General features: G+C 47.2%; 32 protein-coding genes. 25 read left to right on the top strand and 7 right to left on the bottom strand.

Annotation, left to right across the window (positions count from 1 at the left end; translation table 11 throughout):
* Positions 1-2,580: triple tyrosine motif-containing protein (locus COW15_RS08890; protein WP_293631871.1), on the bottom strand; the 2,580-nt coding region annotated here is incomplete at its 3' end.
* Between the two features lie 282 nt (positions 2,581-2,862).
* Positions 2,863-5,652 carry an insulinase family protein gene (locus COW15_RS08885; RefSeq protein WP_293631870.1) on the bottom strand — a complete coding sequence of 930 codons (2,790 nt, stop codon included), beginning with the start codon at positions 5,650-5,652 and terminating at the stop codon, positions 2,863-2,865.
* Positions 5,653-5,821: 169 nt separating this feature from the next.
* On the opposite strand from COW15_RS08885, the gene sixA reads away from it, so the two are divergent.
* Positions 5,822-6,292, top strand: a complete 471-nt coding sequence (sixA, locus tag COW15_RS08880; protein ID WP_293631868.1) for a phosphohistidine phosphatase SixA — start codon at positions 5,822-5,824, stop codon at positions 6,290-6,292.
* Positions 6,293-6,388: 96 nt separating this feature from the next.
* On the opposite strand, the gene smrB is transcribed toward sixA, so the two are convergent.
* Positions 6,389-6,919 (bottom strand): endonuclease SmrB, encoded by a 531-nt coding sequence (smrB, locus tag COW15_RS08875; protein WP_293631867.1) that lies wholly within the window; start codon positions 6,917-6,919, stop codon positions 6,389-6,391.
* Positions 6,920-7,001: 82 nt separating this feature from the next.
* On the opposite strand from smrB, the gene prmB reads away from it, so the two are divergent.
* From prmB to COW15_RS08845, 6 genes are all read left to right on the top strand, one after another.
* The gene (gene prmB, locus COW15_RS08870) at positions 7,002-7,946 is read left to right on the top strand and encodes a 50S ribosomal protein L3 N(5)-glutamine methyltransferase (protein ID WP_293631865.1); all 945 of its coding nucleotides are present in this window, start codon (positions 7,002-7,004) and stop codon (positions 7,944-7,946) included.
* A gap of 124 nt (positions 7,947-8,070) precedes the next feature.
* Positions 8,071-9,165 carry a chorismate synthase gene (gene aroC / locus COW15_RS08865; RefSeq protein WP_293631863.1) on the top strand — a complete coding sequence of 365 codons (1,095 nt, stop codon included), beginning with the start codon at positions 8,071-8,073 and terminating at the stop codon, positions 9,163-9,165.
* Positions 9,166-9,245: 80 nt separating this feature from the next.
* A complete protein-coding gene (locus tag COW15_RS08860; RefSeq protein WP_293631862.1) occupies positions 9,246-10,421 on the top strand; it encodes an MFS transporter in 1,176 nt (391 codons plus the stop codon).
* A 112-nt stretch (positions 10,422-10,533) separates the two neighbouring features.
* Positions 10,534-11,712, top strand: a complete 1,179-nt coding sequence (locus COW15_RS08855) for an ATP-NAD kinase family protein (RefSeq protein ID WP_293631860.1) — start codon at positions 10,534-10,536, stop codon at positions 11,710-11,712.
* A gap of 5 nt (positions 11,713-11,717) precedes the next feature.
* Positions 11,718-12,002, top strand: a complete 285-nt coding sequence (locus COW15_RS08850) for a YfcL family protein (protein ID WP_293631858.1) — start codon at positions 11,718-11,720, stop codon at positions 12,000-12,002.
* 5 nt (positions 12,003-12,007) lie between these two features.
* A complete protein-coding gene (locus COW15_RS08845; RefSeq protein WP_293631857.1) occupies positions 12,008-12,607 on the top strand; it encodes an RNA methyltransferase in 600 nt (199 codons plus the stop codon).
* On the opposite strand, the gene mnmC is transcribed toward COW15_RS08845, so the two are convergent.
* Entirely contained in the window at positions 12,588-14,633 is a 2,046-nt protein-coding gene (mnmC, locus tag COW15_RS08840; RefSeq protein ID WP_293631855.1) for an FAD-dependent 5-carboxymethylaminomethyl-2-thiouridine(34) oxidoreductase MnmC, read from the bottom strand. The genes COW15_RS08845 and mnmC overlap by 20 nt on opposite strands.
* A gap of 137 nt (positions 14,634-14,770) precedes the next feature.
* Between mnmC and fabB the strand changes: the two genes are divergently transcribed.
* The 9 genes from fabB to purF all read left to right on the top strand — a co-directional run bounded on the left by fabB (position 14,771) and on the right by purF (position 26,673).
* A complete protein-coding gene (gene fabB / locus COW15_RS08835; protein WP_198780397.1) occupies positions 14,771-15,982 on the top strand; it encodes a beta-ketoacyl-ACP synthase I in 1,212 nt (403 codons plus the stop codon).
* A gap of 161 nt (positions 15,983-16,143) precedes the next feature.
* Positions 16,144-17,274 carry a 4-phosphoerythronate dehydrogenase gene (locus COW15_RS08830; protein WP_293631850.1) on the top strand — a complete coding sequence of 377 codons (1,131 nt, stop codon included), beginning with the start codon at positions 16,144-16,146 and terminating at the stop codon, positions 17,272-17,274.
* 2 nt (positions 17,275-17,276) lie between these two features.
* Positions 17,277-18,293: an aspartate-semialdehyde dehydrogenase gene (locus COW15_RS08825; protein WP_293631848.1), complete on the top strand. Its 1,017-nt coding sequence runs from the start codon at positions 17,277-17,279 to the stop codon at positions 18,291-18,293.
* Between the two features lie 178 nt (positions 18,294-18,471).
* The gene (locus tag COW15_RS08820; RefSeq protein WP_293631846.1) at positions 18,472-21,510 is read left to right on the top strand and encodes a FimV/HubP family polar landmark protein; all 3,039 of its coding nucleotides are present in this window, start codon (positions 18,472-18,474) and stop codon (positions 21,508-21,510) included.
* A 100-nt stretch (positions 21,511-21,610) separates the two neighbouring features.
* Positions 21,611-22,396 (top strand): tRNA pseudouridine(38-40) synthase TruA, encoded by a 786-nt coding sequence (truA, locus tag COW15_RS08815; protein WP_293631844.1) that lies wholly within the window; start codon positions 21,611-21,613, stop codon positions 22,394-22,396.
* Positions 22,397-22,465: 69 nt separating this feature from the next.
* Positions 22,466-23,737: a bifunctional tetrahydrofolate synthase/dihydrofolate synthase gene (gene folC / locus COW15_RS08810; RefSeq protein WP_293631842.1), complete on the top strand. Its 1,272-nt coding sequence runs from the start codon at positions 22,466-22,468 to the stop codon at positions 23,735-23,737.
* On the top strand, positions 23,730-24,500 hold the full coding sequence (gene dedD / locus COW15_RS08805) for a cell division protein DedD (protein ID WP_293631840.1): 771 nt from the start codon (positions 23,730-23,732) through the stop codon (positions 24,498-24,500). Before folC ends, dedD begins: the two co-directional genes overlap by 8 nt.
* A gap of 113 nt (positions 24,501-24,613) precedes the next feature.
* Positions 24,614-25,102, top strand: coding sequence for a CvpA family protein (locus tag COW15_RS08800; protein WP_293631838.1), 489 nt, complete (start codon positions 24,614-24,616; stop codon positions 25,100-25,102).
* Positions 25,103-25,158: 56 nt separating this feature from the next.
* Entirely contained in the window at positions 25,159-26,673 is a 1,515-nt protein-coding gene (purF, locus tag COW15_RS08795) for an amidophosphoribosyltransferase (protein WP_293631836.1), read from the top strand.
* 74 nt (positions 26,674-26,747) lie between these two features.
* Here the strand turns inward: purF and COW15_RS08790 are convergent, their stop codons facing one another.
* Both COW15_RS08790 and COW15_RS08785 read right to left on the bottom strand, forming a co-directional pair.
* The gene (locus tag COW15_RS08790) at positions 26,748-28,241 is read right to left on the bottom strand and encodes an alanine/glycine:cation symporter family protein (RefSeq protein ID WP_293631834.1); all 1,494 of its coding nucleotides are present in this window, start codon (positions 28,239-28,241) and stop codon (positions 26,748-26,750) included.
* 280 nt (positions 28,242-28,521) lie between these two features.
* Complete coding sequence (locus COW15_RS08785; RefSeq protein ID WP_293631832.1) at positions 28,522-28,809, bottom strand: hypothetical protein; 288 nt, start codon at positions 28,807-28,809, stop codon at positions 28,522-28,524.
* Between the two features lie 203 nt (positions 28,810-29,012).
* Between COW15_RS08785 and COW15_RS08780 the strand changes: the two genes are divergently transcribed.
* Positions 29,013-31,118: a DNA topoisomerase III gene (locus COW15_RS08780; protein WP_293631830.1), complete on the top strand. Its 2,106-nt coding sequence runs from the start codon at positions 29,013-29,015 to the stop codon at positions 31,116-31,118.
* Positions 31,119-31,372: 254 nt separating this feature from the next.
* On the opposite strand, the gene COW15_RS08775 is transcribed toward COW15_RS08780, so the two are convergent.
* Complete coding sequence (locus COW15_RS08775) at positions 31,373-32,662, bottom strand: alpha/beta fold hydrolase (protein ID WP_293631828.1); 1,290 nt, start codon at positions 32,660-32,662, stop codon at positions 31,373-31,375.
* 180 nt (positions 32,663-32,842) lie between these two features.
* On the opposite strand from COW15_RS08775, the gene COW15_RS08770 reads away from it, so the two are divergent.
* The 8 genes from COW15_RS08770 to COW15_RS08735 all read left to right on the top strand — a co-directional run bounded on the left by COW15_RS08770 (position 32,843) and on the right by COW15_RS08735 (position 42,573).
* Positions 32,843-33,487, top strand: coding sequence for an MBL fold metallo-hydrolase (locus tag COW15_RS08770; RefSeq protein ID WP_293631826.1), 645 nt, complete (start codon positions 32,843-32,845; stop codon positions 33,485-33,487).
* Positions 33,488-33,732: 245 nt separating this feature from the next.
* Positions 33,733-35,472, top strand: a complete 1,740-nt coding sequence (locus COW15_RS08765; protein ID WP_293631824.1) for a methyl-accepting chemotaxis protein — start codon at positions 33,733-33,735, stop codon at positions 35,470-35,472.
* 256 nt (positions 35,473-35,728) lie between these two features.
* The gene (locus COW15_RS08760; protein ID WP_293631822.1) at positions 35,729-36,745 is read left to right on the top strand and encodes an XdhC/CoxI family protein; all 1,017 of its coding nucleotides are present in this window, start codon (positions 35,729-35,731) and stop codon (positions 36,743-36,745) included.
* Positions 36,745-37,557, top strand: coding sequence for a nucleotidyltransferase family protein (locus tag COW15_RS08755; RefSeq protein WP_293631821.1), 813 nt, complete (start codon positions 36,745-36,747; stop codon positions 37,555-37,557). Before COW15_RS08760 ends, COW15_RS08755 begins: the two co-directional genes overlap by 1 nt.
* 3 nt (positions 37,558-37,560) lie before the next feature.
* A complete protein-coding gene (locus COW15_RS08750; RefSeq protein WP_293631819.1) occupies positions 37,561-38,064 on the top strand; it encodes a (2Fe-2S)-binding protein in 504 nt (167 codons plus the stop codon).
* A gap of 1 nt (position 38,065) precedes the next feature.
* Positions 38,066-40,312 (top strand): molybdopterin cofactor-binding domain-containing protein, encoded by a 2,247-nt coding sequence (locus COW15_RS08745; protein ID WP_293631817.1) that lies wholly within the window; start codon positions 38,066-38,068, stop codon positions 40,310-40,312.
* 210 nt (positions 40,313-40,522) lie between these two features.
* The gene (locus COW15_RS08740) at positions 40,523-41,014 is read left to right on the top strand and encodes a DUF1097 domain-containing protein (protein WP_293631815.1); all 492 of its coding nucleotides are present in this window, start codon (positions 40,523-40,525) and stop codon (positions 41,012-41,014) included.
* Positions 41,015-41,118: 104 nt separating this feature from the next.
* Complete coding sequence (locus COW15_RS08735) at positions 41,119-42,573, top strand: methyl-accepting chemotaxis protein (RefSeq protein ID WP_293631813.1); 1,455 nt, start codon at positions 41,119-41,121, stop codon at positions 42,571-42,573.
* The last annotated feature ends 305 nt before the right edge of the window (positions 42,574-42,878 follow it).

Here is a 42,878-nt window from a genome sequence, read left to right as displayed (position 1 = left end):
ATCCCGCCCTGTCATTCGCAGCGCATTGTCTTTATCATCACGCTCCACAATTTTTGCGCGGTCTAAAATCCAAATCCAATGATCATCTTTACCCTTTACCCTATATGCAGCCTCAAAATGATCTGTTTCGCCGTAAAAGTGTTTATTGAGGGCTTCTCTAACGCGCTCTTGATCCATAGGATGGATATTACTCTCTTCATCCGATTTACCCGAACGGTGACCATCACGGGGAAACTCAAGTGCCCCCCAGATATTGGAACGGAAAATATTGCCTGTTTCTATATCCCAGTCCCACATTTCATCGCCACTTCCCCATAGGGAAAGTTTTAATCTTTCTTCACTCAGTGCTATTTGTCTCTGAATAGCTCTTTTTCTTAATATGGATTTAGTAATACCTAAAATGATTATCATCATAATGATGAAATAGACAGTCTTTGCTTTTATTGATAACCACCATGGTGGTGTTATTACTACTTGAATATTTTTTATTGGTCCATTTTTATGTGTTAGGTTATCTACAGCATAAACTTTAAAAGTATATTCTCCAGCAGAAAGGTTGGTGTAAGTAGCGGAATTTACATTGTTCGATGCAATCCATTCGTTAGATAACCCATCCATTTTATAATAATATGTAATCGAATTAGGTTCAGAGAATGGGGAGTTAAAAGCTATTGAGAATGGATAGTCAGAGTATTTTAATTTAATTTCTTTTGATGTGTTTAATGAGCCTTTAAAATATTCACCGCTTCCTTCTTTTGCTAAATTAAATACACGCAACTCTGATAATTCTGTCTTAGGTGGGGATGCGGATTTTAAATAGCTTAAAATTTCATCCTTTGATATAAGACTTAAACCATCAATTCCTCCAAACAATAGATAGTTACTATCGAGTTTATTCCCACTAGGGGTGTTATATTCGAATTGGCTACCATTTATTGTGGATAAAATATAATATTCTCCATTGTTGAGTAAGATTATTTGCCCCTGAGATGATGCAAAGATCATGTTTCCTATAGTTACTATTGAATATATTCCTTTATTGTTTGAAAAAATCTCATTGAATGACTTATTGTTTTTATTGTATTTAACTATGGCTGTCGACGTCCCAAAAAGCACGCTATCATTGTAATCTTTAATGCTATACGTTAATTCATTATATATCTTTGAAAGGCTGTTTTTACTATAGTGGTATACTCCATTTTGTCCAGCTATATATATATTTTCGTTTGATAGATATAATATTTCAAAGATAGGATCTTTTTTTTCTGTTATTATTTGATGACTTATGCCGTTTTCATTGATAAATAGTATCTTTCCATCTGCGGTACCAGCTATGAGTTTATTTGTATTGTTTATCGAGTTTAAAGTTGTGATTTGTTCGTTGTCGATAAATTTTGTTAACATACCATTTGGTTTTAGCAGTCGTATTCCATCGTTATTTCCTATGTAAATTCCTGCTGATGTCATGACTGAGTTTTTATAGCCGCCAATACCAGAGTCATAACTTTTTAACAGTTTTAGATCTTTGTCATAATAATTTAGTGAGGTTTCATCTGAAGATACTAAAATATTCCCATTAGGTGTGTTGCTTATATGCCATACATTATCTTTTATTAAGTCTGTTTTAAAGATTAGATTGTTTGAGTTTCGAATGACTTCAAATCCATGGTTATTCAATCCTACAAGGATTAAGCTGTTAGAGACAGTAAAATAAGTTAGTTCACTTTTTTCTTTATCTTCTAATGTCTTCCCTAATAAATATTCGCCATCACTAACAGAATATATCTTATTTTTGCTTATCCCCAAAACTTTGTTTTGTGATGAGCTTAATATTTCATAAGATGTTGAGGATGATTTTTTTAACTCACCATTTTCATGCTTATAGAAACCATCTTTTTTGCTTACATAAAGAGAATTATTTGATTTCTCTATGTCAAGCACATTTGTAGAAATTATTTGTTTTTTATTCTGTGTAATTTTTTGTAATTTTCCATCGTACGTTTTTATGAAAATTTCAGAATTGATGTTTAGACTTTTTTTTACTTCAAAATAATTACTTTCTAAGTATACATGATTTGATTTTTTATTTATTAAACTGATACTGGTTAAACCTGTATTAGTACCGACTAGCACTTCACCAGTAAAATCGTTGTTAGATAAACTCCAAATTTCATTGTTTAGAATTGTATCTTCTATATTAACATTTTTCAGTGTACCACTTTCTTTATTGTATATAACAAGCCCTTTATCTGTCCCGACTAACAGGCCACCATCACTAGTAATTAGCAGACTTCGGATAAAAGAGCTTGGTAGGCCAGACGTTTTATCATCAGCATAAAAATGTTTAAATTCTCTTCCATCAAATCGATTCAGACCATTAAGTGTCCCTATCCAAATATAGCCATCGTGATCTTGAACTATAGATGTCACAGTGCTCTGCGAGAGTCCTTGTGGAACACCAAAAGATTGTGATTGTAGGATAACTGGAGATTTATCTGAAAAGGGGAACGCGCTTACATTTTCGAATGCACTAATGCATAAAACGACGAGTAAGACGATTTTCAAGAGTGCTTTAGGCATAGTATTTGTTCTTTTTATCCAATGATGCCATGAAACAATTGTGTTACATCACTTTTCCAGAAAGTGACGGGTTTGTCAAAACTGAGATTGTAAAAAATCCTTTTAATAGCATGTAGATGGTGCAAAGTTGTGCGCTTGCAATACAAGAATAGAGCATCTGGCCGTGTTTTGCATCGCGTTTACGGCTCAGAGTGAAAGATACTGCTGCATAATCACTCTGTAATAGGGATTTTGGTTGTTCAGCGTAATTTGTGTTTTAGCACATTTATTTATATTTAGCGCTTAAAAATTAAACTTATCGGTATTTTGTTTGAATGATTTGAGATCTGTGATCATTTTATCCGAGACTAGTGCTGCCTGCGCCTGATGTTGTTCACCTGTGCTAAATAACACCAAGCGATCACTGTGTTTGGTGCGCATTTTACGCATCATAAATTTGATTAAGTCTGGGCGAGTAAGTTTAGTGATTTCTGCTACGACTAATTCTCTTTGGTTAAATTGATAATCCCGGTTGCCCACACTTACCCAGTATCGTTGGCTGCGAGTTTTCAGGTTGGCATCATGCTCCATGACTTGGTTTATCAGGCCAAGTTTTGTAGTCTCCCATTCTTCATTGGTGATTTGCATCACGGCATAATTAAAGTCGGCGATAAACTCGTCTATCGCTTCCAATAAATGCAGTGCCCCAGTTGTCGGTGATTGGATATAAAAAATGAGCCCTGGGTGGCGGTTGAGTGGCAGATAGCCTGTGCCCACCATGTAACCTAATTGCTTTTCTGTACGCAGTTCATGGAAGAAGGTGGACGACATAGTGTGATTCAGTAAGCTAAACAGTGCCATTTTTTTTGGCGTTGCAGTGGCCGACTGGTAATACACGATAATTGCGCTGTCTTGGTGATCTATTGCCAGTTCTCTTAGCAAGGTTCCCTGACCCGTCAGATTAACCAACTCCCTTGTGGATTCGGCGCTCGGTGTCGAGACTAAGGATAAAATATGCTCTAAGCGTTTACCAAGAGCTTGGGCTTCAGAGACTAACCAATCCCCATAAACTAACCCTTCAAGATAGATCTTCTCGTAAAAGGCGCGCACATGGTTATGTAAATCTTCTAGGGTGATGTTTTCTAGCACTTGTGCCATGCGCGCAGGTTCATAGCTGCGCTTTTGTAGTGTGACAGTAAGGCTGGTAAATAATTGTGAAATGGGTTTAGCCTGCGCTAGGTTCTGCCAACTACGCAGTAGTTGGGATTTTATCAGCGTAAAGCGCTCTTCGGTAAAGTTACGCTCCCTTGCCTTTTGGATCAGCAAGGCTAATAGGGTTTCTTGATTACCCGTAAAGCCGGATAAATGCAGGGTTATTCCGCCTTGATGTGGATAAATATTGTAGCTTAAACCCGCAACCTCGGCTTGATAAGTCGGCTCAGTCAGATAATCGAGCAGCATTTCTACATACAGGCGGGTCAGGGCGGCATGTCTTGGGGTTTTACTCGCCTGTTCAGAATCCAGTGATAAATACATATGGCCCTTGGGCACATTAAACTCATCGTCTTTCTTATGCCAAATTCGGTATCCCGCTGATTCTGCGACTATCACAGGAACGTCCACCTCGCTTCTATCGGGGCGAGCAATCGAGTCGGCGACGATAAAAGGGTTTGGTGTGGGTAATTGTAATTCGGAGCGAATATGCTTAACTTGCCATCGTTCGAGGGATTCTGGTGAAATCGGACGGATTTTGTAAGGAGTGTGATACCAGTTGGCATTGTGATCCGTTGTGACCGATTGGGCGATAAGCTGCAGACGCATATTTTGGGGCGTCATCAATTCGAGAAGCTCGACAGTTTCAGGGATATCTAACCCATCCATGCGATAATCGCCGAAGACTAAGTCTTCGACGTCATAGTGATGCATATTGATGCTCAAATGGCTGGCTAAATCGAGGGATTTAACTTGTTCTTGGTAACGAAATGCCATTTTGAGCAGGTTCGCGCGCTCTAAATAACGCCACTCATCTAAACCTTGGGTTTTGATGAGTTCAATATACTCAAAACAGCAGCAAATAATTTCATCAAGATTAGCGAGTCCCTTATCGGTTAATTGTAAACCGATACTGTAATCCTTGAAGTTATACCCGTTTACCCCACCACCTGCGGACAAATTATTAACTAGTCCTTGCTCTTTAAGATAGGACAATAGGCTGCCATGGCTCTCATTACCTAAAATATGGCTGATATAAGTCAAAGGCTTACGTTTGTAGTAGTGATCAATCCCAGGGAAATTAAAGCTGATGCTTAAGCGCTTTTGTTCTTTAAGTGGAATTATATCGACTTGTTTTAGCAGCTCTTTCTCTGAGAATAGCGGCACTTGAGGATAGTTTTTCACTAAGTTTAAGTTGCGGATCCCACTAAAATAATGACAGGCAAGATCTTGTAATTTGTCGAGGGAAAGCGGCGCGACTAGGCAGAGTGTCATTAAGTTGGCGCTGTAGTGGCTTTGATAGAAATCGAGTAGTTCGCTACGTACCTGTGCCTGCTCTCCACCTAAAGTCACTAAGTTACCGACGGAAAATTTCGAGAAAGGGTGCAGTGGGTTAACTGTTTCTTTGAGTACTTGATAGGTGCGACGTATGTCATCCTTCAGTTTTAAGCTAAATTCCGATTCAATGGCTTGACGTTCTCTATCGACTAGCTCTAAGTCAAACTTAGGCGCGATAAAAAATTGACTAAACCTATCTAAGGAATCGGCAAACACGTCCGAATTGATCGTAAAAAAAAAGTTAGTGTGCTCAGTGCCCGTCCAAGCGTTATTGCTGCCGCCATGTTGATTAATAAAAGCGTGATACTCACCAGAATCGGGGAATTTCTCGGTACCAAGGAAGAGCATATGCTCTAAAAAGTGTGCCATCCCAGGTCTATCCGCGGGATCATCGAAATGACCCACACCGACCGCCATAGATGCAGCCGCTTGACTCGCATCTTGATCTTCAACCAATAACACTCTTAGTGCGTTATCTAATACAAGATAACGGTACTGGCGGTGATCGTTTGGGCTTTTATAAATGGACTGAGAGGCTTGCAATGAGACACTCCGATAACGATAGCTTGTTATATATTGATAGTCTTAATGGTTTTTAGCAAATAACTCTTTTGTTTATCGACTAAAGATTAAGTCTTACATGGTTTGTTGAAATGAATTTTAGGGCTACAATTGGGATAAAACAAAAACAAGTGTGAGTAGCGAGAGAAGTATGCAGCTATTTTTGATGCGACACGGTGACGCTGGATTTAATGCTCAGTCCGATAGAGACAGAACACTGACCGATGTAGGAAGGCACCATACTGTGTTGATGAGCAACTGGCTGACTCGCAGTGTGACTGATTTCGATCTCGTTTTGGTTAGCCCTTACTTACGTGCACAGCAAACTTGGCAGGAGCTGAGTCAGCATTTTCCCGAACCGCATAAGTGGTTAGTGTTGGATGATCTTGTTCCCTCGGGGGAGCCCGACAATGTTGCCGCTTTAATTGTTGCTTATGCTGAATTGTATAAAGCAGATAAAGTGTTAGTCATTTCTCACATGCCATTATTGGGATATTTAGTGAGTGAATTGGTCGCTGGGGTAGAGCCGCCGTTATTTGCCACCTCGGGCATTACGCTTATCGATAAGCATGCCGAGCAAGCCTCAATTGTGTGGCAACATGCTCCCCATAGCATCAGTTAATAGTATTTAGGTTTTCATGACAAAAAACGGCCCATATGAAGTGGGCCGTTTCTTTTGGCTAAATCGGAAATATTAATGTTCAAAACCGATAGCGGGTTAGCGTCTATGGGGCTGCTCACCAATATCAATCAAGACTAAAAGCGCGGCATCGCCCCCCCATTCTTTAGGGGCCTGATGGAAAGCTTTCACCATAGGATGTTGCACTAACCACATGGGGACTTGTTGTTTCAAAATTCCGCTGCCGTAACCGTGCATAATGCAGCAACACAGGCTTTGCTGTTTAACGCAGGCTTGGATCAACGCCGCTAGCTCAAGTTTGGCTTCCGACTGGCGATAGCCATGTAAATCCAACAGCAAATCTGGCTGGTAATCGCCGCGTCTTAGGCGTTTTAACTCTAGGCTATCTACGCCATCATCTAACCAACGCATCGGCCCTTGCACTGGCAGTAGTGGTTGATAAGTATCTGAGAAATAACTGTTAGCATGCAGTTGCTGCTCTTTCAGTGCTATTTCCTGTTTGGTTTTTAAGGGCGTGCGAAAGTGCCGCTTATCCTGAGTGATGGGTTTGATCCCATCGATAAGCTTCGAGAACATCGCTAGGCCTTCTTGTTCATCGTCTTTATTCATGGGCGGGTATTCTATTGAATCCTATGGTTTCTGAATAGAGTTCAGTTACAATGTTTGCCGAACAAACTAGTGGGAGCACGTTTTGGATAAGATCTTTGTAGATGAAGCTGTGACAGAATTACGCACTATTGGCGATATGTTACGTTGGGCTGTAAGCCGTTTTAACGACGCTAATCTGTACTATGGTCATGGTACTGACAATGCATGGGATGAAGCTATTGCCTTAGTTTTCCATGCCTTACACTTACCCGAAGAAATCGGCCAGCAGGTGATCCTAAGCAATTTAACCAGTAGCGAAAAACATAAAATCGTTGAACTGATTATTCGCCGTGTCAGGGAGCGCTTACCCGTGCCTTACCTGACCAACAAAGCGCGTTTCGCTGGGCTTGAGTTTTACGTCGATGAGCGCGTGTTAGTGCCACGTTCGCCGATTGCCGAAATGATTGCCAATCGGTTTAGCCCTTGGTTATATAACAAACCCGTGACGCGTATTTTAGATTTATGCACAGGCAGCGGTTGTATCGCCATTGCCTGCGCCTATGAATTTGAAGATGCCGAAGTAGACGCGCTGGATATCAGCGAAGATGCCTTAGATGTGGCGCAAATCAATATTGAAACTTTAGGGGTAATGGACCGCGTATTCCCGATGCAATCGGATCTATTCTCGGCAATACCTGAAGGCCCACAGTATGATTTGATTGTTTCTAATCCGCCCTATGTCGATGAAGAAGACATTGGCGACATGCCGGATGAATATCACCATGAACCCGCTATTGGCTTAGCTTCAGGTCATGATGGGTTAGATTTAACCAAGCGCATACTGGCCAATGCCGCGCAATACCTCACGCCAACGGGTTTACTCGTGGTCGAAGTCGGTAATTCTATGGTGCATTTGATTGAGCAATTCCCAGAAGTGCCATTCACTTGGATTAACTTTGAAAATGGCGGCGATGGGGTGTTTGTATTGACCCGTGACCAACTGCTTGAACATCAGTCGCTCTTCGCTATTTATCGCGACGCACAATAGCCTAAGATAGCAAATTAGGTTGAGTCTTTTCCCGCTGCCAGTTAGGCTTGCAGCGGGAAAATAAATTGTCCAGTATTCGCTGGACACGGAGCGATGAACTAATAACCTAAGGTGTGTAAAGCGGATGTCTGGAAACAGTATTGGTCAAAATTTTGTAGTGACGACGTTTGGTGAGAGTCACGGTGTTGCGCTCGGTTGCATTATTGATGGTTGCCCGCCAGGGCTTGAGCTAACTGAAGCCGATATGCAGCACGATCTAGACCGCCGTCGCCCAGGGACATCCCGCTATACCACGGCCCGCCGTGAGAGCGACGAAGTGCGGATTTTATCCGGCGTTTTCGAAGGTAAAACCACGGGTACTTCAATTGGACTCTTGATCGAAAATACCGATCAACGCAGTCAAGATTACTCTAATATCAAAGATTTATTCCGTCCAGGACACGCCGATTATACCTACCAGCAAAAGTACGGTATGCGCGATTATCGTGGTGGTGGCCGCTCGTCTGCCCGTGAAACCGCGATGCGCGTTGCGGCGGGTGCGGTGGCGAAAAAGTATTTAAAGCAGGTCCATGGGATTGAGATTTATGGGTATATGTCCCAGCTCGGGCCTATTTGCGCCGAAAGCATCGATCTTAGCCAGATAGAACAAAACGCGTTCTTTTTCCCCGATGCCAGCAAGCTTGAAGCGCTCGATGAATATATGCGCGAGCTAAAAAAATCCGGTGACTCAATCGGTGCAAAAATCTCCGTTATCGCGACAGGCGTGCCAGTGGGTTTAGGTGAGCCAGTATTTGATCGATTGGATGCCGATATCGCCCACGCGCTGATGGGTATTAATGCCGTCAAAGGTGTAGAAATTGGCGATGGTTTTGGCGTAGTGACGCAAAAGGGCTCCGAAGGCCGTGACTTAATGTCGCCCTTGGGGTTTGAATCCAACCATGCGGGTGGTGTGCTCGGTGGGATTTCATCGGGTCAGCCGATTATTGCCCATATTGCGTTAAAACCCACATCAAGCATCAGTGTGCCGGGTCAAAGTATGACGGCGCAGGGTGAAATGGCCGAAGTCGTCACTAAAGGGCGCCACGATCCCTGTGTGGGGATCCGTGCGGTGCCGATTGCCGAAGCTATGCTTGCCATTGTGCTGATGGACCACTTGCTAAGACACAGAGCGCAAAATCAGGGTGTTTGTAGCCAAACCCCCATTCTTGGTATGAGGTAGGGGTATGAGATAGGTAGCATGATATAGGCGGCATACAATCATGAATTCGATGCGTGGCATAAGAGAAATGGAATGCGTTAATGTCAACTCCCTCTAGCACTAGCCAGCAATTGCGCTGGCTTTGCGCCTGTTATTTTTTCTTCTTTTCGATTCTCGGCACTATGATCCCCTATCTTGGGGTCTTCTTCGAGAATCGCGGTTTTAATCCCCAAGAGATTGGTTTTTTACTCGCCATTCTGATGGCGACGCGCATTGTCGCACCGAATGTGTGGGCTAAGGTGGCTGATCGCACCGGCATGCGCGCCGAATTGGTTAAGATGGGGGCATTCGCGGCAGCACTGGCCTATTTAAGCTTCTTTTACCATGGTGGTTTTGTGTATATGGCCCTGAGTTTGGCCTTATACACTTTCTTCTGGAATGCGATCCTCGCCCAGCTTGAGGTGATCACCTTAGAAACCTTAGGCGAAAATGCCAGTCGTTATGGGCAAATTCGCAGCTTTGGCAGCATAGGTTATATCTGCCTGGTTGTCGGCGCCGGTTTTGCGATTGGGCAGTGGGGCACCGAAGTTTTACCCTATATCGGTTTGGCGTTATTTACCGGAATGTTACTTAGCGCTTTACCGCTGCCCGCCAATCGGGCGGTGCGCCCCGCAGGGCAGGAACGGTTGCCGCTGAAATGGACTAAGCCGATAGTGTGGTTCATGATTTCCGCCATGTTGCTACAGATGAGTGCCGGACCTTTCTACGGCTTCTTCGTCTTATATTTAAAGCAAGCGGGTTACTCCGAATCCTCTGCGGGGATATTTGTCGCCCTTGGCGCTATGGCCGAAATCGTGATGTTTATGTTCGCGCCGCGTTTACTCGGTCGCTATGGCGTTAATACCCTATTGATTGTCAGTATAGGTATGACTTGTTTGCGTTGGTTATTGGTGGCCTTCGGGGTGGATAGTGTATTGTGGTTGGGTTTTAGCCAGCTATTACATGCCTTTACCTTTGGCTTAACCCACGCGGCATCGATTCAATTTGTGCACAGGCATTTCGATGCCAATCACAGAAGTCAAGGTCAAGCACTGTATGCCAGCTTAAGTTTTGGCGTTGGCGGTGCACTCGGCACTTGGGTTTGCGGCTATATTTGGGGTGATGGCAGCGGGGCGGTTTGGTCTTGGGTATTTGCCGCAGGATGTGCCTTTGCCGCTATGCTGGCGGTATGCTTTATTCCTAGGGATAAACCGAGCGTTGCCGCCCATACGGCTTAGCAGTATCAATCGAGTACTATCAATTTAGCCATATCAATCAAGATTAAAGCTCAAGTTAAGATATTAAAATATAAAGATAAAAACACCAAGATTGCGTTAAGTGAGGTAAAGGGTGATTCGGTTTCGTTTAGGGTTAGTGATCAATCCGTTGGCGGGCTTAGGTGGCAGTGTCGGCCTTAAGGGCAGTGATGGTGTTGCGCAAGAGGCGCTCGCATTAGGCGCCGAACCCAAAGCCGCTTTGCGTATGATGCAGGCCCTCGAGGTTATCCGTGATTATCGTGATGACATCGAGGTCGTTACCGCTTCGGGCATCATGGGTGAAGACGCCGCGAAGGCGCTCGGTTTTACCACGCGAGTGGTGTATCAAACCCCGGATAAAACCCAGGCTCTGGATACGCAGGCCGTTGTGCGAGCCTTGTTGGATGAGCCACTGGATTTACTCCTCTTTGCCGGCGGTGATGGTACGGCCAGGGATATTTACTCAGTCTTTGAACAAGCCACTATCGACGACAAACTCCCCGTTCTCGGCGTACCCGCGGGGGTGAAAATTCATTCCGGCGTTTACGGTATTACGCCCCATGCCTCTGGCATGGTGGTCAAGATGTTACTCGATGGCGAACTTGTCAGTTTAATGTCCGCCGATGTGATGGATATCGACGAAGTGGCTTTTCGCCAAGGCACAGTGCGCGCTAAACGCTTCGGTGAGCTTTTAGTGCCCGCCGAGCCGCGCTATGTGCAAGCGGTCAAGATGGGCGGCAAGGAAGTCGATGAACTCGTGCTGGCCGATATCGCCGCCGATGTGATCAGTCAAATGGACGATGAACTGTATATCATGGGCTCTGGCAGTACGGTTGCCTTTGTGATGGAAGAGCTAGGTCTGGACAATACGCTGCTCGGTGTTGATCTTATTCAAGATAAAAATCTTGTTGGCAGTGACTTAACCGCGAATGAATTACTCGAACTGACCCAAGATAAGCCGACTAAATTGGTGATTACCTTAATAGGTGGTCAAGGCCATATCCTTGGGCGCGGCAATCAACAGCTGTCGCCTGAGCTGATTCGGCGCATCGGAAAAGACAATATTATTATCCTCGCCACAAAAACTAAGCTAAAAGCACTTGATGGACGACCACTAATTGTGGATAGTGGCGACCCTAAATTAGATAGCGAGCTTGGCGGCTATTACAAAGTGACGACGGGCTACCATGATTACGTCATGTATCAGGTGGCCAATCCAGATTTATTGGTCGCAGCAGATGTGTCGGCCAATCCAGTATTAATGGAGAGTTAGACCCCATGTTAGAGCATTACGAAGACGCATTAGAACAGTGGATCGCCAGCGTTGTCAGCCATGGTGATGACGATGCTTTGTTTGCCTGTGGCTATTTACAGGGCCATGTCGCCGTTGTGTTATCACAGCTTGAAGCGCAGGGTGCAACCGACCTCGATGCCCTTATGTTGAAAATGACCGACTGTTTAGCGCTCGCGCGCCAAGAATTAAACGATGTGGATTTCGCCTTGGTTGAACAGGCATGGGCACAGTTACACGCCAAAATAGTCAGCCAGTTGGCGACTGCTTAAATCCAATGTCAACTTCAGCATTTTTCCCGCAGATAGTGGATGATTCGTTGCAGAATAGCAGCGCGGTTTACATTGGCTTAGTGAATCCCAAGACCCCTATCAATGTGGGCGGCATTATGCGCGCGTCCGGTTGTTATGGTGTCGATGGCGTATTTTATACCGGCAGGCGTTATGAATTAGCGGCTCGCTCGGGGCCACTGCAATATAATGCCGATACTAAAAAGGCTGGCGAGCGTATTCCGCTCACCGGCGTTGCCTCATTGTTGGCGTCCATTCCTGCGGATACTCAGCTTATCTGTGTGGATTTGGTGGTGGGCGCGACGCCGCTGCCGGATTTTGTCCATCCAGTGAAAGCCTTTTATGTGTTTGGACCCGAAGATGGCACCATTGGCCAAGAGATTATCGATAAAGCCGATGCGGTTGTGTATGTGCCTACGGTCGGTTGCATGAATCTGGCCGCCTCGGTCAATGTGCTGTTATACGATAGATTGGCCAAATCCCACCGCGGGGCGTCAAATTCACAAGCCCGTGAGAGTGGCGATGCACTCATACGCCAAAGCCGCGATAACAATAATCGCACTCGGGTTAAAGCGCCTTCCCTTTAAGTAACTTACGTAGCCACATGCGATTTGGATTGAGTTTGCACAGGGTTTGCCAATCCAGTGGTAAAGGTTCGCCACACAACTGCGCCGCGAGGCATTCGGCGGCAAGCGGCCCTGAGCTTAATCCCCGCGACCCTAATCCGCCAAGAATAAACAGTCCCTCAAGCACGGGTGCTGGTGTGGTTTGCCAATAGCGGCGACTTTCCTTTGTGAGCTGATGCTGCTGATAATCCTTAATAATTTGTGACACATCGGGGGCGCAGCCCAGCATAGGGAAATGATCCCGCGTGACCATACGCACCCCGACCCGGGCATCGTTGTCATTCATGTTGATATCCTCAAGCCAGGCTTGTTTGGGATAGCTTTGGTGCATTTTCTCGAGATTTTCCCCTTGCTCTAACGGACAGAAGTCTAAATTTTGGGGATCTTTTACGTAACTCGCGCCAAGACAGTGGAGTCCTTGGTGACTCGGCGTTAAGTAACCGTTGGCGCACAGCACAGTCGCGAGTCGACTCAGTTGAAACTGGGCGGGTACATGGCTCACTTGGCCACGAAAGGGGCTAATTTGTAATTTGTTGCTGGCATCAAATTGTGTCAGCTCTGCGCCATTGGCGAGGACAAGCTGGCTAAAAGGGCCAAATCGATGCTTAGCGGCGATTAAATACCAACCCTCACTTTGATGCTCAATTTCAAGGATCTCTGTATTCAAATGGAGTCTGACCTCGGCAAGCCGCTGTGCTTTTTGTAGCGCTGCTTTGGCATATTCGAAGGGACAAACCCAGCCACCCAATGGATAGAAAAAACCAGATTTATCAATCCCAATATTGGCGATGCGATTGGCTTCATTGGCATCTACGCTATAGGCTATCTCCCTAGGCCATGCTTGACTGTGGATTATTTTATCGAGCCTTTGTTGGCTGCGCTCATCATGCCCCGTCTGCAGCACACCGCAAAAATCATGGGAAATCGGTGTTTGATTTTCGCAGGGAGAGTTTGTTAGCGATAGCACACGACGGCGACTAAATAAAAAAGCCTGTTGGAAGAAGCGGCTTAACTCATCATTTTCTGGAGTGAGTAGTGGATAAATCGCCCCTTGACGGTTGCCCGAAGCGCCTTGCCCTAGCTCGACATCTTTACAAAATAGCTCACAGGTTTGCCCACGCTCGGCGAATGAGAGGGCTAAATGAGCCGATGCTAGCCCACCACCAACAATGGCGATGGGAGACGCTGGATTTGTAATAGATTTAGATAAAGGATTAAAGGCATAGGCTTTATCCATCTTCTGGCGCAGCACGTGACGTTCGTGCAGTAGCACTTCATCGCGGGAGGCTGGTGGGATAAATGGCTCCGCGACACAAGCCGATGGCGTTTGCGTTAAATTTTGCAATCCAAAACCGCAGGTTGTGATGGCCTGTTGAGTTTGCTCATTTAACTCAACACCTAAAATACTGGCATTGTCTGCGCTTAAGCGCGCCATCTGCCAAAGGTGGGTATTAACCAACTCTTGTTGTAGATGGGGCAAAACCAGCCAGTGCTCAATTGGATGTGATAGGCAATGGGGCAGGTGGCTGAGTTGGTCTGTGATATCACCAAAATGCAGATCTAAGGTTATTTGAGCGTCATCAAAGATTAATCTCTGGCAGCCTACAATGCGTGCTGGCTGGGCGTGGATGATCGCTTCGGCTATAGGGATTAAATGTGGCTGTGTAATTAAGCTTTGCGATTGATCCCAAAGTGATTTAAGTTCGTACGCATTGATGGGATGAGGCTCAAACACTTTGATAAGCAGGCGGCTGTGACATTTTTCTCGCCACCCATGGATGACAGAAAGCAGTTCGAGTCCGTTGCCAAGGCCAATTTGTCCTAACACAAGCAATTTTTGCTGGGATTGGCTGACACACCAATCCTGCAGTTGATGGTTCAACTTGCTTAGATAGTGCTCATTGGCGGGGGCTGCTGCGGGATAAAGGTTGATTAATTGCGGGTAATCGCGCTTAATTTGGCTAGGTTTATCGGGCTGCACGGTCAAAGAAATATACTCTCGGTCTCATAATGGGCATTATTTTACTCGCCTTTATGGAAAGCTGACCACTTAATTGAGCCAAAACAGATACTATTGGCGCAGCAAAAGTAGGTACTGACATGTACACAATGGATAGCAATAAAATGAAAAGAGTCGTGATCACCGGAATGGGTGTTGTTTCAAGTATCGGTAATAACAAGCAAGAAGTGACCGAGTCACTTAAAGCGGGCCGCAGTGGTATTACGCATTCCGCTCAATTTGAAGAAATGCAACTTCGCAGTCATGTGTGGGGCAATATCAAGTTAAACCCAGCTGAGCATATCGATCGTAAGGCTCTGCGTTTTATGGGCGATGCTGCTGCCTATGCTTACATTGCGATGCAGGAAGCCATCAACGATGCTCACTTGACTGAAGAGCAGTATTCCGATCCGCGCGTAGGTTTGATTGTCGGTACAGGCGGTGCATCATCGTCTAACCAAGTGCAATCTGCCGACACGCTGCGTGAAAAAGGCGTTAAACGTGTTGGTCCTTATATTGTGCCGCGCATTATGTCGAGCACGGCCAGCGCTTGTTTAGCCACGCCATTTAAAATTAAAGGCATGAACTATTCTATCAGTTCAGCCTGTGCGACCAGCGCCCACTGTATTGGTCACGCCGTTGAACTTATCCAAATGGGTAAGCAAGATATGGTGTTTGCCGGTGGTGCTGAGGAAGTGGATTGGACGCTGACCATGGGCTTCGATGCTATGGGCGCACTGTCAACTAAGTACAATGCTACGCCAGAAAAGGCCTCTCGCACCTATGATGCGGACCGTGATGGTTTTGTGATCTCCGGCGGCGGCGGTATTTTAGTGGTTGAAGAGTTAGAACATGCTCTGGCTCGCGGCGCAAAAATTTACGCTGAAGTGATTGGTTATGGCGCATCTTCAGACGGTTATGACATGGTGGCGCCATCTGGCGAAGGCGCAGTGCGCTGTATGCAAATGGCGATGGCCGATGTCGATACCCCAATCGATTACATCAATACTCACGGCACTTCAACGCCAGTGGGCGACGTGCGTGAATTAGAAGCGCTACGTGAAGTCTTTAAAGACAAGTGCCCACCGATTGCATCGACTAAGTCTATGACAGGTCATGCATTAGGCGCCGCAGGCGTACATGAAGCGATTTACAGCTTAATCATGATGGAAAACAGCTTTATTGCCCCAAGCATCAATATCGATAATCTCGACGAAGCCGCGAAAGACATGCCTATCGTGCGTGAATACCGCGATGCAGAGCTGAACACAGTAATGAGTAACAGCTTCGGTTTTGGCGGCACGAACGCCACCTTAGTGATGCGTAAGTACAAATAAGTTTGTTGACCAAACGCGATAGAAGGGGAGCTTAGGCTTCCCTTTTTTATGGGCGTTTTTTGTGAACCTGTTGCATAGGCAGGGATTTATCTATCCTGTCTTGTTAGAATAGCGCGCATCTTGATGCCTTCTTTCGCCACTTTTTATCCGTTAAGGTGCCCATGAAAATTCTAGTCGATGAAAATATGCCCTATGTTGAACCGCTATTTGGCGATCTCGGGGAGATTATTCCTGTTAATGGCCGCACGTTAACCACCGAGCAAGTGCGTGATGCCGATGTGCTATTAGTGCGCTCGGTCACCAAAGTGAATGCCGAGTTGCTCTCAGGCAATAACAAGCTGAAATTTGTCGGCAGTGCTACTATAGGCACAGATCATGTGGATTTAGCCTATCTGGCCGAGCGAAATATTCCCTTCTCTAATGCGCCGGGTTGCAATGCGACTGCGGTCGGGGAATTTGCCTTTATCGCCATGCTGGAGCTAGCCGAGCGCTTCAATTCGCCGCTTAAGGGCAAAGTCGTCGGCATAGTGGGTGCGGGCAACACTGGCACTGCTACGGCAAAATGTTTGCAAGCCTACGGTATTAAGGTGCTGCTTAACGATCCCATTAAAGCTGCAGAGGGCGATCCGCGCAGTTTTGTGAGCTTAGATACCATCATGGCGCAGGCCGATATCATCAGTTTACATGTGCCAATCACGCGCACAGGTGAACATAAGACGCTGCATTTATTCGATGAGTCTCGGTTAACGTCCCTTAAACCTAGTACTTGGTTACTTAATTGCTGCCGCGGTGATGTGATAGATAATCAGGCGCTGATTAAAGTGAAGCTGCAACGTGACGATCTTAAATTAGTGCTCGATGTGTGGGAAGGCGAACCAAACCCTCTGCCCGAGTTAGTACCATTGGCAGAGTTTGCCACGCCGCACATCGCAGGTTACAGCTTAGAAGGCAAGGCGCGCGGCACTTTTATGCTTTACCAAGCACTTTGCCAACAACTGCATATTCCTGCCACGAAAAGCCTCACGGCATTATTGCCCGCTTTTAATATTAAGGGTGTTGAACTGGCTGTCTCACCCAATGAAAAAGCATTATTACAGCTTGTGCGCTTTGTTTATGATTTACGCGACGATGATAGAGTGTTCCGCAATAGCTTTTTAAATGCCAATGGCTTCGACACTATGAGAAAAAATCACCGTCATAGGCGCGAATTTAGTGCATTGGCGCTGGCTTATGACCGCCAACTTGAGGTAGATTGGTTGTCCAATTTAGGTTTTTCAGGAGTCGGTCAGTAGCTATGTCACAGGAATTTAATGTTGTCGTTTTAGGTGCATCGGGCGCCGTGGGTCAAACTATGATTGAGATCCTCGAAGAGCGTAATTTCCCGGTTGCCAATTTGTACCCTTTAGCCAGTAGCCGCAGCGCCGGTGAAACGGTCAGCTTCCATGGCAAACAAATTACCATTCTCGACGTAGAAACCTTCGATTGGACCCAAGCCCAAATTGGTTTCTTCTCCGCAGGTGGTGATGTTTCCGCTAAATGGGCGCCGATTGCCGCTGAGGCGGGTTGTGTTGTCATCGATAACACCTCTCACTTTAGATACGACATTGATATTCCCTTGGTCGTACCCGAAGTCAATCCCCATGCTATCGCGGATTTTCGTAACCGTAATATCATTGCTAACCCTAATTGCTCAACCATCCAAATGTTGGTGGCATTAAAGCCTATTTATGATGCCTATGGTATCAGCCGTATTAATGTTGCGACCTATCAGTCTGTCTCTGGTACCGGTAAAAAAGCCATCGAAGAGTTAGCGCATCAGTGCACTAAACTGCTACAAGGTTTACCTGCTGAAGCCGAAGTTTATCCAAAACAAATTGCCTTTAACGTGTTGCCACAAATCGATAAATTTATGGATAACGGCTACACCAAAGAAGAGATGAAAATGGTCTGGGAAACCCAGAAGATTTTCGGTGATGATGATATTCTCGTCAATGCGACCGCGGTACGTGTACCCGTGTTCTATGGTCATTCAGAAGCCATTAATGTCGAAACTCGTCAGCCTGTCGATGCGGAAGAGGTTAAAGCTTTACTTCGTAATGCCGAAGGAGTGGTATTGTTTGAATCCGATGAGGACTATCCAACGGCGGTGACCGATGCAGCAGGCACCGATCCTGTGTATGTTGGTCGAGTGCGTAAGGATATATCCCACTCCCATGGAATTAATCTGTGGGTCGTGTCGGACAATATTCGTAAGGGCGCAGCCTTGAACAGTGTGCAAATTGCCGAGATTTTAGTGAGAGATTACTACTAAGTCTTAAGGTGTATTCTCTGCCCATTGAAAAAGCCTGCTGCCAGCAGGCTTTTTTTGTTTTACACTTGTGAACAGTAGCAGGGCAGAGATTTCTGGTTTATAGTAATCTCAATAAATACAATTGCCTAAAGCCTGTTATCAGCGAGATAACTTTATAGCGCTTCAAAGGGAAGGATTGATGAAATTTCGCACTTCGTATCTTGTGGGCCTAATGGCCACCGTTTTAGCCGTTTCCTCCACGACTTATTTTATCGATCCCGCCGTTGCAGCCGATACGCCTAAAGTTAAACCCTTGAAAATCATGGGGCCAGATGGACAGATCCGTCAAATAAATCACCAATATGGCCCAACCACCTCAAAAGATACTTTTTGGAGCATAGCGCAAAAAGTGCGCCCCGATGCCAGTGTGAGTGTCTACCAAGTCATGGCCGCCGTGTTCGATGCCAACCCCCATGCCTTTAACTCAGATAATTACAATAGCCTTGAACGTGGGATGATTTTACTCATTCCTTCGAAAGAAGCGATGCTGGCAATCCCCAATAGCTTAGCCATAGCGAGGGCTGAGCGCGATGATAAACAGGCGCGTAGCGCGGCAACAGCGACCACCAAAGCTAAAGCACCCAAGCCTACTGTTGCCGCTCCCGTAGCCGCAGAGGTCAAACCTAAGGCCGAAGTGAAAACTGAAGTCGCGAAAACCGAGCCAATAGCAACACAAATCGCGGTTAAAACAGAACCTAAGATGTTGAGTTCGGATGTCAATGCGCGCCTTGAGGCCGCGGAGAGCAAAAATTTATCGCTAACGGACGAATTGGCCCGAACTCAAGATCAGTTATCGGTTCGAAATACGGATGTCGAAGCACTCAAAGCAAAAATTGAAGAGTTAAATCAACAGATTGCCATGTTGGAAGAAACGCTTCAAGTCACAAAACAGCAGAATCAAGCCTTGAAAGCTGAGGTTGAGGCGGCCGCATCACCCGTTACCGCAGCACCTGAAACGCCTAAAGAGCCAGATGATTTATGGCGTACTCTGATGGAGAGCCCCTTACTCTTAGTTGCCGCTGCCGTGATCCCAGCCCTATTGATTTTGTTCTTAGTGTTTTGGGCACTGCGCCGCAAACGCAATAAAGAACGGCACGAGTTAGCATCACAGCAAGCGGCTATGGCGGTCGGGGCTGCGGGTATGGCGACGGGTGCCTCTGTGCTGGCGATGGATGATGATCTCGACGATATGGCCGTGCATTTAGATACAGATCATGCGGATTCTATTGATAGCTTATTAGATTCAGGAAGCGTCAATCTTCAACCCGAGCAGGACATAGTCGATATCCATGAACAAATGGATATGGCAGCGGATATGTTTATCGATCAAGGCGGGAGCGTAGCACCAGAACCCCAGTTTGAAGAGGAAGAAGGCCAATCCCTCGACGATTTGTGGGCAGAGGCTATGGGTGATCAAGAAGAGGCCTTTGCCGAAGAAAAAATCAAATCGGGTAGTATTCTTGAGGAAGAAGATCTCGATGCCTTGCTGGCTGGCCTAGGCTCAGATGATGGCGCCGAACAGCCCCAAGACGATACGAGCGCCTCGACGGATAGCTTGGCCGAAGAGTGGGTCGCTGATGTTGAAATGCCCTCGGAGACCCATGCCACTCAAGCGTCTTCCGATGATGATTTGAGCGCGGCCATTGTCGCCGAACTTGAGGCCGATGCCGAACTCGATGGGCTCAATGTCGAAGATAATCTGGATATCGACGCCTTACTTGCCGACTTTGATAAGCCCACCGAGGCGCAAGCTGAGCCCGATCTCGGTGATGAAATTGCCGCCGAGCTTGACGATGAGTTAACGGCTCTAGGGGTTGAAGATACCGATGATATCGATGCTTTACTTGCGGATTTTGATAAGCCTGCTGCCCCAGAACCCGATTTAGGGGATGCCATTGCCGCTGAGCTTGATCCAGAACTCGATGATATTGGCATTGCTGAAACCGATGATATCGATGCTTTACTCGCATCTTTTGATACTTCGGCGGCGAAATCCACTGATGTGGCAGAGGACGTTGCAGGGACTGTTATCGGGGATATAGTGGCAGAAGCTGAGCTTGAACCTCGGCTATCAGAAACGGATGAGGAGCTTGACCACCTGCTTGCGGCAGAACGAGAAGCATCACTGCCCGAAGATTTATCGACCGCAGGGGATGATCTCGATGCGCTTTTAGCCGAGTTTGATGTGCCAGAGCAGGGCGAAGCGGATGCCGATGATTTTAATTTCGACATGGAAACGGCGTTACCGGATAGTGAAAAACCAGCGGATGAGGACGATCTGCTCAAAGGTATTGGAGCGGCCCATGCCCTAGATGACAGTGACGATACCTTTGATCTAGCACAAACGATAAATGAAGAGAGTGCTGCGTTAGATGAAGCGGCATTTAGTGGTTTTGATGCCGATGCCGACGATTTAGTTGCGTCCGCTGCTGCGGCAGTGGCAGTGGCAGCGGCGAGTGCTAAGGAAAAAGAATCTTCTTTCTTCAATGATTTAAAAGCCAATAAGAGCAAAGATCCCCATGTACTCGATTGGGATACTGAGCTTGATTTTGCACCTGCACCTAAGGCCAAGCTTCCTCCTACTATTGACGTAACGGCAACTGCCACCACAGATGCCGTAGCAACCAAGCCGAGTGTACTCGCCGATACCGAACTCGACTTAAGCACAGATGTAGACTTGAGTGATGACAGTATCTTGGCGGCCTTTAGCGCCAATGCTGATCTTGATGACGATGATGTGTTAGCGACAGAGGATAGTTTTAGCCTCGATGATGATCACACTCTGACGGTGGATGAGGCATTAGCGGCTCTGGATGCTCAGGAGTCTCGCAAGACGAAACCGTTTGTGGCTGATCATGACCTGACGAGTTTCCAAAATGAACATGGCTTTATCGATATCGACAAATTGCTCAATGATGCCGAGCAGGATAGCCAAGAGACCGATTTATACCCTGACGTCGATGTGGAGATGAGTGATGTTGGCTCCTTGATTGGTGACGCTGCGATGATCGATGTCGATGATGAAGAAAACTCCGTCAATGCAAAATTGGATCTGGCCCGCGCCTATATCGAAATTGATGACAGCGACAGTGCTAAAGCGTTACTGAAAGAAGTCCAAATCGATGGTAATGCGCGTCAGCAGGATGAAGCAGCCAAATTGCTTAAAGAGATAGGTTAATCCTATTTATTCGAATTAACTCAAGCGGCGCTCTTTGCGCCGTTTTTTTTATGGTCTGCTGTGATAAAATGCGCCGCTTAATTAACAAAGAGGGTGTGTGATGCGGATTGCATTGGGTATTGAATATGACGGCAGTGGTTATTTTGGTTGGCAACGTCAGGCCGAGGTCGATTCAGTACAAGGGCAATTAGAGCGGGCGTTATCTGTGGTCGCCAATGAACCTATCAGCTTATTTTGTGCAGGGCGTACCGATGCGGGAGTGCATGCAACCGGACAGGTGGTGCATTTTGAAACCAACGCGAATCGAAATGAAGGTGCTTGGACCCTAGGGGTGAATGCCAATCTTCCGGATAATATTGCGGTGCGCTGGGTGAAAGAGGTCGATGACAGTTTTCATGCCCGTTTTTCCGCTACGGCCAGACGCTATCGTTACGTGATCTACAATCATAATTTCCGTCCAGGCATTCTGCGCCATGGTGTCAGCCATTACCACGGCGATATCGATGCAGACAGAATGCACCAAGCGGCGCAGGCACTCTTAGGTGAGCAGGACTTTACCAGTTTTCGCGCCGTGCAGTGTCAATCAAAAACGCCGTTTCGCAATGTCCATAGCGTCAATGTCACGCGCCAAGGTATGTATATCATTGTCGACATTGCCGCCAATGCCTTCCTACACCATATGGTGCGCAATATTGTCGGGTCATTACTCGAGATTGGACTGGGTAATCAGCCCTTAACTTGGATGGGTGAGTTATTGGCGTTAAAGGATAGAAATCAAGCGGCGGCCACGGCGAAACCCCATGGGCTTTATCTGGTTGACGTCACTTATCCAGAACAATATCAGCTACCTAAGTTGGCCCTTGGGCCATTATTTATGTTGGATTAATGCCGTTGGGGCCATTCGCCCAACGTCTGAAGATGATTATCGCCCGTTATCGAAGGAAGGAAATAACAGATGCTAACAGTACCGACGGCAAATGCAGCATTAGATCAGTGGTTGGAGTATTTGCTGTCCATACATCCAACCGAAATCGATATGGGGCTCACGCGGGTCTCTAAGGTCGCACAAAGGCTTGGACTGTTAGATTTAGAGCCTTCGACTGTGGTCACAGTCGGCGGCACTAATGGCAAAGGCACGACCTGTGCCATGTTAGAAAATATCCTGCGTTTATCGGGCTTGACCGTGGGTGTATATAGCTCGCCACATATGCTCAAGTATAATGAACGAGTCCGTATCAATGGCAACGATGTCAGTGATAGCGCCTTAGTCGCCACCTTTGAACAAATAGAAACCGCAAGGGACGATGTCTCCTTAACCTTTTTTGAATACGCCACTCTGGCGGGATTAACACTGTTTAAAGCCGCTAAGCTTGATGTCATCATCCTGGAAGTTGGATTAGGCGGGCGGCTAGACGCCACCAATATGATCGACGCCGATATCAGCGTAGTGACCTCTGTGGATTTAGACCATGAAAGTTATTTGGGTAACACCCGTGAGCTAGTGGGCCGTGAAAAAGCGGGTATTTTCCGCCGCAGTAAACCCGCCATTGTCGGTGAGCCCAATTTGCCGCATACAGTCAATGATGTCGCCAATGAGGTAGGTGCAATCTTGTACCGCGTCGGCAAAGAGTTCAGTTACCAAATCCATGGCAATCTGTGGGATTTCCAAGGCGAAGTGCTTAAGCTACACGATTTAGCCTTACCAAGTTTGCCATTGCCCAATGCGGCGACAGTGCTGGCGATCATAGAACAGGGGTGGCCGGATATTGCGCCTGAGATTATTGCCAAGGGCATTAGCACGGCTCGGTTAACGGGACGATTAGAGCGGGTAAGCGAACAGCCATTAATCTTACTCGATGTAGCCCATAATCCCCATGCGGCCCGTTTTTTAGTGCAGCAGCTCGAACCCATTGTTGTGGGTAAACGGGTGTTTGCCCTGTGCGGTATGCTAAAGGATAAAGATATTGCGGGTGTGTTGTCCGTTATTGATCCTCTGGTTGACGCTTGGTATTTAGTGAGTTTGCATGGTGAACGCGGTGCCAGTGCCAGCCAATTGCACCAGACCTTAGCTCCAGAGGCCAATGTCGTTGAATTTGAGCAGATAGATGCGGCATGGATGGCATTAAAAGCGCAAATTCGGCCCGATGATGTGGTAATTGTGTTTGGCTCCTTTTACACTGTGGCAGGATTTAAGTCTCTCTTAAAGCAGGATGTCAGTTTTGTCTAGCCAGTTTCATAATCGTTTAGTCGGCACTGTAGTGCTGGTTGCCCTTGGGGTGATTTTTCTGCCAGATATTTTAGATGGTAAAAAAGATCATCAAGAAGAGCAGTTTGCGGAAATTCCATTACGTCCGAATCTGATCGAACAGCAGAAAAATGCCGATGATATGTTTGAAGTCCTCTCGGCGCAGGATGTGGGGGAATTGGCTGGGGCGCAGGTCGAGTTAGCCGAGTCTCAGCCCAATGATGAGGCCGCCCTTGCACAAGCGGTAAAATCTACCCCGCCTAAGGCCGAATCGGTCAAATCTGAGCCAGTAAAAGAGACGAGCAAACCACAAACGGCGAAGGTTGAAAGCAAATCTGAGCCGAAGAAAGAGCCTGCGAAGTCCACCGCCACCAAAACCGAGCCAGTGAAAAAGCCAGAGGCGAAACCGACCACAGTGGCAAAAACGGAAAAGCCGAAAACTGATATCGCAAAGCCGAGCAAAGATGAAGTGAAAGTCGTTAGCCGTGAGTCGTTAAAGCCGGGGCTGACACTGCAATTAGGCGCCTTTAGTAATGCCGCTAACGTTAAGGCCTTGGTTGCCCAGCTGCGTAAAAATGGTTTTAAAGCGTACACAATTCCAGACAACCCTAAGGATGGTGTGCTGACCAAAGTCTTCGTCGGTCCCGATATCTCAGAAGCTAAGCTGAAGAAGATGCAGGAGGATATTGAACGCCTTACGCACCTTAAGGGGCGGATTGTCCCCTTTAACCCGTTGGAATCTTAATGGCGATACAAACCGGGACTGAAAATAATTTATTTACCTCTCTAGGGGTGAGAATCATTTCAGTCTCTGGTAGAATCGCGCCGTCTTAAAGCCTATGTCGGAAAGCCATCTCAATGGTTTGGATTGATTACGCTATCATATTCGTCATCGGATTATCGACTCTCATCAGTCTGATCCGCGGATTTGCCAAAGAAGCCATGTCGTTAGTGGTATGGTTTGCAGCTTTCTTTGTTGCCAGCCAATTTTATCAAGATCTTGCCGTTCACTTAACACAGATGAATGACGAGATGCTGCGTAATGGTGTTTCCATTGCCATTCTTTTCATTACGACCTTAATACTCGGCGCCTTGGTAAACTACATCCTAGGGCAACTTGTTGTTAAAACTGGATTATCTGGCACAGATAGACTCTTAGGTCTGTGCTTCGGTGCGATTAGAGGGGCGCTCATTGTCAGTGCCCTGCTGTTTTTTATGGATGCTTTTACGGGTTCTCCCAATACTCAGTGGTGGAAGGATTCTGTATTAGTGCCCGAATTTGGCGTTGTCATTCAATGGTTTTTTAACTATTTGGAAAACACCTCCAGCTTTGTACCCAAACTATAAAAAGAAAATAAATTAATCCTAAGTGATAGAACATCTTACAATGAGGAAGCTTACCCATGTGTGGTATCGTCGGAATAGTTGGCCAATCATCGGTTAATCAGACCATTTATGATGCGCTGACCGTGCTTCAGCACAGAGGTCAGGATGCGGCAGGTATTGTGACCGTTGATCGTGGTGCTTTCAGACTACGTAAAGCTAACGGTCTGGTAAAGGACGTATTTGAAGTCAAACATATGCAGCGCCTACAGGGCAATGCGGGTATTGGCCATGTACGTTATCCCACCGCGGGCAGTTCAAGCGCGTCGGAAGCGCAGCCTTTTTATGTTAACTCGCCATTTGGGATTTCCTTAGCCCATAACGGCAATTTAACTAATACGGTTGAACTAGCCGAAGGGCTGATCAAAAAACGTCGTCATGTGAATACCACCTCAGACTCTGAAGTGCTGTTAAACCTGTTGGCTGATGAATTACAAAAAACCACCAGTCTAGAGTTAACCTCCGATGAAGTGTTTGACGCCGTTGCTAAAGTACATGAGCAAGCGCGCGGTGCCTATGCCGTAGTGGCGATGATCATTAGCCAAGGTTTAGTGGCATTTCGTGATCCCTTTGGTATTCGCCCCTTAGTGCTGGGCAAGCATGAAACCGCTACGGGCACTGAATACATGGTCGCTTCTGAAAGCGTGGCCCTCGACGCCGTAGGCTTTGAGGTGATGCGTGATGTCGCGCCCGGTGAAGCGATATATATTTCCCTCAATGGTGAACTCTATACCCGTCAATGTGCGAAAGAGCCTAGCTACGCGCCTTGTATTTTCGAGTTTGTTTACTTCGCCCGCCCAGATTCCACCATTGATAAGGTGTCTGTTTATGCCAGCCGCGTAAACATGGGCGCTAAGCTTGGGGAGAAGATTAAGAAGGAATGGTACGATCACGATATCGATGTGGTGATCCCTATTCCAGAAACTTCCTGTGATATCGCGTTGGAAATTGCCCGTTGCATGGACTTACCGTACCGCCAAGGTTTTGTGAAAAACCGTTATATTGGCCGCACCTTTATCATGCCCGGCCAGCAAGAGCGTAAGAAGTCCGTGCGTCGTAAGTTGAATGCGATTAACACTGAATTTAAAGGTAAAAATGTCCTGCTAGTAGATGACTCTATCGTTCGCGGCACGACTTCCGAGCAGATCATCGAAATGGCCCGTGAAGCGGGAGCCAAGAAAGTGTACTTTGCCTCGGCCGCGCCGGAAATTCGTTTCCCGAACGTGTATGGTATCGATATGCCAACGTCGAACGAACTTATCGCCCATGGCCGTGATGCCGATGAAATTGCTAAATTGATTGGTGCCGATGGCATTATTTTCCAGAATCTAGCCGATTTAGTTGAAGCGGTTAGAATGGAAAATCCTGAGATTAAACATTTTGAAACCTCAGTCTTCGATGGCCATTACATCACTAACGATGTTGATCAAGCGTATTTGGATCATTTAACCCAATTGCGCAATGACGATGCAAAAGCTGACCGTAACAAAGACATAGGTACTAACCTAGAACTGCATAACGTCTGCCATCCATAATTGGCCTACGGCCATCCATAAAAAAGCCAGTGATTTTTCACTGGCTTTTTTATTGCGCTTTGGTGGAACAATCGCTACGAGATATGACGATTGCGATCAGTCGTTTCGGGTGTCTGCAGCGGCAGAACTTCCGCCGCATTTTTACGTTCAACCCAGTAATCTGCATTCTTAATACCGAGCTTTTCTGGGTCAAATAGGGGCTCAATCCCTTGGCTCTGTTGTGATTCATAATCCTTAAGGCAGGTAAAAGCGGTTTTTTGTAATAGGATAATGGCGACAATGTTGAGCCATGCCATCAGGCCGACACCTATATCCCCTAATCCCCAAGCCAGATCCGCCGTTTTTACTGTGCCGTATACGGTTGAGCCCATTAAGACGAGTTTAAGCACTACCGTTAGCCAAGGGCGATGCACCTTACGATTAATATAGGCTATGTTGGTCTCGGCAATATAGTAGTAAGCCACAATAGTGGTAAAGGCGAAGAAGAACAGGGCGACGGCCACAAACATATTACCAAAGCCCGGCATCATACTTTCCATTGCCGTTTGCACATAGCCAGGACCTGCCGCGACGCCGGCAATGCCAGTGTAGAGCGCGACTCCCTCAGGACCTTGCACATTGTAAAGCCCAGTGATTAGCAGCATAAAACCGGTTGCAGAACACACAAAGAGAGTGTCAATGTACACAGAGAATGCCTGTACTAACCCCTGTTTTGCTGGATGACTGACCGCCGCTGCCGAGGAGGCATGTGGACCCGTACCTTGGCCTGCTTCGTTAGAATAAATACCACGCTTGACCCCCCACATAATGGCAAGCCCTAAAATAGCACCAAAGCCCGCATCAAAGCCAAAAGCACTCTTGATAATTAACCAGATAATATCGGGTAGCTGACCAATGTTCAGTGCAATGATCACGCAGGCGACAATGATATAACCCAGCGCCATAAAGGGAACGACAGTACTCGCAAAGTGGGCGATACGTTTGACACCACCAAAAATGATAAACCCGAGCAACATAGCCAATATCGCCGCTGTCACATTAGGATCGATATCGAAAGCGGTTTTTAAACTTGAACCAATCGAATTAGCTTGTACGCCTGGCAGTAAGATGCCGCAGGCAAATATGGTTGCAATGGCAAAGACCCAAGCATACCATTTCATACCTAAGCCTTTTTCAATATAAAAAGCCGGGCCACCGCGGTATTCGCCATTGATTTTTTCTTTGTAGACTTGGCCTAAGGTCGATTCGACGAATGCCGAGCTGGCACCGAGAAATGCCACCATCCACATCCAAAATAAAGCACCTGGGCCACCAAAAGTGATCGCAGTGGCGACCCCTGCAATGTTCCCCGTACCGACTCGACCCGCTAAGGTCATCGCTAATGCTTGGAAGGAAGACACTCCAGCGTCAGTGCTTTTGCCATCAAATATCAGGCGGATCATTTCGGGTAGATGACGTAACTGTAAAAAGCGAGAGCGAAGGGAGAAATAGAGCCCAACACCTAGGCAAAGAAACACGAGCGCAGGGCTCCAGACGACACTATTGATCGTATTGACAATCTCATTCATATAGTTCAACTCCAATATTTTGTTGTTTTTGCAGAGTTTTTAAGATATTTGCTTGTAAGTTTGGTATTAAAAAGCCAGATTGGCCTAAGGTTAAGACTTATTTGAACATTCAAGAGCTTCAACATAACGATTTTTTGAGCCGCTTCATAGCTAAAATTGTTAAATATTTGATACTTTAACGTTCTTTTTTGAAGGGTAGAGTATTGGGGGGCAAGCTGGTCATCTAGATGGGTATATGGGGAGATGCATACGGTGACTTAATATCTGGCCGAAAATAGGCTTAGATAACTAGCCACAACAACATCCACAGTGCAAATAACCAAGCTAAACTGCGGCGACTGACCCTATGATTCAGCAGCAGTGATAGGCTCACGGCAATAGGAATAAACTGAATAATACTCCAATAGACCATTGGGGCCTCAAGATTGATCTTCTCGAGTCCAATCTGACAAAGTAGGCTTAATGCTAATAGCATTAGGCTGTGGAATATGAATAATTGATTGAATCTTAATACTAATGTGGGTTTGAAGGCCGGGGTTGTTGGGTTGGGGAGAGTGAGTGTTTTCATGTATTTCTCCTGATTTATTTCTCCAGTAACTGACAAAATATTACCCTCAAATAAGAATGATTCTCAAATTAATTTACACAGTTTTAGTTTTAGGGAACAAGTTGTTTGAGATGAACGGGGTGTCGATGCCAAGATAGCGATTTGCACTCTTAAGTACTTTTCGCTAAATTATACTGTAATTATATCCAGTGTTTGGTGTTTGTATGATCCTCTATATCGCAGAAAAACCTAGCCTAGGGCGGGCCATTGCCGATGTATTGCCTAAACCCCATAAAAAAGGCGATGGATTTATCCAAGCAGCCAATGGCGATTGTGTGTCTTGGTGTGTCGGTCACTTGCTCGAACAAGCAGAACCTGATGCCTACAATCCCGAATTTAAGTCCTGGAAATTTGAACATTTACCTATAGTGCCGGACAAGTGGCAACTAAAACCTAAGGCGGCGACCCGCAGCCAACTCTCAGTATTAAAAAAACTGGTAAAACAAGCCAATACCCTCGTTAATGCGGGCGATCCTGACCGCGAAGGTCAGCTGTTGGTCGATGAGGTGATAGCCTACCTTGGCGTGGCGGGTGACAAGCTACATCAAACCCAGCGGTTATTGGTCAGCGACTTAAATCCACAGGCCGTAAAACGTGCGCTAATGCAACTGCGTAGCAATCGCGAGTTTATTCCTTTGTCCACCTCGGCCTTAGCCCGTAGTCGCGCCGATTGGCTCTATGGGATGAATATGACGCGGGCCTATACCATTCAAGGTAAAAAAGTCGGCTATCAAGGTGTGTTATCCGTCGGCCGAGTGCAAACGCCCCTGCTCGGGCTCGTGGTGCGCCGTGATGAAGAGATTGCTAATTTTCAATCTAAACCCTTCTATGAAGTACTGGCGCATTTAGCGACCGAAAAGCAGGAGACCTTCAGTGCTAAGTGGCAACCCAGCGAAGCTTGTCAACCGTACATGGACGAAGAGGGGCGAGTGTTAGCCAGAGGATTAGCACAAAATGTGGTGAGTCGCATCAGTGATAAACCGGCCTTAGTGACGCAATTGGCCGCTAAAGATAAGAAACAGAATCCGCCTTTGCCCTACAGCCTATCCGCGTTGCAGATTGATGCGGCGAAACGGTTTGGCATGAGCGCTAAGGATGTGCTCGATACCTGCCAGAGTCTGTACGAGCGTCATAAACTTATCACCTATCCGCGCTCCGACAGTCGTTATTTGCCCTTAGAACAACATCAACTTGCACCAGCGGTACTCAGGGCGGTGAGTCAGGGGGCTGGCGAGTTATTGCAGAATATTGATGCGCCCGATCCCGGTCTTAAATCCAAGGCGTGGGATGATAAAAAAGTGGATGCCCACCATGCCATAGTCCCTACCGAGAAAACCGCTAACCTATCGAGCTTAAGCCTGCGGGAAAAGCAGCTCTATTTGCATATTGCCCGCCAGTATTTAGCACAGTTTTATCCTGCTTATTGTTACAGTGAAACCACAGTGCAAGTAACGATCGAGGGTGGCTTATTTAATACTAAGGCGCGTCAGGATCAGTCCCTCGGCTGGAAACAACTCTTTGCTCGCCAAGAGCCTAGTGGCAGCAAGATTAGTGGAAACAAGTCGACGGAGGGAAGCTCTGACAAGGACGATGAGGAGAGTGATGAGTTTATCGGCCAATTACCGCCTCTGAAACTAGGGCAGGCTTTGCATTGTACTCGAGGCGAGTTACTGGAGAAAAATACCCAGCCGCCGAAAGCTTTTACCGATGCCACTTTACTCGGTGCTATGACGGGGATCAGCCGTTACGTGACTGACCCAGAGATCCGCAAAATTCTTAAAGAAACCGATGGCTTAGGTACTGAAGCTACCCGTGCAGGTATCATTGAACTGCTGTTTAAACGTGGTTTTTTACAACGCTTAGGTAAATCTATTGTGTCGACGGATGTGGGGAAAGGGTTAATTAATAGCTTGCCCACGAGCGCCACTACGCCAGATATGACGGCGCTTTGGGAGGCGAGCCTGAACGGCATTTGTCATAAAGAAACCTCCTATCAGGCCTTTATGCAGCCACTGCTCGGCACATTATCGACACTTATCCAGAATGCAGGGGAACAACTGCCGACAGCGCTTAACGGTTTAAAAGGCCAAGGTTATCGAAAAACGGCGAGTAATAAACCCGGTTACCGCAAGTCGCCTTATCGTAAAGCGGCTAGTTCGACAAAACGCACTGGCACTGCAAGTACAGTTAAAAGCAGTGGTGCGAAAAAGTCAGATGCAAGGAGTACTAGTTCAGGAACGAGGAGTCGAACACGCAAAGGGCCTGCTTAGCGATAGTCTGCTCGTTCTATAAGGTTATTTATAATTCAGAGTAGCGATTTAGAAGGGACTGTTTTCTCATCGAATGTGATCTTAAACAATGGCGCTGATATGACTCTAAATTTTAGGCAAAAAAAAAGAGTAAACCAAGGCGGCTTACTCTTACGGAAAATAGATCGTTGAACGTTGTAACCAAAATCACTCAGTTGGATGAAGAGCCCAGTTACAATGACAGCGTTTACTTAATTAACCCTTAAAATTAACATCTATCTTAAGTGTTCTCCCCGATTCAAACTGATCAGTTTATCTAAGATCCGTTCTCCATCCATGCGGATCCCATTATGTTCATATTCAGATGTGAGCCAATATTTGAGCTGACCGATTTGCTGGGCTGACTCGAGGCTGTATTGCATTTCGACAAACATATCCTCGCTATAAATGGCCGCGGCAACGGGGACGCGGTTATGGCTAAGCTGTTCAAGGTCATAGAGTGCTGGCCAGTCGGATTTGCTAGCCAGTATTTCTGCCGCGGCCTTGAGTGGTCTTAGGTGGCTAAATTGGTCGAACATCCAAGGGTAAATCATTTCGCCAGTGAATAAAAACGGCTTACCTTGCTGATAGTTAAAGGCGGGAAATGCTTGTCTTACCCTGTGGGCCGCCCACTGGGATGCGCTCTGCTGGCAATAGATGGCCTCGTGTAACAGGGCAAAAATCGGGTTAGTGTTATAGTCGAGTAGCTGGCAAAAATGATTTAAAAATAATGGATTAACTTCTATGCCCGAGGGCGTGTTGAGCAGGGCTTGCTCTAGCAGATAATAGACAGACTCGGGGCCTTGCTCCATGCCTAAGTTGATGCCAAGCAATTGCAACATTTCAACGCTGAGACGTTCCCCTGTGGCCAAATACACTTCATTGTCAATTAAGTGCTTGGCTAAGCGCGTGACTAAATGCTGCGCATCATGGAAGCGCTGAAAGAAATCCTTATTCTTTGCGAGCACTCGATGATAGGTCGCTTGATACACTTCATCACTGCTACGGGTTAAGGATGGAATTCCCCCTGTGATATAGGCTTCACTCACGCCCTTAGGGGCGGCGCTCAGATAATGCAAAACACAAAATCCGCCAAAACTTTGGCCGAGAATCGCCCATTTATCGGCGGGAGAAAGTTGAGCGCGAATGGCTTCTGCATCACGAATAATATTGTCGGCCCTAAAGTGGCTAAGGTACTGCGCCTGTTCTATGGGCGTTAAATGTTTAAGGCTCTGGTAATTAATCGGTGTCGATAAGCCTGTGCCGCGCTGATCGAGCAGTAATACGCGATATTCTTTCAGCGCGCGGCGGATCCAACCACTATTACTGGCGGGACGCATAGCGGCAAAGCCTGGGCCGCCTTGAAAAAATACTAAATAGGGGAGTTTTTTATCTTTATTTTCAGTACTACATAGTTCTCTAGCAAAGACTTTGATTTGTTCAGCAATTGGATGCTGATAATTGAGCGGCAGGGTAAAGGTATGTTTTTTGGCAAGCACACCAGCAAGAACAATATCAGATTTCATCAATCAACCTCTAGGGTAGGGCTTTGAGTATATTGGCAGATTGTATACAAAAGCACTGTTCCTGCAAGTTGGGACTTTTTGATTAGGCTTTGGTGAAGATCAATTTTTATTGTAAAAAATTGAGCCATGATGAGCCTCTTAGCGTAATCTAGCGCCTATGGATAACACGAGATTGAAGCTATGAAGTATCAAATTATTCCAGTGACACCTTTTCAGCAGAATTGCAGTTTGATCTGGTGTGAAAAAACCAAATGCGCGGCGGTCGTCGATCCGGGAGGGAACATAGACCGCATTCAAGCTGAGGCGGCTAAACTGGGGTTGACACTGAAAAAAATCCTCCTGACCCACGGGCATATCGACCATGTAGGTGGCGCCAAATCCCTTGCCCAAGCGGCGAATATTCCCATAATTGGTCCCCATATTGCCGATAAATATTGGATCGATAATTTACCTAAGCAGAGCCAAAATTTTGGTTTTCCCCACTGCGAGGCGTTTGAACCGGACCAATACCTAGAGGATGGCGATCTTGTGACCCTAGGCGAGCAAACCCTGTCGGTGCTCCACTGTCCTGGGCATACGCCTGGGCATATTGCCTTTTACTCGGCGCCATCAAAATTGGCTTGGGTGGGGGATATTCTCTTTAGAAGCTCAATTGGTCGAACCGATTTTCCCCAATCAAATCATCAGGATTTAATTCACTCGATCACTGAAAAACTGTGGCCCTTAGGTGCCGACGTCGAATTTATTCCGGGTCACGGTCCTATGTCGACCTTTGGTGAAGAGCGCGAGCACAATCCCTTTGTGGCCGATCAATTACTCCTTTAATCAGAGTGTGGACACCTGTGGCGGTGACAGCGATTTTTGTGTCGTGCGCATATCCTTGTTAGCGCGAATACCATTGCATCTCTATGTGTCACATGCCCTAAGCATTTCGTTAAGTTATCATGGTTTTGCGAGTGAGAACTGCTCGCAACCATATAGATTTAAAAGAATATTCCTGCATTTTCCCTCGATTTTAATATTTTCCTTCTAGACTTAAAGTTGTTCTTCCGTCTCTTATTGGGGAAAGTATGAAAACAAAAACGATGATGACTATGGTATTTGCAACCATAGTAGCCAGTGCTCTGATAACGGCATTACTGAGTTTCAATGTAAAGTCGAGAATCGATCTCTTTAACGATGCGGCCAGTATTCGTTATCAGTCCTATCAAATCGCCGATGAATTAAGGCAAAGCTCCGATGACCTCACTCGGCTCGCGCGAACCTATGCTGTCACGGGGGATGAGAAGTACGAAAAAATGTATATGGATATTTTAGCCATTCGAAATGGTGAGAAAGCCCGGCCTGAGAAGTATCACCAGATTTACTGGGACTTAGTGCTGAATTATGGTGATAAGCCCAAGCCCGACGGTGCTAGCGTTGCGATAAAGACCCAAATGCAATCCCTGGGTTTTTCAGATCAAGAGTTTCGTTACCTCGAACAAGCCCAGCAAAATTCAGATGCGTTAGTCGCCCTCGAAGTGAAGGCCATGAATGCCGTTAAAGGTATCTTTATGGACCCTAATACCCAAACCTACAGTGTAAAAGGAGAACCTAATCTCGCGATGGCAAGGGAGCTATTACATAGTGATCAATACCATAGAGAAAAAGCTAAGATCATGCAGCCCATAGATGAGTTTTTTACTGCACTGGATAAACGCACCGAGGGCGAAGTGAGCAATAGGCTAGATGCGCTCCATGCCGCGTTGAATTGGTCACAACTGGTATTGTGCATTGTAATTTTAGTCGCGGTTGGTGGATTTATTATCGTTAAGAGCCGGATTGTGACGCCGATAGTGCAAACCTGTCGGGAACTACTCGATATCCAGCATTCGAAAAATCTTGCTCGGCGAATTTCAGTTTCGACCCAAGGTGAAATTGGCGAAATTGTTAGTCAAATCAATTTATTTATCGCCTCGCTTGCCAGTTCACTCTCCACAACCGATGGCATTGCGAAGGAGGTCGCTGAATTAGCAAAACAGACTAAAACATCCATTCAAGTTTCACGGGAAAGCTCAAATCGGGTAGCGAAAGAACTGGATGCCAGCGCCAGTGCAATGGAGGAGATGACCACCACCTTAGTGCATGTGAGCGAGAGTACCTCTAATGCAGAAATGCGCGCCGCGGAGAATGAAACCCATGTGGGCGTGGGTCAGCAAACGGTTGCCGAGGCGCTGAGTGCGATGGCCGTGTTAGAAACTGAGTTCACTAATACTCAGGATTCGATGCAGCATCTGGTCAATCAAAGTACGCAAGTCAGCAATGTGCTCGGCGTCATTAAGGCCATTGCAGAGCAGACGAATTTGCTGGCACTGAATGCGGCGATTGAAGCCGCAAGGGCCGGGGAGCAAGGGCGAGGCTTTGCGGTGGTGGCCGATGAAGTGCGCTCGTTAGCCCAGCGTACTCAAGATTCCACCAAGGAAATCGATGATATCGTCGCCAGCCTGCAAAATCGCACCAATCAAGTCGGCACATCTGTGACTCAAGCGGCGACGTTAATGCAAAAGGCCAGCACTGAGTTGCAACGTATAGTGACGGTATTTGAGGATATTCGCCATAGCACGGCCGCTATCCATGGGATCAATTCCCAAGTGGCGACGTCAACCGAGGAGCAATCATTAGTCTCCAAAGATATTGCGACGAGTCTTATGGTGATCCGCGATAACTCCCGTGAGGTATCACAGATTATCGAACAGATTGAATCGACCTCCATTAGCCTCGACAATCAATCCCAAATGTTGCGCACTAAGGCGGGTGAATATCAGTTCTAGCTCGCATTTACCACTGTATGTAAACAGATAGCTTAACCGGACAGCCCCCCATACGACACGGATGTCAATTCCCATCCAATCCATTCAGCAATTTCTAACACGACACTTTTTGTAAACTATTGCCCCTATTAAATTAGAAACGTCTTTGCTAACGTGTGACTGCAACTGTCTGGTTATTGTATCTAAGCAATACTAGGTCTAATTTAAAGATGATTGACTTCTTCTTAAATATGTATCACCGAGCGGAGCCCTGTGAATGGATCACCAAATCGAAGATTTACTAGAGCATTGGTTACCGCTGGCGGATGACGCTTGGGTGCTAGCGGTGATCACTGTTATTCAAGGCTCTGCCTACCGTAAACCCGGTGCCATGATGTTATTCCACGAATTCGGCCAAGAGGCAGGAATATTAAGTGGTGGCTGTTTAGAAGCCGACCTACGCCGCCACGCCCAACATGCTATGCAGACTAAGCAAGTCATGTGCGTCACCTATGACGCGACCGATGAGTCCGACGCCAGCTATCGACTCGGTTGTGGCGGTATAGTGGATATCATGTTGATCCCACTGTTAAAAGAGAATCACGATCTTGGCCTGATTGAACTCGTGCAGGCATTTCGCCACGGTCAATCGGGGTTTTATCAGTTGCCTTTAGTGAAATCCGGTGCGGATGCGCGCCTGTATCATGCCGCCTTCTATCCCGAAGCCGAGACGCCGTTTCCCATCAGTGATTTTGTGCGCACGGGAATTTTTACCCAAGGGGAGGAGTGCTCGCTAGTGATCCCACTAAGGCCAAGATTTCACTTGGGAATTTTTGGTGGTGGTATCGACGCTAAGCCGATTGCCGCCATGGCCCATACCTTAGGCTGGCAAGTCACTGTTTTCGATAGCCGTACCGCCTACGCCAGAGTGGCGGATTTTCCCCATGCCCATATAGTGAAACTTACCGCGGGAGAGTTAACCGCCAATCATATCGCCCAATTGGATTGTGCCGTGGTGATGAACCATAACTTAGGCTTAGATGCTGCAGTATTGAAGGTCATTCAAGCCCATCCGCTCGCCTATGTCGCCTTGCTTGGTCCTGCTCACCGACGGGACAAAGTGCTGGGGATGGCAGGGCTGAGTGCTGAATCATTTTCTGGGGTATTTTCGGCCCCCGCAGGGCTTGCCCTTGGTGGCGAACTACCGAGCGCAGTGGCCTTAAGTATTTTGGCCCAGTGCCACGGCGTGCTCCATGGCGCGACCTTAAAACATCTCGATGAGATCATGCGTTGATGACGTTGCCGCCAGTACAAAAGTCTGCTGCGCTAGCGTCGACACTGCCCGGTTCGACAGCGCCAAAGTCGGCCGCGCTAACATTGACAGAGCAAACGTTGGCAGAGCAAACGTTGGCAGAGCAAGTGCCACTGTTATCCAAACGGCTGCTGATTGTGGTATTGGCGGCGGGTGGGAGTCAGCGCTTTGAGGGCATTAAGTTAGCGCAGCTTGTACCATCGCTTAGCGCGACTGGAATCAGCGAACAAGCCATCATCAGCACCCATGTTGAGCGTTTACAACGGCTTGATTGCCAAGATTTAGATTTGGAGCGCCAAGACACTCCTTCGCTCCAATATGCGTCTTTATTAGTCATACTCGGTGCTCATCAGCCTATATTACAACCATTATTAGCCGAGCTTCATTCCCGCAAACCCTTTGATATTTTAGTTAATCCACAGTGGCAAACGGGCCTTGCCTCTTCGGTGAGTTTGGCGGCAAGTTATGCTAAGGAACAAGGTTTTGATGCCATGCTGCTGACGCTCGCTGACCAAGTGGCTCTGAGCGCCGAGGATTATCGACAGCTTATTCTGATGTGGCATAAAACCGGTAAAGAGGTTGCCGCCCACTATTTGGATGATGTGGGTGTACCTGCTATTTTTAATGCTTCAACATTGCCGCAGTTCACTCATTTGAGTGGTGATCGCGGGGCGAAATCTATTTTAAAACAACAAGCACAGCGGGGAGCGTTAGTCGCGATAACACTCCCCCGCGCCGCAATTGATATTGATACCCAAGCCGATCTTGCGTCGTGGTTGGCACTTAAGGAGTGAGTTATGGCAGAAGTATTATCAACCCAAGCCGCCGTCAAGAAAGCCAGTACCGCCGCTTCCACCCAAACGCTTTCCATCAACGGTAAGTCATTTACCTTAGATGCCGATCCTAAAATGCCCATCCTGTGGGCACTACGGGATATTTTAGGGCTTACGGGCACTAAATATGGCTGCGGTGCAGGGCTATGCGGTGCCTGCACTGTGCATTTAGACGGCCAACCCGTTCGTGCTTGCTTAACCAGTTTGGGGCAGGCACAGGGAAAACGACTAACGACAATTGAAGGGCTGGATAATCAAAAACTTAAAAATGCCTGGGCCGAACATAACGTGCCCCAGTGCGGCTATTGTCAGGCGGGACAACTGATGTCGGCTGCGGCGTTAGTGGCGCAGCATCCTAAGCCCACAGAGGAACAAATCAACTCGGCCATGTCGGGCAATCTCTGCCGCTGCGGCACCTACCCACGGATTAAAGCGGCACTGCAAAACTATGCCAAACAGGAGGGCTAATATGAGTACTTTTACTGCCGTAGAAAATATCAGCCGCCGCGATGTGTTAAAACTGTTTGGCGCAGTGGGTGGCGGACTCGCATTAGGGGCGAGTGGATTAACTTGGAGCCCCATGGCGCTGGCGCAGGATAAAGAAGCGCGGCTGAATCTGTTTATTGCCATTGGTGAAGACGACAAAGTGTATCTTACTTGCCATCGCTCCGAGATGGGACAGGGGATCAGAACCGGTATTCTGCAAGTCTTAGCCGAAGAATTAGAAGCGGATTGGGATAAAATCGTCCCCATTCAAGGCTTAGCCGATAAGCGCTATGGCAGCCAGAATACCGATGGTAGCCGCAGTATTCGCGAAAATTACGACCGCATGCGCCAGATGGGGGCGATGGCAAGAACCATGCTAGAGCAAGCCGCAGCCGCGCGCTGGAAAGTCCCCGTGAGCGAGGTGTATACCGCCGACCATAAAGTCTTGCATGCTAAATCTGGCCGCTCGGCCAAGTTCGGCGAGTTAGCGTTAGCCGCATCAGAGCAGCCCGTCCCCGCCGTTGAGTCGTTAACCTTTAAAGAGATTAAAGATTTCAAGCAGATTGGTGCATCACGTCAAATCGTTGATATGGATGCCATGTTAAGCGGCAGCGCGATTTATGGTTACGATATCAAACGTGATGGCATGCTTTACGCCAGCATTATGCGCCCACCTGTGCTTGGGAGCGATGTGGCAAGCTTGGATGATACCGCAGCGCGTAAAGTGGCCGGGGTAGTGGATGTGTATCGTTTGCCAGCCGCTAAGGGTGCACCCGCGTTTCAGGCTTTGGGGGGCGTTGCCGTGATAGCGACAAATACCTGGAGCGCCCTCGAAGGGCGCAAAGCCTTAAAGATCACTTGGACCCAGGCCGACAACAGCCAGCATGATTCGACTCTTTATTTGAAAGAGCTTGTCGAGCGCGTACAGCAAAGCGGTAAAGTCGTGCGCCAAGTCGGCGCTGAGATCAAAAACTGGCCCGAAGCGAATACGTTAAAGGCGGTTTATACCGTGCCTTATTTAATCCATTCCTCTATTGAGCCGCCCGTTGCCACTGCCCATGTGACTGAAAAGGGCTGTGAAATCTGGGCATCGACCCAAACGCCCCAAAGTACCCAGCAAAATGTGGCCGCTGCGCTAGGCATGGAAGAAGAGGCGATTAAAGTCAATGTCACCCTGCTGGGTGGCGGTTTTGGGCGTAAATCCAAACCTGATTTTAGTGTTGAAGCCGCGCTGTTATCTAAGCAATTCAAGCGCCCAATTAAGGTGAGTTGGAGCCGCGAGGATGAAATTCAAAATGGTTATTACCATGCTATCAGCGCCCAGTCCTATCAGGCGTTATTCGATGCCAATAATAAACCGACCGCGCTTTTAGCCCGTACGGGATTCCCATCGATCAGTTCAACCTTTGCCGAAGGGGTGGAATATCCCTCCGGTGGTGAATTGGATTTAGGCTTTGTGGATGTGCCCTTTGCTTTGCCCCATTTAAGATACGAAGCGGTAAAAGCTAAGGCGCACAGCCGTATTGGTTGGATGCGCTCTGTATGTAATATTCAGCACGGTTTTAGTGCCGGTAGTTTTGTCGATGAAATGGCCCATAGATCCCAAGTTTCATGCTTTGAGATGTGGCGTAGCCTGTTAGGGGAAGCAAGGCGTGAGGCCTTTAGCGAACAAGGCTTTAAATACGGCAACTATGGTGAAGATCTCAGCCGTCACCCCGTGGATGTGGGCCGCTATTTAGGGGTAATCGACGCGGTCGAAAAGGCTCAAGCTAAGGCACCCAAGGCGGGTAAAAATCAGGGCTGGGGTTTTGCCGTGCACCGCAGTTTTGTCAGTTATGTCGCCGTGGCCATGCTGGTGGAAGTGAACGAGGATGAACAGCTTAAGGTGCTGAATGCCATCGCTGCTATTGATGCGGGCACCATAGTCAATCCCGATAGGGTAAAAGCCCAGACCGAAGGCGCGATTGTGTTTGGCCTGAGTTTAGCCTTGATGGGTGAAATTACTTACCAAGAGGGCAAAGTACAACAATCGAATTTCCACGATTATCCTTTACTGCGACTCCCCCAAACCCCCGCTATTGAAGTCATCATTATTGCGTCCAATGCTGCGCCTGCGGGCGTGGGTGAGCCGGGGGTACCGCCCGTCGCCCCGAGTTTAACTAATGCGATTTTTGCGGCAACGGGGCAGAGGATCCGCGATCTTCCCGTCAACAAACTATTGCGAGTGTAAGTGCTGCAACAGGGTTGACTGAAAGCCATTTGAATAAAAAAGCGCCTAACAAGCGCTTTTTTCGTTTTTTTACCACAAAAAAATTGCTTGTTAGCGATTTTACGGGCATTAATGCCGAAAATTAGCAATAGATCAGGTTTTTGTTACCAAAATAGAGGTAATTTAACCAACAGATAAACTTCCGTGAATAGAATTATAAAGGGGTCATCCATGGAAAATCGTTGGCAAGTCGCTATTTCAGCCGGCCTATTGGCGGCTATTTGGTGTGGCGTCGCAGATGCCTTTCATCTGGTCACTTGGATTGGTTTTTTAGGATGCAGCACTTTTTTTGCTCAACCTAAGGCTGGTTTTCAAGGCGTGATGATGGCGTGGTGCACGAATCTGTCTGGGGTATTTTGGGCTTGGCTCATCATCTCCGGCAGCAGTTTTTTTGTGTCGCCCGTATTTGGGTATATTTTTACCGGCATAGCCACCTCGGCCATGTGTTTACAGGCGAGTTATCAAAAGTTGAGCTTTATTCCCGGCGCCTTTATTGGTTGCTGCATTACCTTCGCCATGGCGGGGGATGTGGCCAATATAGTGCCACCCTTGGTCATAGGTGGCTTACTCGGTTTTAGTATGAGCCTGCTAACGGGGCAATTGGTTACCTTGACACAAAAGTGGTCGACCGCGACTCGTAACCAAGTGGCCAGTGCGGATTAGCATTATATCTGCTTGGATCTTATTGTTGGCATCTCTGCTGCGGCGATCTGAGCTATAATGTTGATTTAGTGCCAAATAGCATTTTGTTCTTAGGAATTATCAAGATGAAACAAATCCAGTTTCGCACCATTGATGCCATATTGATCAAACTCAGCCTTAACGGAAAATTTTGGGTAGTGTGTTCAATGGTGACGCTGATCACGGCCGCCGTGGCACTGGTGAACTACCAACATGCCCACCGTAACCTTGAAGGCGCCTCCCTCACGCGGGTACAGGCAACGGTCGATGCCTTCGCCCAAGTGGCCAGTTCCCAGCGGCTTGAGGGTGACACTCTGACACAATTTGCCCGCGATAACGGGCTGACATTAATGCCACGCCAAGCAGAAGCCGAGCGTAAAGGTGATAATGTGACCGCTAGCGCAACTGTGGTCGGTGGCCAGGCGTTACAGCTTTCACAGAATGTTAAACAGTGGGAAAGCGAAGGGCGTAGCGATGCTAATTTGATGTTTTGGCTTGCCTTAGTCGGTCTATTGCCATTGTTTCAACTGAGCTATTGGATCTCGACCTCCCTCGGTGGTGGCCTGTGGGATATGTATATGGCGATTAAGCGCCTCGCCGATGGTGACTTGAGCTTTAGATTAAACTTCTTTGGTACCGACGACTTCAGTCTAATCGCCCGTGAGATCGATCGCTGCGCCGATAATATGAGCGAAATGGTTTCAGCCATTGGTAAAAATGCCCAAACCTTGTCGCTTGCATCCGATGAGTTCAATCAACAGGCGGCCACCAGTGATGAGTTGATTGGTTTCCAGCATCAATTTCTCGATTCCGTTGCCGTGGCGATGGCACAAATGACCTCGGCGATTGAAGAAGTTTCAGTTAACGCCAGTAACACTTCATTGCACACGAAGGAAAACTCAACCCAAATGTCGGCTAGCCAAGGGCGAATTAGCCATACAGTGGAAAGTATTGGCTTACTTTCGACTAAGATTGGCGCGGCGTTTTCGTCGGTTGAACAGTTGTCTAAGGATGCGGCGAGTATCGATGCCGTGGTGACGACTATTAACAGTATTTCCCAGCAAACCAACTTGTTAGCCCTAAATGCGGCCATTGAAGCGGCGCGTGCCGGCGAGCAGGGTCGCGGCTTTGCCGTGGTGGCCGATGAAGTGCGTACTCTTGCGGGCCGCACGCAGCAGGCCACGGTCGAGATTCAAGCCATGATCGAAGGCTTACAGTCTGGCACGAGTCGATTATCAGGCATTACCATGGAGATAGTCGAACAGGCCGATGAAGGCCGCAGCGCGATTATTGCTGTAGGTGACGATGTCCAAGGCATGGCGCAGTCGGTGAATGCGGTATTTGATATGAGCAGCCAAATTGCTGCCTCGACGGAGGAGCAGAGTGTCGCCGCGCGGGACATTGCCGGACAATTGAATGAAATCCGCCATCAGTCGGAAACCATCAAACAAACGGCCCAGCGCAGTGTGACCTTAGCCAATGACCTACACCATGCCTCGGTCGAGTTAGATGGCATTTTAAAGCAGTACCGCACTAGCTAATGTTCACTTTCAATGTGAGTCGTCGGCATGACCAGTTTTCAACATGGGTAGGAGAGCAATAACGCTCGATACTGAGTCCCACATTGAGTATTTTGCGTATCATCTGAAAATGGCGGAAATCTAAGATTTCCGCCATTTCATTTTCGAAAGACCTCAAAAGCAAGCGATATATTGCCAGTTACGCAGTATTCATCGTCATTATTTCCCCTTCGATTCGCCGTCTATTTGTTTTAAAAGAAGCATCCCTATAGGCTCGACGGCGACATCTGCTGTACAGGATGTACGAATGTTGCGATCACATGGTC

The organism is Shewanella sp. CG12_big_fil_rev_8_21_14_0_65_47_15 (genome assembly GCF_002783505.1).
In the GTDB taxonomy this organism is placed as follows: Bacteria; Pseudomonadota; Gammaproteobacteria; order Enterobacterales; family Shewanellaceae; genus Shewanella.
The sequence above is the reverse complement of the archived record's forward strand: the minus strand, read 5'-3'. Positions and strand labels throughout refer to the sequence as shown.

Bases quoted from the DNA above. Each gene is read 5' to 3' on its own strand.
- COW15_RS08850 (WP_293631858.1), top strand. From the start codon at position 11,718: ATGTTAGAGCATTACGAAGACGCATTAGAACAGTGGATCGCCAGCGTT.
- aroC (WP_293631863.1), top strand. From the start codon at position 8,071: ATGTCTGGAAACAGTATTGGTCAAAATTTTGTAGTGACGACGTTTGGT.
- COW15_RS08860 (WP_293631862.1), top strand. From the start codon at position 9,246: ATGTCAACTCCCTCTAGCACTAGCCAGCAATTGCGCTGGCTTTGCGCC.
- folC (WP_293631842.1), top strand. From the start codon at position 22,466: ATGCTAACAGTACCGACGGCAAATGCAGCATTAGATCAGTGGTTGGAG.
- COW15_RS08825 (WP_293631848.1), top strand. From the start codon at position 17,277: ATGTCACAGGAATTTAATGTTGTCGTTTTAGGTGCATCGGGCGCCGTG.
- COW15_RS08775 (WP_293631828.1), bottom strand. From the start codon at position 32,662: ATGAAATCTGATATTGTTCTTGCTGGTGTGCTTGCCAAAAAACATACC.
- fabB (WP_198780397.1), top strand. From the start codon at position 14,771: ATGAAAAGAGTCGTGATCACCGGAATGGGTGTTGTTTCAAGTATCGGT.
- COW15_RS08780 (WP_293631830.1), top strand. From the start codon at position 29,013: ATGATCCTCTATATCGCAGAAAAACCTAGCCTAGGGCGGGCCATTGCC.
- COW15_RS08750 (WP_293631819.1), top strand. From the start codon at position 37,561: ATGGCAGAAGTATTATCAACCCAAGCCGCCGTCAAGAAAGCCAGTACC.
- COW15_RS08845 (WP_293631857.1), top strand. From the start codon at position 12,008: ATGTCAACTTCAGCATTTTTCCCGCAGATAGTGGATGATTCGTTGCAG.
- COW15_RS08770 (WP_293631826.1), top strand. From the start codon at position 32,843: ATGAAGTATCAAATTATTCCAGTGACACCTTTTCAGCAGAATTGCAGT.
- sixA (WP_293631868.1), top strand. From the start codon at position 5,822: ATGCAGCTATTTTTGATGCGACACGGTGACGCTGGATTTAATGCTCAG.
- truA (WP_293631844.1), top strand. From the start codon at position 21,611: ATGCGGATTGCATTGGGTATTGAATATGACGGCAGTGGTTATTTTGGT.
- COW15_RS08735 (WP_293631813.1), top strand. From the start codon at position 41,119: ATGAAACAAATCCAGTTTCGCACCATTGATGCCATATTGATCAAACTC.
- COW15_RS08800 (WP_293631838.1), top strand. From the start codon at position 24,614: ATGGTTTGGATTGATTACGCTATCATATTCGTCATCGGATTATCGACT.
- COW15_RS08765 (WP_293631824.1), top strand. From the start codon at position 33,733: ATGAAAACAAAAACGATGATGACTATGGTATTTGCAACCATAGTAGCC.
- COW15_RS08830 (WP_293631850.1), top strand. From the start codon at position 16,144: ATGAAAATTCTAGTCGATGAAAATATGCCCTATGTTGAACCGCTATTT.
- COW15_RS08820 (WP_293631846.1), top strand. From the start codon at position 18,472: ATGAAATTTCGCACTTCGTATCTTGTGGGCCTAATGGCCACCGTTTTA.
- purF (WP_293631836.1), top strand. From the start codon at position 25,159: ATGTGTGGTATCGTCGGAATAGTTGGCCAATCATCGGTTAATCAGACC.
- COW15_RS08760 (WP_293631822.1), top strand. From the start codon at position 35,729: ATGGATCACCAAATCGAAGATTTACTAGAGCATTGGTTACCGCTGGCG.
- COW15_RS08740 (WP_293631815.1), top strand. From the start codon at position 40,523: ATGGAAAATCGTTGGCAAGTCGCTATTTCAGCCGGCCTATTGGCGGCT.
- COW15_RS08790 (WP_293631834.1), bottom strand. From the start codon at position 28,241: ATGAATGAGATTGTCAATACGATCAATAGTGTCGTCTGGAGCCCTGCG.
- COW15_RS08745 (WP_293631817.1), top strand. From the start codon at position 38,066: ATGAGTACTTTTACTGCCGTAGAAAATATCAGCCGCCGCGATGTGTTA.
- smrB (WP_293631867.1), bottom strand. From the start codon at position 6,919: ATGAATAAAGACGATGAACAAGAAGGCCTAGCGATGTTCTCGAAGCTT.
- COW15_RS08755 (WP_293631821.1), top strand. From the start codon at position 36,745: ATGACGTTGCCGCCAGTACAAAAGTCTGCTGCGCTAGCGTCGACACTG.
- COW15_RS08785 (WP_293631832.1), bottom strand. From the start codon at position 28,809: ATGAAAACACTCACTCTCCCCAACCCAACAACCCCGGCCTTCAAACCC.